The sequence below is a fragment of the Aestuariimicrobium sp. G57 genome (assembly GCF_050110855.1).
In the GTDB taxonomy this organism is placed as follows: Bacteria; Actinomycetota; Actinomycetes; order Propionibacteriales; family Propionibacteriaceae; genus Aestuariimicrobium.
Genome location: NZ_JBNINW010000005.1, coordinates 115,344 through 161,948 on the forward strand (window position 1 = coordinate 115,344; position 46,605 = coordinate 161,948).

Here is a 46,605-nt window from a genome sequence, read left to right on the forward strand (position 1 = left end):
GCCCAGCATTGCGCCGAACCCGAACACCGAGCCGTGGGCGAAGTTGACGACGTTGGCCACGCCGAACACCAACGAGACGCCCACGGCCACGAGGGCATAGGAGTTGCCGTGGATCAACCCGGCAATGAATGTCTCGATCACAGGGTGCCCTTGCTGACGAATTCGCCCTTCTCGACGACGATTTCTTTGAGGATGACGTTGTTGGGGCGCCGCTTGTCGTTGAACGTCAGGTCACCGAGCAGCAGCGTCTTGAACGACTCACCCGAGCTCAGGCCCTTGTAGACACCCTCACGGGTGGCGCCGCCGACCTTGGTGGCCTGGGCCAGCACCTGCAGCGCGTCGTAGGCGTAGACGTTGAAGGCACCGGGGTCGACGTTGAACTTCGCCCGGAAGTCGGTGATGAACTTCTGGATGTCGGGGTTGGGGTCGGACAGGGTGAAGTTCTCGGCGAGCACGACACCCTCGGCCGCCTCGCCTGCAATCTCGAGGAACTGCGGGGTGGTCTGGCCGGCGAGCACCTTGCCGGTGAAGCCGAGCGAGCGCAGCTGCTTGACCAGCAGGCCACCGTCGGGGCCATAGCCCAGATGGGCAATGACATCGGGCTTGGCCTCCAGCCCGCGCAGCAGCACGGGACGGAAGTCCTGGGTCTCGGGGTTGAACGCGCTGGAGTAGACGACGTTCAGCCCGGCCGGGCCTGCGTACTTGGTGAACAGGTCGAACGAGGTCTTGCCCCAGTCGGTCTGCTGGTAATACACGGCGACGGTCTTGCCGTACTTGGCCAGCAGCTTGGTGTAGCCCTCCTGGTAGTTCTCCTGGGTCAGCGAGGTGGTCCACGCCATGGTGCCGCCCGCGGTGAAGGCCGGGTTCGAGTTGGTGAACCCGAACTGGACGAGCTTGGCCTTCTCATAGACGGGGGTGGCGGCCATCGAGGCGCCCGAGCTGAAGTCACCGAGTTCGGCGATGATCTCGTTGTTCGCGACGAACTTCTGGGCAATCGGCACCGACTGCTTGGGGTCGGACTGCGAGTCCTCCCACACCAGCTCGATCTTCTTGCCGTCAATGCCACCGGCATTGTTGATGGCATCCAGCGCGATCGCGAAGCCCTGCTCGTAGTACTTGCCGTACTCGGCCAGCTGGCCCGTGCGCGGCGCCGAGACACCGAACTTGATCACGGAGCTGCCACCACCGGATGCGGGGCCACCGGTCGTGTTCTGCTGCACCACGGAGCAGCCGGCCAGTGCCAGTGCGGCAGTACCTGCGGCGCCGGCGAGAAAGCCGCGGCGGCCAAGGCGGGAGATGTTCGAGGTCATGGTCGTTTCCTTCAGGTGGGCACCGAAAAGGTGCTGCTGGGTGCCGGCGGAAAGGTTCCGGCGTTGTGTGTTGTGGTGTGTGCGATTCCCGCAGGATCGCGTGGGGCTGCCGGGACATGGGCCGGTGCCGGGGGCTGCTGGCAGGACGCCTGTCGGCATCGCACAAGACCCGCTCGGGGTCAGGGCCAGGCAACTGGAGGTGGTCCAGCTGCGCTCAGCAACAACAGATGATGGGGTGCGCGCGCATCGGGAGCGCGGAACTCGGGTGGCAGAACAAGGGCATGCCGAGGTCGCGCGACGTGGCGAGACCCCAGGTCTCGTCGCGAGGTGCGCTCGTGCCCACTGCCGTTCCCCCATCAGGTTGACGTTGGCCCAACTGTACGGCGGCGCGCAGGGGGGATGGAATTCTCATCCGCATGCCGGGCACGGGTTCGGCTGTTGGCGTAAACTCCGCGTCCGCGCTCTCAGACTGCGGTGGCCGCCAACTGCCCGCAGGCACCGTCGATGTCGCTGCCCCTGGTGTCCCGGATGGTGACAGGCACTCCCCTGGCCTGCAGCCGGCGCACGAACTCGGCCTCGACGGCGGGGTCCGATGCCGTCCAGATCGAGCCGGGCGTGGGATTGAGCGGGATCAGGTTGACGTGGAACCAGCCCCAGTCACCGCGCTTCTTGAGCACGCGCGCCAGCAGGTCGGCCCGCTCGGGCTGATCGTTGATGTCCTTGATCATGATGTATTCGATCGACACCCGCCGGCGGGTCTTCTCGGCGTAGTGCCATGCGGCGTCGACGACCTCGTCGACCTTCCAGCGGGTGTTGATGGGCACGAGTTCGTCGCGCAATTCGTCATCGGGTGCGTGCAGCGACAGGGCGAGGGTGACCGGGATGCCCTCACCGGCCAACTGCTCAATGCGAGGCACCAGGCCGACGGTCGAGACGGTGATGCCACGGGCGCTCATGCCCAGCCCGTTCGGGGCAGGCTCGACCAGGGTGCGCACCGCACCCATCACGGCCTTGTAGTTGGCCAGCGGCTCGCCCATGCCCATGAAGACGATGTTGCTGACCCGGCCCGGCCCCCCGGGCAGTTCGCCGCGGCTGAGCTTGCGGGCACCGTCGAGCACCTGCATCACGATCTCACCGGTCGACAGGTTACGCTGCAGCCCACCCTGACCGGTGGCGCAGAACGGGCAGGCCATGCCGCAGCCGGCCTGGGAGGAAACGCACATGGTGGTGCGGGCCGCGGAATGTTCGCCGGCGCCGTAACGCATCAGCACCGACTCGACCAGCGAGCCGTCGTGCAATTTCCACAAGGTCTTGATCGTTGCGCCGCGGTCGGCACGCTGCTGGTTGATCTCGGTGACCAGCGTGGGGAACAGCTCATCGACGAACTGCTGGCGGGCGTTCGCAGGCAGGTCGGTCCATTCGTCCGGGGTGTGCGCGAGGCGCTCGAACCACTGGTGCGACAACTGCTGCGCACGGAACTTCTGGTGGCCCAGCCGCTGCACCGCGGCGATGCGCTCGTCAATGCCCAGGTCGATCCAGTGCGCCGCCGGCTTGCGGCGCTTCGGTGCGGTGAAGACCAGCGGCAGTTCCTTGCCCGGTTCGGCCAGTGGCTGTGCCGGCATCGGCAGTGGGGCGGCGGCATGGTTGCGTCCTCGTCCGGCCCGGTTCTCGGAGTCGGGAAGGCGCAGCTTCGGGGCGACGGCCTGGGCGCCGCCGGCGTGCGCCTCGACCCGCACGGGTGGTGCGGCCAGGGCGTCCTGCTCTTCGGGGATCTCGCCGAGCTGGGTGCTGTTCACGGGGCTACTCCTGGGTCATTCTCAACCGCCCGGCACGGTCAGGTAGAGCACCAACCATGCCACAGGGGCAGCGACGAGCAGCGAATCGAGGCGGTCCATCACGCCGCCATGGCCGGGCAGGAAGCTCGACATGTCCTTGATGCCGACGTCGCGCTTGATCATTGATTCGATCAGGTCGCCGCAGGTGCCGAAGGCGACCATCGCCAACCCGAGGACGACGCCCACCCACCAGGACGCACCGAGCAGCCACATGGCCATCAGCACCCCCACGCCGACAGCGAAGACCACGGACCCGGCCAGCCCTTCCCAGGTCTTCTTCGGTGAGATCACCGGGGCCATCTTGTGCTTGCCGAACAGCACCCCGGCAACATAACCACCGGTGTCGTTGGCGGCCACACAGACGATGAACGCGATGACGCGCTCCTTGCCCTGTTCACCGCCGAGCATCAGGGGCACGGCGGCACCGAGCAGCGACACATAGGCGACGATGAACAGGCTCGCGGCGGCGTCCTTGACGAAGCCCTGCGGGCCACCTCGCAGCCGGAAGATGAGTGAGGCGATCACCGTCAACGACAGCAACGCCAGCAGCGTGGGTGCTGCGCCGAGCCCGCGGTCGGGGTTCAGGCTGACGTAGTAGGACGCGACCTGGATGGCGACCGTGCCGATGATGATCGGCCAGATCGCGGCGGTCATGCCGATGCGCTTGAGCGCCTGGTACAGCTCGTGGGCGGCGAAGGACAGTGCGACCGCCACGAGCAGGGTGAAGCCCCAGTGGAACCAGCCCAGGGTCACCACGACCGCCGCCAGCAGCCCCACGCCCACCGCGATGGCGGCAGGCAGGTCACGACCCGCCCGGCTCACAGGCTTGGGCGGGTCGTGCATCAGGTGCGGGTCCAGGTGTTCCTGACTCATGGCGATGTCGGCCGTCGGCTCAGACCTCGAGCAGCTCGGCTTCCTTGCCCTTCAGCAGGTCATCGACCTGATCGACGAACTTCTTGGTCGAGGCGTCCAGGGCCTTCTCGTGACGGGCAAGCTCGTCCTCCGAGATCTCCTTGTCCTTCTCGAGCTTCTTGTAGGCGTCGATGGCGGTGCGGCGCACGTTGCGGATGGCGACACGGGCCTCTTCAGCCTTCGAGCGGGCCATCTTGATGTACTCCTTGCGGCGCTCCTCGGTGAGGGCGGGCAGGTTGATCCGGATGACATTGCCGTCGCTCGACGGGTTGGCGCCCAGGTCTGACTCGCGCACGGCCTTCTCGATGGCGGTGATCGCCGACCGGTCGAAGGGGGTGATCAGGATCGTGCGCGCCTCGGGCACCTGGAAGGTGGCCAGCTGCTGCAGGGGGGTGGGGGCACCGTAGTAGTCCGCGGTGATCTTGTTGAGCATGGCGGGGTGGGCGCGCCCGGTGCGGATCGCGGCGAACTCCTCCATCGCGTGCTCGACGGTGGCCTGCATCTTGAGTTCGGCCTCGGCGGTGATGTCGGATGTCACGCTGGTTCCTTCCTGTGGTGGGCCTGCTGTGCAGCAGGCATCGATATTGAGCCTAGCGGCACGGTGTTGTCACTGGTGGCGAACTCACTGGTGGACGGTGGTGCCAATCGGCTCGCCGGCGATCACGCGGGCGATGTTGCCCTCGGTGTCGAGGTTGAAGAACACCATGGCCAGCTTGTTGTCGCGCGCCAGGCTGATGGCGGTGGCATCGGCGATCTTCAGGTCACGGTTCAGGTATTCGTCATAGCTGAGTTCGGTGAACTTCTTGGCGTCGGGGTTGGTGCGGGGGTCGGCGTCATAGACGCCGTCCACGCCCTGCTTGCCCATCAGCAGCACGTCGGCACCGATCTCGAGGGCCCGCTGGGCGGCGACGGTGTCGGTCGAGAAGTACGGCATGCCTGACCCGGCGCCGAAAATGACCACGCGCCCCTTCTCGAGGTGGCGCTCGGCGCGGCGCGGGATGTAGGGCTCGGCGACCTGCCCCATCGTGATTGCGGTCTGCACGCGGGTGGCGACGCCGGCCTTCTCGCAGAAGTCCTGCAGGGCCAGGCAGTTCATCACGGTGCCCAGCATGCCCATGTAGTCGGCGCGGTCGCGCTCGAAGCCCAGCTGCTGCAGCTCGGCGCCGCGGAAGAAGTTGCCACCGCCCACCACGATCGCGACCTGGGTGCCGGCATTGACGACCTCGGCAATCTGCTTGGCGATCGACGAGACGACCACGGGGTCGACGCCGAGCTGGCCACCACCGAACACCTCACCGGAAAGCTTCAACAGGACGCGATGGTAGGGCTGGGTCATGGGGACTCCTTCGAAGGCGTGGGCTGCCGGAGAGCCTACCGTTTCCGGACTCGAGACGACAAAGCACGGGCCCCGCACCAGGTGGTGCGGGGCCCGTGCCGTTGCCCAGGGGCTGCGACGCTCAGGCGCCGGCAGAGAAACGCGCGAAGCGGGTGACGGTCACGCCGCCCTCTTCGAGCAGCCTGCCGACCGACTTCTTGTCGTCCGAGACGGCGGGCTGGTCGACCAGCACGACGTCCTTGAAGAACGCGTTGACGCGGCCCTCGATGATCTTGGGCATGGCCTGCTCGGGCTTGCCCTCTTCGCGTGCGGTCGCCTCGGCGATGCGACGCTCGTTCTCGACGGTCTCGGCCGGCACCTGGTCACGGGTGACGAACGAGGGGCTCATCGCGGCGATCTGCAACGCGACCGAGTGCACGAGATCCTCGTTGTCGCCCTGGTACTCGACGAGCACACCGACCTGCGGGGGCAGGTCAGCGGCGCGGCGGTGCAGGTAGACGTGGGCATCGCCCGACGCGTAGGCAGCCTGGGCCAGCTCGAGCTTCTCGCCGATCTTGATGGCGAGCTCGCTGACGGACTCGGCCACGGTCTTGCCCGAGGCAAGCTTGGCGGCGTTGGCCTCGTCGACGCCGTTGGCCTGGGCGGCCTCGACGGCGGCGGCGATCTCGTTGGCCAGCGTGACGAACTCCTCGTTCTTGGCGACGAAGTCGGTCTCGGCGGCGAGCTGGATCAGCGCGTTGCCGCTGGCCGCCACCAGGCCGTTGGTGGCCTCACGGTCAGAGCGCTTGGCGGCCTTGGCTGCGCCGGTGACGCGCAGGATCTCGACGGCCTTCTCGAAATCGCCCTCGGCCTCGGTGAGGGCCTTCTTGGCGTCCATCATCCCGGCGCCGGTGGCGTCACGGAGCTTCTTCACGTCGGCAGCAGTGATTGCCATGATTTCCAATCTATTGGTGAGTCGTTGGGCAGGTGGTGGTGACTCAGACTTCAGTTGGCCTGCTCGGCGGCCTCGTCGGCAACCTCAGCAGCAGCGGGGGCCTCGGCCTCGGCCTCGGCGTCGGTCGCCTCGACCTGCGCGGGGGTCTCGACGACACCCTCACGGTTGGTCTCGGCCTCCTGGGCGCCGGCCAGCAGGTCGCGCTCCCAGTCGGGCAGCGGCTCGGGCTCGGTGCCGTCAGCGGCCTGGCCCGAACGGGCCAGCAGGCCATCGGCAGCGGCGTCGGCCACGATGCGGGTCAGCAGCGCGACCGAACGAATGGCGTCGTCGTTGCCCGGGATCGGGAAGTCGACCTCGTCGGGGTCGCAGTTGGTGTCGAGGATGCCGATGACCGGGATGCGCAGCTTGCGGGCCTCGTCGACAGCCAGGTGCTCCTTCTTGGTGTCGACGATCCAGACGGCCTGGGGCAGCTTCGACATGTCCCGGATGCCGCCGAGGGTCTTGCCCAGCTTCTCGGACTCGCGCTTGAGGCCGAGCAGTTCCTTCTTGGTGAGGCCGCCGGCGACGGGGTTGTCGAGGTCCATGCCCTCGAGTTCCTTCAGTCGCTGCACGCGCTTGATGACGGTCTGGAAGTTGGTCAGCATGCCGCCCAGCCAGCGCTGGTTCACGTAGGGCATGCCCACGCGGGTGGCCTGCTCGGCGACAGCTTCCTGTGCCTGCTTCTTGGTGCCGACAAACAGCACCTGGCCGCCACGGGCGACAGTCTCGCGCACGAAGTTGTACGCCTTGTCGATGTAGGTCAGCGACTGCTGCAGGTCGATGATGTAGATGCCATTGCGCTCGGTGAAGATGAAGCGCTTCATCTTGGGGTTCCAGCGGCGAGTCTGGTGTCCGAAGTGGACGCCGCTCTCAAGCAGCTGACGGGTGGTGACGACGGCCATGGCCGGTCCTTTCTGTGGGAGCACAGCACGGCTGGCCCCAAGGGTTACGTCGCACCGAACTTTTCGGTGCTGCCTGGTGCAGCGGCCATCCCACCCGACGTTGCCGGGACCACAGGGGTGGCCGTGTGTCTGCACGGTGAAGTCAGCCCACGCGTGGGCTGCTGTGCCCAGTGTAGGCAACCCGACGGGATCGGCGCCAATTGCGAGACCCCACCCGGCCGGGGCAAGTTTTTGTCCACAGGGTGTTGTCCGTTCCACCCGGACGCCCACCGCGCCGGCATAACCGGGGCATGACACCACTGCCCCGTCGTCCATTGCTCATCTGCCTGCTCACCGGACTGCTGGTGCTCGTCACGCTGGTGGCGCCGGCAGGCCAGGTGCCGCGGGCCGCAGCGACTGATCGTATCCCCGGGCTGGTGCTGCAACAGCCCGTGCCCGGCGTGCTGCAGCGCGGCTTCTCGGCCCCGCTCGAGCGCTGGGGTGCCGGGCACCGAGGCGTCGACCTGGCCGCGGCGGTGGGCGACCCGGTGCGCGCAGGGGCCGACGGCACCATTTCGTTCGCCGGGCGGGTCGCGGGTCGCGGGGTGGTCACCATCGACCATGGCGATGGCGTCAGCACCACCCACGAGCCGGTCGAGGCGGCCGTCTCGCGGGGCGACAGGGTGGTGACGGGCCAGGTGATCGGCCGGATCGGCACCGGCAGCCACGGCCGGGCCCTGCACTGGGGGCTGCGCTGGTCGGGCACCTACCACGACCCGATGCTGTACCTGCTGGGACAAGGGCAATCCTCGCCCGGGCCGGTCCGGCTGTTGCCGACCGATGCGCAACCCCGACCATTGGCGGTGGTGGCAGGTCCGCTGGGCGGCGGCATCCCGGTGACGGGTCCGGTGACCAGCCCGTTCGGCATGCGCCGCCATCCGGTGCTCGGGGTGTGGAAGCTGCACGACGGCGTCGACTACGGCGCACCTTGTGGGGCACCGATCAGGTCTGTCGGGTCAGGCAGGGTGGTGCTCGTTGAACGGCATGCGGCCTATGGCAACCGGGTGGTCATCGACATCGGGGGTGGGCGCCGCCACGGCTATGCCCACCTGGGCAGCATCGGGGTGCGGCTGGGCGACCAGGTGCCCGCCGGTGGTTACGTGGGTGCAGTGGGGTCCACGGGCTATTCCACGGGCTGCCACCTGCACTTCATGGCCTGGCAGCACGGGGTGGTGGTGCCGCCGGTGTAGCGAGGACTACGCCCTGGGGTGCGCCTGCTGGAACGCCGCCTTCAACCGTGCCGACGTGACGTGGGTGTAGATCTGTGTGGTGGCCAAGGACGCGTGGCCCAGCATCTCTTGCACGGCGCGCAGGTCGGCACCGCCCTCGAGCAGGTGTGTCGCCATGGCGTGCCTCAGTCCATGGGGGCCGACGTCGGGTGCCTCGGGCACGGCGGCCACCGCGCGGTGGACGACCTCGCGGACCACCCGCTGGTTGATGCGCCGCCCCCTCGCCCCGACGAACAGGGCAGCCTCGACCGGCCCGCCCGTGGGGGCGATAACCTGCGACCGCACCACCAGCCACGCGTCCACGGCGGTGATGGCCGGGGTGCCGAGCGGCACGGTGCGCTGCTTGTCGCCCTTGCCGAGCACGGTGATCGAGCCGCGGTCGCGGTTGATGTCACCCAGGTTGAGCCCGCACAGTTCCGAGACACGGATGCCTGCCCCGTAGAGCACCTCGAGCATGGCGACATCGCGCTGGGCCAGCGGACCACCACCGGGGTCGGCGGCATGGTCAATGGCTGCACGCATGATGGTGTCGAGGTCCGTGGTCGACAGGTGCGCCGGCAGCGCCCGGGTGACCTTGGGGGTGGCGAGGCGGGCCGCCACGTCTTCGCTGACCAGTTGTTCGCGCACGAGCCATCGGTACAGCACCCGCACCGAGGCGGTGCGCCGCTGCAGTGTGCTCGACGCCGCCCCCGCGCGGTGGGTGCGCCCCAACCAGGCACGAAGGTCGGCGACCTGAACGGCGTCCCAGCGGTCGATGCCGCGGCCTGCCAGGCAGTCGACCAGGTCGGCGAGGTCGCTGCGGTACGCACGCACGGTGTGGGGCGAGCGGTCATTCACCAGATCGGCGATGAACTCGTCCACGGGTGTCGTGAGTGCTGGGCTGGGCATGGTCCCAGCATGCTGCATCACCCGAGGGCTAGCGTGGACGACATGACGCGAACACTGTGGGTTGGCTGCCAGACCGACGAGACCGGCACCGACGGGTTGATCAGGGCGGTGACCAGCGGCCCGGACGTGGTCGAACAGACCGGGTCGTGGCAGTTCGAAACGCCCGGGTGGCTGACCAGCGCCGACGGCATCGTCTATGCCACCCAGCACACGCAGAACTCCCCCGTCGCCGCGCTGCGGCTCACCGAACGCGGCCCCCAGGTGCTCAGCCACGTCGCGACCGAGGGGGTCGATGGCTGCCATGCCGCGCTCGACCCCACCGGCGAGCTGCTCGCCGTCGCGCACTACACCTCTGGTTCGGTGGCATTGCTGTCGACGACTGACCAGGGCGAGCTGCAACTGCTCGATGTCCTTGAACTGCAGGGCTCGTCCGGTGTGGTGCCGGACCGGCAGGAAGCACCGCATGCCCACCACATCGAGTGGCTCTCGGACGAACAGCTGCTGGTGTGCGACCTGGGCGCCGACCTGGTGCGTCGGCTGCAGGTCGTCGAACGCCACCTGGTCGAGGACCCGGGCATCCGCATGCCCGAGGGCTTCGGGCCGCGGCACCTCGTCAGCCGGCGGCTGGGCAACGACCTGCTGCTGGCCGTGGCGGGCGAGCTGACTGGCCAGGTGGCGGTCGTCCGCCTCGATGATGAGGGCCACGACGCGCTGGTCGGGCTGTTCGACGGGTCGGCCGGCGCGGACGCGCAGCCTTCGGGCATCCGACTTGACCACCGCAATCGCCTGTGGGTGGGCCAGCGCAGGGTCAACACCCTCGCACACATGGACTGGGAGCCCAACGGACTGGTGGGGCCATTCACCGAACTGCCCCTGGGCGGCGAGGGGGTTCGCGACCTGCTGGTCGAGCGGGCCACGGCTGGCGCCGGCACGTCGGGCACGCGGGTCTGGACGGCGCTGAAACAGGGCAATCGCGTGCAGTCGTTCACCGAGACCGCCGAGGGACTGGTGCCGGGCAGGGCCCTTGAGGTGACCTCGCCCATGGCGCTGTTGTGGCAGGACGAGGTGCACCGCGACTGAATGTCAGGGATCGGCATGTCAGCGGTCGGCGCTAGGTTGGTGGCCATGACCACTGCCATCATCAACGCCCATGTGGTGCCCGTCCAGGGCGATCCTTTCGACGGCACCGTGCTGTTCACCGACGGACGCATCACCGCTTTCGGCCCCGACGTCGCCATCCCGGACGATGCCGAGCTGGTCGACGCCCGTGGCGGGTGGGTGACCCCGGGCCTGGTCGAGGCACACGGCCACGTCGGCATCTCCGAGGAATCCCACGGCTGGGCCGGTGAGGACAGCAACGAGGGCACCCAGGTCAACGGTGCCCGGTTCCGGGCCCTCGACGCGATCCACCCGACCGATGAGAGCTTCCGCGATGCGCTCGCCGGTGGAGTCACCACGGTCGTGGTCAAGCCCGGTTCGGGCAACCCCATCGGCGGGCAGACCGTGGCCGTGAAGACCTGGGGTCGCATCGTCGACGAGATGGTCATCAAGCAACCGGCGTCCATGAAGTCTGCGCTGGGCGAGAACCCGAAGCGGTTCTACGGTCAGGACCAGAAGATCTTCCCGAAGACCCGCCAGGGCGTCGCCGCAGCCCTTCGCGACGCGTTCACCGCGGCGCGCAACTACGGTGCGCACCGGGCCGAGGCCGTGCGTGAGGGCAAGGCCTTCGACATCGACCTGACCAACGAGGCACTGCTCCAGGTGCTCGACGGCGAATTGCCGTGGTGCCAGCACTGCCACCGCGTCGACGACATCGCCACGGCCATGCGGTTGGCGGACGAGTTCGGTTACCGGCTCATCATCAACCACGGCACCGAGGCACACCTGATCGCCGATGTCATCGCCGAACGCAATCTGCCGGTGGTGATCGGACCGTTGCTGACCGCCCGCACCAAGCAGGAACTGCAGCACCGTTCCATCGCCAACCCCGGGCGGCTGGTGCGGGCCGGGGTCAAGATCGCCATCACCACCGACGCCCCGGTCGTGCCCATCAACCTGCTGAATGTGCAGGCGTCAATCGCAGTGAACGAGGGCCTCGACCCCGACGCGGCATTGCGGTCGATCACCCAGTGGCCGGCCGAGATCATGGGTCTGGACGAGCGCGTGGGTGTCATCGCCGAGGGCAAGGACGCCGACCTGGTGCTGTGGACCGTCAACCCGCTGGATGCGACCAGCCGGGCGATGAAGGTGTGGATCGAGGGTCGCGAGGTCTACCACTACGATGAGTCGACGTCCGAGGGCATCACCCTCGACCCGTACAGCACGCTCGGCAGCACTGTTGCCGAACCCGGAAGGGAGCGCCGATGAGCGAGTCCGAAGAACCGACGGCCGGCGAAGGCACCGTCCTGCCGATCACCCGCTGGGGTGAGCCCGTCATGCATGAGAAGACCGAGCCGGTGACCGACTTCGGCGACGAGCTGCAGCAGCTGGTGGCCGACATGTTCGTCACGATGGCCGCCGCCGAGGGGGTCGGGTTGGCAGGCACGCAGGTGGGCCGCAACCTGTCGATCTTCGTCTATGACTGCCCGGACGAGGACCACGTCAACCGCCGCGGCGTGGTGTGCAACCCGGTCGTGACCCTGCCCGAGGGCCGCGACCGCAACATGGAGGCGGCCGAAGAGGGCTGCCTGTCATTCCCCGGCGCCTACCAGCCGTTGGCCCGCCCTGACAAGGCCACCTGCACCGGCCAGGACGAGCACGGCAACCCCGTGACCGTCGTCGGTACCGGACTGCTCGCCCGCTGCCTGCAGCATGAGACCGACCACTGCAACGGCACCGTCTTCGGTGACCGGCTGTCGTCACGCGTGCGCCGCAAGCTCGACGAGCAGCACGAAGACCTGGCCAAGCTCTACCCCGATGACTGGCCGGTCAGCCCGAAGCTGCAGCGTCACGAACTCTGATCGCGGCGGCGGGGCGGGTCGGCGCGTTCGTCGACCGGCCACGCCGCGCGGATGGCCTCTCGCTGGGGCGGGTTGGTCACCTCGGCCAGCATGCAGCAGGCCACCATCACCACCGTCATCACGACCCCCACGCCCACCAGCCACTGCCCGGGCGCGGGGGTCTCGACGTACTGGGTGTGCCCGACCCGGCCCACGAGCCACCAGGTGAGGCCAAGCAGCAGCGGCATCGGACCCCACAGTGAGGCCAGGTGGGCCAGCCGGTCCCACGGCCCGGAATCCTCACCGACTGTCTGGGCCAGCACCGGGTGTTGGGGGCGGGCACCATCGATGTCGCCGCGCTTGATGCGGTTCAGCAGCACGCGGCGGGTCAGTCCGTTGGCGAGCGCGCCCAGCAGTCCGTGCGCCACGATGATGGCGGCCACCACGAGCGCCAGCACCATGACGCCGACCCAGAAGCGGTCGAGGGTCAGCTCGATGCCCTCGCCGAACGTGCGTTCATCGCAGGTGCGGCATGGCTTGCGCACGATGACACCCAGGATGACGAGGCCTGCCGTGACGCTCACCCCCACGCCGACCAGCACCTCTGCGGCCCGCGCGACCAGAAGCAGCGTTCGAAGCCAGCCGGGGATGGGCCCAGCCCCCTGGGACTTCGCGGCCTTCCTGGCCTGCGCGCGTGCCTGGCCCAGGTCGTCCGACCACGTCTTTCGAGGTGACTGCTCGCTGAAGCCGGTGCGCAGCGACCTGGCCCACCAGAACGACCCCGCGGACAGGACCACCAACACGGCACCGATGATGACGGCCTGGATGCTGTCGGGAACATCATCGGCAAGGCTGATCAGCCCGAAGATGAACAGGAAGGCGCCGACCACCAGCAGGGTGCCGGCATAGCTGTACAGGGTGATGCGCAGCGTTTTGCGTGATTCCGAGGGCCAGAAACTGAGCTGGTGCTGGGTGGCCACCTGGTCGAGCCGCTGCGGCGCCAGTGTCTCAATGGCACGCCGGCCCGTCAGGCTGACCCAGTGCCATCCGGCCACGGCAAGCGGCGCCAGGGCGACGATCAACACGAAGACGATGCCGATGGCATAGCGCGACAGGGCATCGAACTGGTACCAGCGCCGCTCGACTTCGACCGCGTCCTCTTCGAGGGCCAACAGCGGCACGAACATGGTGAGCCAGCCGGCAATCAGCCCGATCAGCAACCGGGTGACCACGCTGAACATGATGCGCGGCACGGCGGGGGTGGGCATCTCGGCGTAACGCATGGGGGTTGTGGTCATGTCAGGCCCCCGCACCCAGCACGTAACAGGCGATGGCTGCTGCGGCTGAAACGTTGAGTGAGTCCACCCCGGCCTGCATCGGGATCGTGGCCACGATGTCTGCTGCCGCCAACCAGTTCTGGTCGAGCCCGTGACCCTCAGTGCCCAGCATGATCGCCACCTTGCCGCCCGCCACCAGCGGCGGCACAGAAGCGAGCGGCACGGCGTCCTCGGTCAGGGCCAGCGCCACGGTGACCCAGCCCTCACGGCGCAGCAGCGCCAGCTCGTCGTCGTCGGCCATGCGCGCCCACGGCAGCTGGAACACCGTGCCCATCGCCGTCTTGATCGAACGCCGGTACAGCGGGTCGGCAGCACGCGGTGAGAGCACGACACCATCCCAGCCGAGGCCGGCTGCACAGCGGATGATGGCCCCCAGGTTGGTGTGGTCGACGATGTCCTGCACGAGGACGAGCCGCTGCGCAGCACTCTCGAGCAGGGCTTCGAGGCCCGTCGGCGCCACCCGGTGGAACGAGCCGAGTGCACCGCGGTGCACGTGGAACCCGGTGACCCGTTCAGCGGTGTGCTCGTCCATGAGGTAGACGGGCACGTCGAAGGGCTCGACCAGTGCGCTCAATCCGTCCCACCAGCGCGGGGCCAGCAGCAGCGAGCGCGGCCGGAACCCCGCCTGCAGCGCCCGCTCGATGACCTTGGTGCCCTCGGCGATGAACATGCCGTGCTGGCTCTCGAGGCTGTGCCGCAGGGTCGTCTCACGCAGCCGGACGTAGTCAGCCAGACGAGGGTCGGAGGGGTCGGTGATCTCGATGAGGGTGGCCACGGACCAACCCTAGGGGCTCGCGGCTGCAGTGCGGTCGAGCGCGGGTTTGCGCCTGGCGGATTGACGGCCGGGCAGGGCGTCGGGCTGGGAAATAGTTGTCCACAGGTTCCGCTCGGGGGGTTGTGTGGGGGTCCCGGCTTGAGAGAATAGAACAACAGTTCGACACGAAGTGGTGTCGGGTGGTGTTTCTGTCCAGTCGAGATGAAGGGGCGAGATGGTCCGGATGGGATCCAACGCCGTAGTAGAAGACCGATTCAAACCCGCAAGACCAAGATCGAAACCGCGGCCGCCGATTGACCGGCGGCCCTCCGAGCAGCGGTTCGCGAAGACCGAGATCAGCGCTGAGGGGGCGCGGGCGAAGCTCGTGGCGTTGAATGATGCGTTCCTCGCCAAATGCCGGGCCGAGGCCGAGGAGTTCCGGCTGTATGCCGAGTTCGCCGACCAATACAGCTACATCCCCGAAGAATCACCCGTGCTCGCCGGCACGGAGCGGCTGGTGCAGTGGGGCGGGGACGGCACCCCGGGGGTGGCGGAGTTCTGCACTCTGGAGTTGGCGGCGGCGCTGCGGCAGTCGGAAGAAGCCGTCAGGCTCCACATCGCCCACGCCCTCGCTGTCAGACATCGGCTGCCGAACACGTGGGCGGTGCTCATGGACGGCCGGCTGCGGGTATGGCAGGCCACAGAACTCGCCAGCGCCACCTGGGACCTCTCCTACGAACAGGCCGTGGAGCTGGATCGGGACCTGCCCCACTGGCTCAACACCATGGCGTTCGGCCGGGTGCTCGAGTTCATCAAAGCCTGCGTGAAGGAACTGCTGCACGACCCCGACGCACCTCCACCCGATGAGACTCTGGCGAGGCGGCGGGTCGAGATCAACACCCGCGGTATCAACAATTCCGGGGCCGGGGTCGCCGACGTCTCCGCCACCATCGACACCGCGGATGCGATCTTCCTCGACGCCCAACTGAACCGGCTCGCCGAAATCCTCGCCCACGGCGGCAACCGCGAATCCCAGCAAGTCCGCCGCGCCCAGGCACTCGGCCTGCTCGCCACCCCAGCGCGGGCCCTACAACTGCTGCAGGCCGCCCTCACAGATGAGCTGCCCACTGAGGACGAGGGTTTCGATGCCCAGTGCCCGGCCCGGGGCCAGCGTGGCCACAGCTGCGGCACCATCACCGTCGACCCCGACCAGCTGCTCCCCCGGTCGGAGTTGGTCGTGCACCTCACCGACACCACCCTGCGCAGCGGCGACGGGCTGATCAAGGTCGAGAAGGCCGGCTCGCTACTCGCCGGCTGGGTGAAACACCTCACCGGCAACACCCGCATCAGCGTCCGTCCGGTGCTCAACCCCGACGAACTCGCTCCGACCGACGCCTACCACGTGCCGGCCCGGATGCGGGAATGGATCACCCTGCGCAACCCCCACGAAGCCTTCCCCTACTCCAAGAAACCCTCCCGCGGGCTCGACCTGGACCACACCATCCCCTGGACACCACCCCGACCAGGCCAAGAACCCCTGACCAGGCCGGACAACCTCGCCCCACTCTCCCGAAAGGTCCACAGGGCCAAAACCCACGGCGGCTGGCGACTGTCCCAACCCTCACCAGGCACCTACCTCTGGAAATCACCCCTCGGGTTCGGCTACCTCGTCACCCCCAGCCACACCTGGCTCATCGAAGACCCCACCGGACAGATCCTGCCCCGCCCCGACAACGGAGCAGACACCACCGCCGCCTGAAACACACCACACCGCCGCACCCGCCGCACCCCGGCGGGCCACCGGCATGCCCGAACGCAGGTCAGCCCCCCGGTTGCTGCGGCGGTCCCCAGTTCTGGGGTCGGCCATACTGCTGTCCCATCGGCTCCGGGTGCTGCCCTGGCTCCGGGTGGTGCCAGTCCACCGGATTGGCGTCCCCGGCATCCATGATGGGTTCTGGCCCGCCCGCTGGCAGCTGCGGCACCGTCTCGCCCTTGCCCACCTGGTTGCCGCGACGCGACAGTCCCGGGTTCTCGAGGCTGCGAGCCTCGGCGATCGCCTTCTCGACCGTCGCGTCCGAAGCGGCCTTCTCGCGCCGCTTCTGCTCCTCGATCTCGGCGAACACGTCGACCTTCTCGGGTGCGGTGAACTCCCCCACCGGTCCCGCCGCTGCCGCGAACTTGCCCGTGGCCTCGGTGTCGCCACCGCCCATCGCCTGCCCAAGGCCCTTGAGGGCGTCGTTCAGCTCGCTCGGCACGATCCACATCTTGTTTGAGTCGCCCCGCGCCAGCGTGGGCAGCATCTGCAGGTACTGGTAGGCCAGCAGCCCCTGTGTGGGCTGGCCCGCATGAATGGCACCGAAGACCGTCGTGATGGCCTGCGCCTCGCCCTCGGCGCGCAGCATCTGCGCCTGCCGGTCTGCCTGGGCGCGCAGCACCATGGCTTCGCGCTCGCCCTGGGCCCGCAGGATCTGCGACTCACGGTCACCGCCGGCCGACAGGATCTGGGCCTGCCGCTGGCCCTCGGCCAGCAGCACCTGGGCTCGCTTCTCGCGCTCGGCGCGCGCACCCTTCTCCATGGCGTCGCGGATGGTCGGCGGCGGCTCGATGGCCCGCAGCTCGACGCGGTTGACCTTGATGCCCCACTTGCCGGTCGCCTCGTCCAAAACCGCACGCAGCCGCGCGTTGATCTCTTCGCGCGAGGTGAGCGCTGCCTCGAGGTCCATGCCGCCGATGATGTTGCGCAGGGTGGTCATGGTCAGCTGCTCGATGGCGGCGCGATAGCTCTGCGCCTCATAGGCCGCGCGCACCGGGTCGACGATCTGGAAGTAGATGACCGAGTCGATGTTGACCATCAGGTTGTCCTCGGTGATCACCCCCTGCGGCGGGAACGGCTGCACCTGTTCGCGCATGTCGAGCTTGTAGCGGATCCTGTCGACGATCGGCACGATCAGGTGGGGGCCGGGTTCGAGCGCCTTGCGGAACTTGCCGAGCCGCTCGACCAGGCCGATGGTCTGCTGGCTGATGATCTTGATGCTCTGCACCAGGATGATCACCGCGAATGCCACCAGGATCGCGATGACGATGTAGCCCTCCATGATGTTGCCTCCTCAGAAAGTTAGGACGACGGGTCGATGGCTGGGTTGCGCGCCGCCCAAGGGTCGCCACCGACGCCCTCGAGCGGGTAGACCATGAGCGTGGTGCCACGCACCTCCTGCACCTCGACCCGCTCCCCGGGGGCGATGCTGCCCGGCACCACGAGTCTGGCCGTCCAGAGTTCACCGTTGATGCGCACCTCGCCGCCGGCCGGGGTGACTTCGCCCGTGGCCACGGCTTCGGCGCCGACGAGTTGGTTCAGGGACGAGCGGTAGCCGGGGGCATTGCGCACCTTGGCCAACAGCGTCGGCCTCAGCAGGAACAGCAGTGCGATCGCAGCGACGATGCCCACGATGACCTGCACGATGACCACACCGGGCAGCACGATCGCCGTCAGTCCGGCCGCGATGGCGCCACCAGCGAGCATCAACAGGGTCAGGTCAAGGGTGAGCATCTCGGCAGCCCCCAGCACCATCGCCAGGGCGAACCAGGCCGACCAAACGTTCTCTCGTACCCACTCGAAGAACTCCATGACCCATTCTCCCCCATCGCCCCTAATCAGGGGCCGTCAGACCCCTGCATGACGAGGGGTCTTGACGGCGCGGGCCGTCCAACGACCATCGTCGTGACTGACTGTGAGCGGCATGTCGAAGGCCGTCGACAGGTTCTGGGCGTTGAGCACCTCGTCGACCGGGCCCGCAGCCACCACCTGTCCGCGACGCAGCAACAGGGCGTGGGTGATGCCCTCGGGGATCTCTTCGATGTGGTGGGTCACCAGCACCGTCGCCGGCGCATCGGGGTCGAGGCAGATCTCACTGAGTGTTTCGACCAGCGCCTCGCGCCCGGTCAGGTCGAGCCCGGCAGCGGGTTCGTCCAGCAGCAGCAATTCGGGGTCCGTCATCATGGCGCGGGCGATCTGCACCCGCTTGCGTTCACCCTCGGACAGTGTGCCGAAGGTGCGTTCGCGCAGGTGCTCGATGCGCATCATCTGCAACAGGCTGGTGGCCCGGTCGGTGTCCCAGGCGTCGTAGTGCTCGCGCCAGCGTCCAATCACCGCATAACCTGCAGAAACGACGACGTCCTCGACGCGCTCACCGCGGGGAATGCGTTCCTGCAGCGCCGCCGACGACACCCCGATGCGGGGACGCAGCTCGAACACGTCGACCGCGCCCAGCACCTCGTCCAGGATGCCCACGACCCCGCGGGTGGGGTGCAGCTGCGCGGCCAGCACCTGCATCAGGGTGGTCTTGCCAGCACCGTTGGGACCGATCACCACCCAGCGGTCGCCCTCTTCGACACTCCAGTCGATGTTGTCCAACAACTTTGCGCCGCCCTTGACGACGTCAACACCGGCGAGGTCGACCACTGAACTCATGGCTCCAACCTACACACTCGGGTACCGGCGATGCGTTCAGACCGGGCCGGGTCGGCCTAGGATGCGCTGGTGACTCTGGTGATGGCCCGCCTCGCGGTGCTGCTGAACTCGATCGACGCCGGGCTGGCGAATGCCGCCGAGGCCGAGCACGCGATCCGCGGGCACGTGCACCTGGTGCTTGACGAGCACGAATTGCTCGGTGTGGGCCAGTCCCCCACCCTGCGCATCGCCATGGCCCGGCTGGACCGGCTGAGCGCCCACCACCCCGGCTGGCAGTTGGCCCTGGTCGCCCCGGGCCGGTTGGGTGGCCTGCGCGGCCCCGCCGCGTTGTCGAGGACGGCCCTGGCCGAGGTGCCTGAACCCGAGGTGGGGGCGGCGCCGGTGGTGGTGCGCCACGACGGCGCCGTGGCACTGGTAGCCGGCCAGGCTGTGCCCGACGAGGAACAACTTGACGACGAGCTCGTCACCCTGCGGGTGCTCAGTGCGGAACGACCGCTCAGCCCACCCACGCCGACCGAGGCAGCCCGCGCGCTGGCCCAGGCCATGGCCGCGGCGACCACGACCCTCGCCACGACCGGGTTGACCGCCGGCGGGCGCCCCGACCCGGCCGCCACCGTCGCGCTCGGCCAGGCCTACGGCGCCGCCAACCAGTCGCTGCTCGACCAGGCAATGACGGTGCTGGCCATCCTGGCTGCGGCCCAACAGGGCGAAACGGACCTGCCCCACTCCCACGCCATCACCACCCGCGCCGCGCAGCTCGCGCCATTGCGGACGGCGGCCTGGGATGCCTTGCAGGCCGCGGTCTCGTGGCCCATGCACCTGATGCAGGAACGCTGACATGCCGCAGGCGCCGACCTCCCCCTCTGGTCGACGCCCGCGGCTGCTCGTGGTGTGTCAGGCGTTGGCCAGCTCGTCGACGAGCCCGGTGACCAGGGCCACGACGCCCTCGTCATCCCCCAGGGCCGGGTCGAGCAGGGTCAGCACGGCCCTCACCGGCTCGTCGCCCGTCGCGGCCGCCACATAGGGGTCGCCGTGGGCGTCCGTGACCGGCGCACCCACCCCCTGCAGGTGGCGGATCCAGGCGGCCACACCACGTGCGGCACCGCGTCCCTCACGACCCGCAGCGCGCTCGGCCCGCAGGGTCGGCAACAGGCGCACCGGCACCTTCTGCGAACCGTCGGCCGCGATCTGCGCGAGCAGGTGGCGAATCTGGCGGTTGGCGTACCGGTCGACCAGCGCCTTGCGGTAGTTGGCGATGTCCTCGGCGGGCACGGTGAGGTGGCGGGCAGCCTCGTCCCACCATTCCTCGACCCAGCCGCGCACGACCGGGTCGACGATCGCCTGCGAGACGACCTCGTGCCCCCGGGCGGACGCGGCATAGGCCATCAGCGTGTGCGACCCGTTGAGCAGCCACAGCTTGCGCTGTTCGAAGGGCTCGACCTCGTCGACGAAGTTGGCATCCCACTGGGGCCGTCCGGCCGGGAAATCGCCCGCGATGACCCATTCGACGAATGGCTCGGTGACCACGGGTGCGGCATCGGCCACCCCGGTGGCGGCGAGCACGGCGTCGATGTCGTCCTGGGTCGTGCGCGGGGTGATGCGGTCGACCATGGCGGTGGCGAACGCGTGCTCGTTGACGATGTCGGCGAGCGCGGGGTCGACAGCCACGGCCAGGCTGCGGGTCACGCGCTGCACCACTCCGCCGTTGTCGGGCAGGTTGTCGCACGACAGCACCGTGACCGGTCCCAGCCCGGCGTCACGGCGGGCGATGATGCCGGCCAGCAGCTTGCCGGGGGCGGTGGTGACGCCCTCGAGGTTGCCATCGGCCAGGGCTGCGCGGTCGGCGGCGACGTCTGCGTCGGCCAGGTTGATGCTGCCATCGGGGCCACGCAGGTAGCCGGCCTCGGTGACGGTCAGGGTGACCACCGCCAGGTCGGGCGAACGCCAGTAGTCGAGCCACGTGGCGATGTCGGTGCCCGAATGCACCGCCACCACCGAGCTGATCAGCTCGGGCTGGTCGCCGTCATCGGCGCGCACGAGCAGCGTGTACAGCCCGTCCTGCGGGGCGAGTTGGTCGGCCACCTTGGCAGAGCGGCCACCGAACGCGGCGATGCCCCACTGGTCGGCATCGGGTGCGTGCTCGGTATACCACGCCTGGTGGGCCCGGAAGAAGTTGCCGAGTCCCAGGTGGATGATGCGGACGGGGGCGGCGGGACGCCCGTCACCCGCGGCACGGGACAGGTGCCGTGCTTCTTGATCGGTCACAGTTTGAACACCTTTCTGGGTTGGTCAACCACCAATGAAGTGATGATTTGTGCCGCCTCGTCTTCAGCCAATCGGTGCTCGACGACGAGGTCGGCAAGGTGGCAGGCGTCGAGGCGGCGGGACATGTCGTGTCGGGCCGGGATGGAGCAGAACGCGCGGGTGTCGTCGATGAACCCGCTGGTGCGAGTGAACCCGGCGGTCTCGGTGACCGCGCGGCGGAAGCGCTTGATCGCATCAGGTGCATCCAGGAACCACCATGGCACACCGGCGAAAACGCTCGGGTAGAACCCCGCCAAAGGCGCGATCTCACGCGAGAAGACGGTCTCGTCCAGGGTGAAGATGACCAGGTTCAGGTTCGGGTGGGTGCCGAACGATTCCAGGGCCGGGCGCAGGGCTCGGGACACCTCGACGCTGACGGGGATGTCGGCGCCCACATCTGCCCCGTACTTCTCGAACGTCGGGGTGTGGTGGTTGCGCACCACGGCGGGGTGCAGCGTCAGCACCAGTCCGTCCTCGGTCGCCATGCGCACCTGGTGCCAGACGAGGTGGCGACGCAGTGCGGTCGCCTCGTCGGCGGACGCCGCCCCGCGCCTGGCGGCGAGGTAGATGCGGTTGGCCTCGGCCTCGTCGAGACGGGTCGTGTCCAGGTCGAAATGCGAATGGTCCGAGCTGAAGGCGCCGTGGGCCTTGAAGTACTCACGGCGGTTGGCCAGCGCGTTGAGGAATCCGGGCAGGTCGTCGACGGCCTCGCCACTGGCGCGGCTGATGTCGTCGACCAGCTGGTTCCAGTCGGCGCGGGCGGGTTCGAGGTACTTGTCGGGGCGGAAGGTCGGCACCACCCGGCGCGTGAAGGTGGCGTCGTCGCGCAGCGCCGCGTGGTGTTCGAGGTTGTCGCAGGGGTCGTCGGTGGTGGCGAGCACGGCGATGTCGAAGCGTTCCATCAGCTTGCGCGCCGTGTTGGCCCCATCGCCCACCCAGGCCTGGATGGCGTCGTAGATCTGGTCGGCGGTCTCGGGGCTGGGCCGCACGGTGACGCCGAAGATGTCGACCAGCTCGTTCTCGAGCCAGTAGCGCACCGGGGTGCCCGCGTAGTCACCCCAGTGCTCGCAGAGCAGCCGGAAGGCGGCCCGGGAATCGTCGGCCGTCATGTCGTTGCGCCCGACGCCCAGGTCATCCAGCCGCACGCCATTGGCGTGCATCATGCGCGTGACGTAATGGTCGGGAGTGATGAGCAACGACGTCGGGTCGCTGAACGCGACATCGTCGGCGATCCACTGCGGGGGCACATGGGAATGGGGTGAAATGATGGGCAGGTCCTTGACGGACTCGTACAGCCTGCGGGCCACATCGCGGGTGGACGCATCGACCGGGAAGAGCCGGTCGGGGTGGAGGCTGAGGGATATCGGCGCTGACATGTTGCCCACTCTTTCGGACGGCGGGCGCCACTCACAACGGGTTGCCACTGGTTGCAGCCGTGGTTGTGCACCGCGGACGTGGCATGGATGGCGCGTCGTCCACGCCATCGAACCCCCGAACCTGCGGACGAGGCACGGGTGCCACTTCTGCAACCCGAACAGCCCGAACCAGGCGTATTCATGACACTGGTGCCAGTTCTGCACGTCTGGAACCCACCTCCGGACCGACCAGCCGCCCCCGTCGCCCCAGAAACCCGCCCTCGAGGCACCACTGTCACTTCTGCACCACCCGGCAAACGGCGGCAACCGCTTGCGCGTCACCACCGTCCGCGGTGGGATGGGAGCACACGCCGCGAGCAGAGGAGCATCATGAGCGCCCAGATCACCCCCGACCTGATCGGTGGCCCGCACCAGCACGTGAGCGACGAGCAGGTCGATGAGTTCATCGGCCGCAACCTCGCCGCCGCCGGGCTTGAGGGCAAGAAGGTCGCGCTCGTCATTCCCGATGGCACCCGCAGCTGCCCGCTGCCGCTGCTGATGCGCGCGCTGCACCAGCACCTGGTCGGCCGTGCCGCCGAGGTGACCGCCGTGATCGCGCTGGGCACCCACTCCTACATGGAGCCCGACGAGATCGCCAGGATGCTGGGCGGCGACCCCGAAGAGCTCTACCCCGGCATCCGCGTGGTCAACCACGAATGGGCCGACCCGGACATGCTGGTCGAGGTCGGCAGGATCAGCGGTGAACGCATCGCCGAACTGTCCGGGGGACGCCTCGACGTCGGCGCCACCATCATGATCAACCGGCACGTCGTTGAAGCCGATGTCGCGCTGGTCGTGGGCCCTGTGTTCCCGCACGAGGTGGTGGGCATCTCGGGCGGCAACAAGTACTTCATCCCGGGTGTCGCCTCGCAGGAATTCATCGACATGACCCACTGGGTCGGTGCCCTGATCACCAGCTACGACATCATCGGCACCACGGGCATCACGCCCGTGCGGGCGATGATCAACGAGGGCTCCGAACTGATCCCGGCGCAGCGGCTGGCGTTCTGCCTCGTTGTCGAGTCGGGCACCGGCCTGATCGAGGCCATTGCCTGGGGCACCACTGAAGACGCGTGGGCCGCGTCCGCCGCGATCGCGGCACAGACGCACGTCGAATACGTGGACGAACCGTTCAAGCGCGTGCTCTCGATCATGCCCGAGCGCTACGAGGACATCTGGACCGCCGCCAAGGGGTTCTACAAGCTCGAACCGGCCGTGGCCGACGGCGGTGAGGTGATCATCTATGCCCCGCACGTCACCGAGGTGTCCGAAACCCACCATGAGATCCATGAGATCGGCTACCACTGCCGCGACTACTTCGTGAAGCAGTGGGACAGGTTCAAGGACGTGCACTGGGGCGTGCTGGCCCACTCGACGCACCTGCGTGGCAAGGGCACCTATGATGCCGAGACCGGCGTCGAGAAGCTGCGGGTCAAGGTCACCCTGGCCACCCAGATCCCGCGAGAGGTGTGCGAGTCGATCAACCTGGGCTACCTCGACCCGAACGAGATCGACATCGACGCGATGCGCGCTGACCCCGACGTCTTCGTGGTGCCGAATGCCGGCGAGGTGCTCTACCGGGTCAAGTGAGCCCGTGCCGGGCGCTGCCCGGTCGGGGCCGCCGTCGACCCACGCACGATCAGCTTCACCGGAACCCGTAGTGGGGTCGCCGAACGCCACTTCGCGCCGCCGAGCAGTCCGACGAGGTTGGTGATTCCGAGTTCACCAAGTTGGCCCAGCGGTGCCGCCACGGTCGTCAGCCCCGGGCTGAGCAGGTCGCAGCCGAACGCGTTGTCGAACCCGATGATGCTCATCTGTTCCGGCACCGAGACGCCGCGCTGCCGCAGCGCCAGCACCAGCCCGAACGCGAGCAGGTCGTTGTAGCAGATGACGGCCTTCGCCCCGCGTGACAGCAGTTCGTCCGCGATGGCGGGGGCCTCGCGCATGGTCGGTACATTGGGTCCGACCCGGTGGGCGGTGAGCACGAGTTCGAGCGCCGATTCGCGCATCGCCCGCCACCGGACGCCGTCTGCCCAGCTGGCCTCGGGACCGGCGACGTACCAGATCTGGCGGTGGCCGAGTTCGGCCAGGTGTTCGACGGCGCGACGCATGCCCCGTTCGTTGTCGGTGACGATGCTGGGCATGCCCGAGACATGCCGGTTCAGCACCACCACCGGCAACTGCTTGCCCACCTGGCGCAGGTGCGTGTCCGAGACCCGGGAGCTCGCCACCAGCATCGCGTCGAGCAGCGGCAGCGTGCGGTTCAGCAGCGTGCGCTCGAGCTGGTCCGATTCACGGGTGTCGATCAGGACGATGGCGTAGCCATGCTGGGCCGCGGCCTCTTCGGCGCCCCGGATGATGCCGAAATTGAACGGGTTGGTGATGTCGGCGACGGCCAACCCGAGGGCCTTGCGCTTCGCGGGCAGCACGGGGGCCGCGATCTGCTCGGCGCGGTAGCCCAGGTCGGCCGCGACGGCACGAATGTGCTCGGCCGTCTTGGCGCTCACGCGTCCCGGTCGCGAAAATGTTCGACTGACCGTGGCCGGGCTCACGCCGGCGGCTGCAGCAACGTCATAAATGGTCGCGGGGCGCGCAACGTCGTCGTCACTCACCCGGTCAGAGTACGGCATGCATGCTTGTCGGGCGGGCCACTCGGCACCCAATTGCGACGATTCCGCACATGGTCGCACCGGGACCGTTCAAATGGGGCACGTCCGTTGACGTCAACCGAGGGGAACACGCATGCTGCGCACCCAGGATTCCGCCACCCGTGAACGCAAGAACCTGTCTGGCCTGTGGGACTTCCGGCTCGACCGCGACGGTGAGGGCCGCAACCAGCGCTGGTTCGACGGGCCGCTCACCGGGGCCCGCAAGATGCCGGTGCCGGCCAGCTTCAACGACCTGGTCACCGACCGCGAGACCCGCGAGTTCTTTGGCGACATCTGGTACCAGACCACGGTGCGGGTGCCCCGGGGCTGGGCCGACCAGCGCATCACGCTGCAGGTCGAGTCGGCGACCCACCGGGCCACGGTGTGGGTGGACGGCGTCGAGGTGGCCAGCCATGAGGGCGGCTACCTGCCGTTCGAGGCCGACCTGACCGACGTGGTCGCACCCGGCCAGCTGGTGCGCATCACGTTGTGCGTCAACAACTCGCTGAGCTTCCAGTCCGTGCCGCCCGGCGTCGTCGAGGACTCCCCCGCCGGTCCGCGACTGAAGTACTGGCACGACTTCTTCAACTACGCGGGCATCCATCGTCCGATGTGGCTGCAGTCGACCCCGCGGGCGCACCTGGACGACGTCACCGTCGTGACCGGGCTGGACGGGGCGGCGGGTACGGTCGCCTGGACGGCCGCCGCCGTCGATGCCGACGGCCTGGACGTGCGGGTGCAGCTGCGCGATGAGGACGGCGCCGAGGTGGCGTCCGGTACAGGACCGCAGGGCGAATTGGGGATCGAGCAGGTGCGTCCGTGGCGGCCGCTCGATGCCTACCTCTATGACCTCGAGGTGCAGCTGGTCGATGGCGATCGCGTGGTCGACTCGTTCCACCAGCCGGTGGGTGTGCGCACCGTCGAGGTGCGGGGAACGCAGTTCCTGATCAACGGCGAACCGTTCTATTTCAAGGGCTTCGGCATGCACGAGGACCACATCACCATCGGCAAGCAGCACTGCCCCGCCTCGATGGTGCGCGACTTCGAGCTGCTGGGCTGGATCGGCGCCAACTCGCTGCGCACGTCGCACTACCCCTACAGCGAGGAATTCATGGACTATGCCGACCGGATGGGCTTCGTCGTCATCGACGAGACCCCGGCCGTCGGCATGAACATGGCCATCGGGGGCGGCATCGCCGGTACGCAGGGCTACGTGACGTTCTCACCTGAGACGATCAACGACCAGACCTGCGAGGTGCATGCGCAGACGATCCGCGAACTCGTGGCCCGTGACAAGAACCACCCGTGCGTGGTGATCTGGTCGATCGCGAACGAACCAGAATCCACGACCGAGGCCGCCGAGGCCTACTTCAGGCCGCTGTTCGACGTGGCCCGCGCGGCTGATCCCACTCGTCCGGTGGGGTTCGTCAACGTGATGCTGGCCCCCCACGGGCAGTGCCGGGTGAGCCAGTTCGCCGATGTCATCATGCTGAACCGCTACTACGGCTGGTACGTGCACACCGATGACCTGGCCAATGCCGAGATCGCGATGCGCACCGAAACCGCGGGCTGGGCCAGTGAGGGCAAGCCGATCATCTTCACCGAGTACGGCGCCGACACCTATGCGGGGCTGCACCAGCTGCCGGCCGCACCGTGGAGCGAGGACTACCAGGTCGACTACCTCGACCTGCAGCACAAGATCTTCGACGAGTTCGACGAGGTGGTCGGCGAGCAGATGTGGAATTTCGCCGACTTCGCGACCACCAGCGGCATCATGCGCGTGGGCGGCAACAAGAAAGGCGCGTTCACCCGTGACCGCCAGCCGAAGGCCGCCGCCCACCAGCTGCGGCAGCGGTGGACGGGCGGCGCCGGCTGAGCCTCAGGCCCCGGTCGAGTGCAGGCCACCATCGACGTGGACGACCTCGCCGGTGGTGGCCGGGAACCAGTCCGACAGCAGGGCCACGATGGCCTTCGCGGTCGGGGTGGTGTCAGTGGGGTCCCAGCCGAGCGGGGCGCGCTCTGCCCAGACGTCATCGAAGCTCGAGCCGCCGGGGATGGCCTTCTTGGCGATGGTCTGCAGCGGTCCGGCCGAGACGATGTTCGAGCGGATGCCTTCCTTGCCCAGGTAGCGGGCCAGGTAGCGGCTCGTCGCCTCCAGCGCCGCCTTCGAGACGCCCATCCAGTCGTAGCTGGGCCAGGTGACCGAGCCGTCGAAGGTCATGCCGACGACGCTGGCCCCCTCGCGGAACAGCGGCTTGCAGGCCATCGTCAGGCTGGCCATCGAATAGGCCGACACGTGCAGTGAGGTGGCGACGTCGTCCCAGCCGGTCTCGAGGAACTTGCCGCCGAGCGCGGTTTCGGGGTTGGCGAACGCGATCGAGTGCACCAGCCCGTCGAGGTGGTCGACATGCTCACGCACGGCGTCGGGCAGCGCGGCCAGGTGGTCGGCATTGGTGACGTCGAGCTCGAGCACCGGCGGCACCGGGTCGAGCTTCTGCACGACCCGGTTGGTCAGGCTGAGCGCGCGGCCGAAGTTGCTGACCAGCACGGTGGCACCTTCCTGCTGCGCGATGCGCGCCGCCTCATAGGCGATCGAGGTGTTGTGGGTGACTCCGGCCACCAGGATGTTCTTGCCTTCGAGGATTCCCATGCTCGTCCTTAATCTCGTGGTGTTGACTCGTGGGGGTTGCCAGGGGGTTGTCCCCCTGCGGGGTATCGCTCAATGACCCATGCCGAGGCCGCCGTCGACGGGGATGACGGCACCGGTGATGTAGTCCGCCCCGGCCAGGAATGCCACCGCCTGGGCCACCTCTGCCGACTGCCCGAGTCGTCCGGCGGGGATGCGTGCCTGGTAGCCCTTGATGGTGTCTTCGGGCAGCACCGCGGTCATGTCGGTCTCGATGAACCCGGGGGCGACGACATTGCAGGTGATGTTGCGGGTGCCCAGTTCGCGGCTGATCGAACGGGCCATGCCGACCAGCGCGGCCTTCGAGGCCGCGTAGTTGACCTGGCCGGGCGAGCCCAGCAGCGCCACCACCGACGAGATCAGCACGATGCGGCCGAAGCGCTGCTTCATCATGGCGCGGGTGGCACGCTTGACGACGCGCCAGGTGCCGGTGAGGTTGGTGTCGATGACACTGGTGAAGTCGTCCTCGTCCATGCGCATCAGCAGGCCGTCCTTGGTGATGCCGGCGTTGGCGACCAGCACTTCGACGGGCCCGAGCTGCTGCTCGACCTGACCGAATGCCTCGTCCACCTGCGCAGCGTCGGTGATGTCGCACTGCACGCCGAGCACGCCGTCGGGCACCTCGCCGCTGCGGTAGGTGCCGGCAACCCTGTAGCCGTGGTCACGCAGGTACTCGGCGATGGCTCGTCCGATGCCCTTGTTGGCGCCGGTCACCAGCGCCACGCGGCCGGGGGTGGTCTGTTCGGGGGTGGTCTGCTCGCTGCTCACACGCCCGAAACTATCGAACCCGGCGGGGGGCGACAACGAAAGCTCCCACAGTGTCCGGGTTTGGAAAACTGTGGAATCCTGCAAGTGTGACGGATTCTGGCGGGGACGGCTTCCGCCGATCTTCCCGGCGGGTTGTCGTGGTCACGCAGGTGGCAGAGAGCCGCAGCGACGACCTGCATCGTCGACGACGCAACTATGCGATCGCCATGGGCATCCGCACGTTCGCGTTCGTGATGCTGTTCTTCGTGCCTGGCGTCTACAAGCTGATCCCCCTGGCGGCAGCGATGGTGCTGCCCGTCATCGCGGTCATGCTGGCCAACGCCATCGACCACAAGGCACCGCCGTTGGCACCCCCGGACGAGCCGGGGCAACGCATGCTGACGTCGGGGCATGGGCCGGACGGCGAGGTGATCCAGGGCGAGGTCGTCGACGACGAGGGTGCCGGAACGAGCGGATAGGCTCGAGCGGTGAAGAAGTTGTGGGTGCGCTGGATCGTGCTGGTGGTGTTCGTGGCCCTGCTGGGCGCGGTGTTCGTGCGGCTGGGTGAATGGCAGTTGCACCGGCTCGAGGCGCGCCGCGAACGCAATGCGATCGTGGTGGCCAACCAGGCGTTGCCAGTGCAGCCATGGGACCAGGTATTCCACCATCCCATCGCCGAGGGTGACCAGTGGCAGCGGGTGACGGTCACCGGCACCTACCTGCCCGAACACCAGCTCGAGGTGCGCTACCGCAACGTGGGCGGCAGCCAGGGCAGCGAGTGGGTGCTGCCGCTGCGCACCAGCGACGGTCGACTGGTGCTGGTCGACCGCGGCTTCACGTCGCGGGGCAATGGCGAGGTCGCCAGGCCGGCCGCGGCACCGGCCGGACAGGTGACCGTGACCGGGTTCGTGCGCCGCAACGAGCAGGGCAAGGCGAATGCGACCACCCCCATGCAGGGCTCGGTGCGGCTGATCAATGCCCCTGCGATCTCGGCGGCGATCGGGCAGCAGCTGGTCGATGGTTACATCCAGGCCATCTCGAGCACGCCGGCAGACCCGGGATTGACGCCGGTCGGCACCCCCGAGCTCGACGAGGGGCCGCACCTGTCCTATGCGATCCAGTGGTTCCTGTTCACGGTGATCGCCGCCGGTGGGGTGCTCATCCTGGTGCGCGCCGACCTGCGTGAGCGTCGCCGCAAGCGTGCCCGCGCCGCCCAGCTCAATGCCGCACGACAGGCATGACCGGCTTCAACTGGCTGGTCTGCCCGCACTGCGGCGAGCGGCTGGTCGTTGAGGGGCTGGTCGCGGGCTGCGCCTCGGGGCACCGGTTCGACGTGGCCCGCCAGGGATACCTGAACCTGCTGGGTCATGCCCCCGGCGCCAATGCCGACACCGCCGCAATGGTCGAGGCGCGGCAGCGGTTCCTCGCGGCCGGGCACTACTCCCCCATCCGTGACGCCGTCGCCGCGGTCGCGGTGGCGGCCCGGGCTCGGGCTGTGGTCGAGGTCGGTGCCGGTACCGGCTACTACCTCGCGGGCGTGCTGGACGCCCTGGCTGGGGCGGGGGTCGGCCATGCCGAGGGCCTCGGCGTCGACATTTCGCCCGCTGCCGCCCGGCGGCTGGCGAAGGCACACCCTGCGGCCAGGGCAGTGGTGGCCGACGTCTGGCAGGGCCTGCCGCTGGTCGACGCCTGCGCCGACCTGGTGGCGTGCATCTTCGCCCCACGCAACGCCGCGGAGTTCGCCCGCGTGCTGCGCCCGGGCGGGCGGCTGGTGACGGTCACTCCCGGCCCGGGTCACCTGGCCCAGGCCCGGCAGGCCTTCGGCCTGATGGCGGTCCAGGACGACAAGGACGCCCGCCTGGTCGACTCCTTGGCCCCGCAGTTCACCCGCAGGGACCGCACCGAGGTCGCCTTCGGACTGGACCTGGACGCCGCCACCGCCGCGGCCCTGGTCGACATGGGCCCCAATGCCCTGCACGAGCACGGCACCGTCACCGCGCTGCGCGTCGACGTCGAGGTCGTCGTCAGCACCTGGCAGCCGGCTGGCTAGCTGGTGCGGACCGTGCCCGGCGCCTCGAGCCGCGCGCGCACCTTGTCACCCCCCATCCGTTCCACGACCTCGGGGTCGCCCACGACCACCAGCAGGTCCGTGGCCCGGGACAGGCCGACGTAGAGCCGCTCGGCCTCGCGGTCCATCGCGCGTTCACTGTTCAGGCACAGCACGACAGCACGGCGTTCCATGCCCTTGAACCCGAGCACGTGGCCATAGAAGATGTCGTCCTCGTCCCAGTAGCCGGCCCAATAGCCCACCTGCCCCAGGCTCTGCTGGCGCTCCTTCTGCACCGGGTGGCTGTGGCCGACGGTCAGCAGGGCCACATCACGGGGCGCCCAGCCCTCGCCGACCAGCGCGTCGGCCTCGTCATCTGCCACCTCGATGCTCTGCCCGGTGGCGCAGGGCACGAACACCACATCGGGGCCGTACCCACCGCGTGGGGACATGCCGGTCGGTGCCAGCGGGGCAAACGCGTCATAGATCTGGCGGGTGTTGCGCAGGTTGTGGTCAAGCACCAGCGGCACCAGTTGCACCGGCGGGTCACCGAAGCGTGGGAACACCCGCTGGTGCTCGTCGGTGTACACGCCGAGGCGGCCCCCGTCCGGGTCTCGCAACCCACGCAGCAGCGCGTGCCACCACTCCTCGGCGAAGTCCTGGGCCTCGTCGACGATGATGGCGTCGAACCGTTCGTCATCGCCGAGCTGGTCGGCGCGTTCCGCCATGAGTCGCGGCAACTCCTGTTCCCAGAACGCACTGTTGTCGCGGGTGGCGCTCGACGTGTCGATGCCCCACCGGTTGGCCAGCGCCTCGAAGGTGCCGACGAACTTCGGCTGCTTGCCGCGCGACCCGCCACCCAGCAGCTCACGTTGCAGGAACTCGGCCAACCCGTAGGAATAGCACACCACGGCGACCCGCTCGCGTCGCCCCGTGTGGCGGCCGTCGGCGAGCCGGCGTGCGTGTTCCATGGCGAGCCATGTCTTGCCGCTGCCCGCTCCCCCGCGCACCTCAACGCGGGGCACCAGCCGCGTGACCGACAACAACAGCGCCTGCTCGTCAGTCAGCCGGGTGACGAGCTCGTCGTGGTCAGAACTGGCGCCAACGACGTCGCGCGGCAGCCCCCGCCCCTGCAGCACCTCGACCAACAGGTCGACCTGGTCGCGGTTGACTGGTGCCGCGTCGTCGCCCGTATGCAGGTCGAGCTGGTCGATCAACCGGTCGGCGAGCGTCGGCAGCTCGTCCTGGTCACTGACCATCCAGCGCGGTGATTCCGGTGTCGCGAAGTGCGCATCGAGGTGGGTCGCGGTCAGCACCACGTGGTGGGCCCAGCGCACCCTGCCACCGGTCCACCTCGGGTCCTGGCGCACATAGTCCATGAGTGCCCGCTTGGCGGCCATCGACTGCGTGAACGGGTCAATCTGCCGACGTCCCTCGGGCGTTGCCTGCCACCAGCCCTGCTCGTCATGCCAGACCCGGCCGCCCTTCACCTCGACGACCACCACCCCTGACTCGGGGATGATCACCACGAGGTCTGCTTCGAGGTCGTCGCCCCGATGGGTCACCCGCAGGTTCGCGAGTACCGCCGAACCATCAGGCAGTCCGCGCACCAGGCGGTGGCACACGTCACGTTCGTGGTCGTTGACGAACCGCGGCTCTGGGGGGAACAATCTGGCGCTCACCTGGACTCCTTCTGGTGCTTTGGGACCTCCTCGTCCACCTGGCACCTACTCAACCACGAACGCCCGCGTGAAATGCCCGGTGGGGCGGCGCCTCTGGCACCGCCCCACCGGGGTTATCGTCACCGCCCGCAGACGGCCTGCATCAGTTGCCCGTGTTGGGCAGCTTCGGGGGCTTGACCTGGGTGGGGGGCACCGAGGGGGTCGCGCCGGGGTTGGTGGCCGGAGGCGTGGCCGGCGGCGTGGTCACCGGGGTCGTCGCCGCCTGCGGCTGGAAGACCTGCACCACCGACGGCCGGGGGCCGGCGAAGGTGTTGGCCGCGGGGGCCAGCCGGTTGTTGGCGTAGTCCGGGAAGTACGAGATCGGCGCCGCGAAGGTGCCGCCCTCACCCGGGTGCTGCACCGCCACGAAGACCATGTTGTCCTGGTCGTGGATGACCGGGCCGCAGGTCTCGGCACCGGCCGGCACGGCCAGGAACTGCTCGACCTTGCCGCGGTCGGCGCCGTCCAGCGTGACCTTGTGCAGGGCGTCGCAGTAGCCGATGGCGCCGGGCTGGCCGTCGGTCGAGATCCACAGGTTGCCCTGGGAGTCGAACGCGAGGTTGTCGGGGCACGAGATCGGCGAGACCTTGTCGGCCGGGTAGCCCGAGAAATAGGTCGGGATCTCGGCGTTGCTGGGGTCACCGGCCATGAGCAGGATGTTCCAGGTGAAGGTCAGCGAGGCGTTGTCGTCGCCGTCCTCGATGATCTCAATGACGTGGCCGTCCTTGTTCTTGTTGCGGGGGTTGGCCTCGTCGGCGGCGGCCTTGCCGGTGGTGCCGCGCTGGCTGTTGTTGGTCAGGGCCATGTAGACCTTGCCGGTGACAGGGTTGACGTCGACGTCCTCGGGGCGGTCCATCTTGGTGGCGCCCACGGCGTCCGCGGCCAGCCGGGTGAACACCAGCACCTCGGCGACATCGGGCATGCCGGGCACCATCGAGCGACCGTTCTCGACCAGGGGCACCCAGGTGCCGGTGCCGTCGAAGCCACCGTCGGTCGGGACCTTGCCCGAGCCGTCGATCTCGGCAGCGCTGTTGCCCGTGAACTTCGCGACGTACAGGTTGCCCTGCGACATCAGCTTCTTGTTCGCCTCACGGTTGCCGGCGCTGTAGGCAGCGGTCGAGACGAACTTGTACAGGTAGTCGAAACGCTCGTCGTCGCCGGAGTACACGACCGCCTTGTTGTTCTTGGCGAGCACGACATTGCCGGCCTCGTGCTTGAGGCGGCCCAGGGCGGTGTGCTTGACCGGGGTCGAGGTCGGGTCCTGCGGGTCGATCTCGACGATCCAGCCGAAGCGGTTGGCCTCGTTGGCGTAGTCGGGGTTGCTCAGGTCGAAGCGGGGGTCGACGTTCTCCCAGCCGCGCTCCGAAGCCCGGTTCGCAATGCCGTAGCGGCCCTGCTGCGCGGTTCCCGAGCCCTTGAAGTACTGGTTGAAGTTCTCTTCGCCCGACAGCACGGTTCCCCAGGGGGTGGTGCCACCGGCGCAGTTGTTCAGGGTGCCGAGCACGCGAGTGCCGGTCGGGTCGTCCTTGGTCTTCAGCAGGTCGTGGCCGGCCGCCGGGCCGTCGACGGTGAAGGGGGTCTTGCCGGTGATGCGGCGGTTGCGGGCGCCGCCCTTGATGTAACGCCAGGGCAGGCTGGCGCCGTCACGCTCGAGCTCGACCACCGAGAAGCCGTGCGACGCGATGGCGATCTTGACGACCTCGTCCGGGTTGGCAGTCGCGAACGCCTCGGGGAACATGATGTCCTCGTTGGTGTACTCGTGGTTGCACAGCAGCAGCGCCTTGGTGGGCGACTCGGCCAGGATGTTCAGGTAGTCACAGTTGTAGCCGAACTGTTTCTCGGCCGACAGCTCGCTCTGCGAGTTCACGTCGAACGCGGGCGAGTCGTTGAACAGCGGGTCACCCCAGCGGATCAGGGCGTTCCACTGGTAGCCGTCGGGAACGCTCACGGTGTCAATGCTGCGGGCGACCGGCGCGATGGCGGTGAAGGGCAGCGAGCCCGTGCCCGAGCCGTTGCCACCGAAGTCGGCGGCGGCGGGGGTCGGCGAACCCACCACGTTGGCGACGACCACGGCACCGGCGGCGATGCCGCCACCCAGGCCGAGGGCTGCACGACGCGACATCACCGAGGTCACGAGGTCGCGGAAGTACTCATTGTTCGAGGTGTTGCACACCTCACCGGTGCAGGCGTTGCCACACTTGAAGTGGCAGGTGGCGGCCGAACGGTTGCCGCGGGTATGGCCGAACATCGGCAGCAGCTTGAGGTCCTTGGGCATGGGGTCTACTCCATCGAAAGGGCTGGGTGACGGACTGTCCCTGAGACCCTTCCAAAACAAGGCAAGCGCTGGGGGCCGCCCGGGTTAACAGCGGCTGAACACTTGGGCCCAGCAATATTTCGTGCGCGATGCGTGCCCAAAACTGGGGCGGTTCAAGCCTTGGCCGAACGCTTGCCCTTGCCCTTGCTCTTCGCCTTGTCGGACTTCTGCTTGTCCTTCTTGGCCCTGCCCGACTTCTTCTCGGTCGACTTCTTCTCGGTCGACTTCTTCTTGGCCTTGCCCGACTTCTTCGCCCCGGTCTTCTTCGGATCCGGGTCGACCCCGGACGACGCGTCTGCCTCGTCCACGGGGGGTGCTGTGACGACGACCGCGGCCCGGCGCACCCGAGCGTCGACGCTGCGGGTGTCACCACCGCGGCCGCGCAGCGTGACGCCCTGCTCGACCAGCAATTTCTGGACGAAGCCATAGCTGCGGCCCATCTGGGCGGCGATCCCGCGGATCGAGGCGCCGGCGGCATAGTGTCGCGAGGCGGCACCGGCGAGGTCGGACCGGGCCTGGCCCGTCACACGGGCGCCAGCAGGCACGATCTGCACGTCAGCTCCTCGGGATTGGCGAAAAATGTCGCTCCAGACTACGCGAGAGCGATCAGGTCTGCGTACTCCTGGTTCCACAAGTCCTCGACGCCGTCGGGCAGCAACAGCACCCTGTCGGGCTGCAGGGCGTCGACGGCGCCCTCGTCGTGGGTGACCAGAATGACCGCGCCCGCATAGGTGCGGATGGCGTCGAGCACCTGCTCACGGCTCACCGGGTCGAGGTTGTTGGTGGGCTCGTCGAGCAACAGCACATTGGCGGCAGAGACCACCAGCGTCGCCAGCGACAACCGGGTCTTCTCACCGCCCGACAGCACCCGGGTGGGCTTCTCGACATCGTCACCGGTGAACAGGAACTGCCCCAGCACCTTGCGGCAGTCGGTCTCGTTCATGTCAGCCGCGGCCTTCGTCATGTTCTCGAGCACGGTCGCCTCCATGTCGAGCAGGTCGTGCTCCTGGGCGAAATAGCCGAGCTTCAACCCGTGGCCGGGAATGACGCGGCCGGTGTCTGACTGCTCGACACCGGCGAGGATGCGCAGCAGTGTCGTCTTGCCGGCGCCGTTCAGGCCCAGGATCACCACCTGGGAGCCCTTGTCGATGGCCAGGTCGACGCCGGTGAACACCTCGAGCGAGCCATAGGTCTTCGAGAGCCCCTCGGCCATCAGCGGGGTCTTGCCACAGGGCGCAGGGGTCGGGAAGTTGATCTTCGCCACCTTGTCCTGCACGCGTTCGCCCTCGATGCCGGCCAGCAGGCGCTCGGCGCGGCGGGCCATGTTCTGCGCGGCCACGGCCTTGGTGGCCTTCGCACGCATCTTGTCGGCCTGGGCCATCAGCTGGTCGGCCTTGCGCTCGGCGTTCACCCGTTCACGCTTGCGGCGCTTCTCATCGGCCTCGCGCTGGGTCAGGTAGCGCTTCCAGTCCATGGCATAGATGTCGAGTTCGGAGCGGTTCGCATCGAGGTGGAAGACCTTGTTCACGGTCGCCGCCAGCAGGTCGGTGTCGTGGCTGATCATCATGACCCCGCCCGGGTAGCCCTGCAGGAACGTGCGCAGCCACGTGATCGAGTCGGCGTCGAGGTGGTTGGTGGGCTCGTCGAGCAGCAGCGTGTCGGCGCCCGAGAACAGGATGCGGGCGAGCTCGACGCGGCGGCGCTGACCGCCCGAGAGGTGTTTCAACGGCTGGTCGAGCACCCGGTCGGGCAGGGCCAGGTTGGCGCAGATGCGGGCGGCCTCGGCCTCGGCGCCGTAGCCACCGGCGGCCACATGTTCGGCCTCGGCACGCGAATAGGCGGCCATGGCCTTGTCGCGCCGTTCGCCGGTGGCCTCGGCCATCTCGTTCTCGTAGCGGCGCAGCCGAATGAGCACCTGGTCGAGTCCACGCGCCGACAGGATGCGGTCACGGGCGAGCGTTTCGAGGTTCGGGTCGCGGGGGTCCTGGGGCAGGTAGCCCATTCGTCCGGTGCGGGTGACGGCGCCGCCCGAGGGCTGGGCCTCACCGGCGAGGATGCGCGTGGTCGTGGTCTTGCCGGCGCCATTGCGCCCGACCAGACCGATCTTGTCGCCCGGCAACACCTGGAACGAGGTGGGCAACAACAGCGTCCGGGCGCCGACGGCGACTTCGAGATCCTTGACTTGCAGCACGAGGAACCATTCTCCCGTCTCGGGCAGGCTCAACCAAACCGGTTTCGCGCAAAGCGGTGCCGAACCGTCGGTAGTCGAACGGTTCGGCACCGCTGTGGTTGGTGTGGTGTTGTCCGTGCGGACGAAGGTGTGGTCCATTCCCGCGCTGGTGTCGTCCGTCCCGCCGCAGCCGGCCGTCCCGTGCCACCACCCGCGGATGCTGGTCGACATGCACCCACGACAACACCTGCCCGCCGCGGCGCTGTACCTTGCCGACGAACAGTACGGCATCCTCACCACCGCCCAGTTGCGTGAGCTCGGCGTGACCGAGTCAGTGCAGCGCCGCCTGGCCAAGGGCTGGACGAAGCTCGAGCGCGGCATTTACAGCGTCGACGAACCCACGTGGCGCACCGCGCTCACTGCCGGCCTGATCATCGCCGGTCCGGACGCTGCCGCCACGGGCCTGGCAGCAGGCTGGCTGCACGGCATGCTCGGGCGTGAACCATCCCGGATCACCATCAGTCACGACCATGACCACGCCCTGCACGAGCGGACCATCCTCGGCCGACCAATCACGTTCCGCCGTCTGGGCCGGCACGGCCGGGGCTCCCCCAGCCGCGCGAGCGTCGAGGACAGCCTGGTCGATGTCGCCGCAGAAGCCGACGAGCTCACGCTGGTGGGTGCGGTCACCCGGGCCCTCGGCCAACGTTTCACCACCGCCCCACGGCTGGCGGAACGGTTCGCCGGGGAACAGCGCGCGCCACCGGGCCCTGCTCGAAAGACTCTGCTCGTCGTCGGAAGCCGGCCACGAGAGCGCCCTCGAGTGGCTGTTCACCACCCGTGTCGAACGCCCCCACCGCCTGCCCCCGCGGGTGCGTCAGGTCAGCCTGTCGCCCCGCACCCGTTCAGATGGCTGGTACCCCGAGTACGGGCTGGTTGTCGAGCTCGACGGGCAGGCCCACGATGACCGGGCCAAGGACATGTGGCGCGACAACATGCATGCCGTGAGCCGGGACGCCACCACACTGCGGTACGGCTGGCCTGATGTCAGTGTGCGGCAGTGCGCCGTGGCGGGTCAGCTGGGCGCCGCGCTGAACCGTCGGGGCTGGTCGGGTGTGCCACGACGGTGCCCGCGGTGCCCCGAAAACGCCACAGCGGTGTCGAACCGTCGGTAGTCGAACGGTTCGGCACCGCTGTACCTGTGCCCAGCCGAAGCCCTCAGACGTTGTAGCCAATGGCCCGCAACTGCTCGCGGCCATCCTCGGTGATCATCTCGAGCGACCACGGCGGCAGCCAGACCCAGTTGATCGCCACCGAATCCACCAGCCCCTCGAGCACCGTCTGGGTGTCGTACTCGATGCGGTCGGTCAGCGGGCAGGTCGGGCTGGTCAGGGTCATGTCGAGGGTGACGTTGTTGGCCTCGTCAACCTGCACGCCGTAGACCAGGCCGAGATCGACCACGTTGACCATCAGCTCGGGGTCGACCACGTCACGCATGGCCTCGACGATGTCATCGATCGCGGCCACCTTGACGGGCGCGTCGACGTCGGGCAGGTCGTCCTTGACAAGGTCGGACGGGCGCTGCTGCGCCTCGGGAATCTCGGTGCTCATCATGCCTCCTGGGCGGTTGAGGATGCCCGCAGCAGGGCGTCACGCAGGGCCGACCAGCCCAGCATGGCGCACTTCACACGAGCGGGGAACTGGGCGACGCCGATGAAGGCGATGCCGTCCTCGAGACGGTCCTCATCGGGGGTCATGTTGCCCTGCGACTGCATCATGGTCAGGAACTCGTCGTGCAGCGCCAGCGTGTCGCTGACATCGCGTCCGATGACCAGGTCTGTCATCACCGAGGTCGAGGCCTGCGAGATCGAGCAGCCCTCGGCGTCGTACGACACATCGGTCACCACCCCGCCCTCGACGTCGACGCGCATCGTCACCTCGTCGCCGCAGCTGGGGTTGACGTGGTGCACCTCGGAGTCGAACGGGGCTCGCAGGCCGCTGTGGTGCTTCTCGCGGTAGTGGTCCAGGATGATCTCCTGGTACATCTCTTCAACGTTCATTTGCTGGCTCCTGCCGATGCCCGGGCCGCTGCGCGTGCCGCACGCTCTGCACGCCGCTCGGCGAACGACTTGTGTTCGGTGTGCGCGCCCACCTTGCCGGCGAAGAAGTCCCGTGCATAGGTCAGTGCTTCGACGAGCACGTCGACCTCGCGCTCGGTCGTGTACAGGTACAGGCTCGCGCGCGACGAACTCTGCACGCCGAGTCGTTCGTGCAGTGGACGAGCGCAGTGGTGACCGCCACGAATCGCGACACCGCGGGCATCGGTCAGCTGCATCAGGTCATGGGGGTGCACACCGTCGACGACGAACGAGATCGCGCCGCCACGCTCGACCGAAGGATCGGTCGGCCCCAGGATGCGCAGGCCCTCGACCTGCGACATCGCCTCGATGGCATACCTGGTGATGGCCGTCTCATGGTCCGCGATCGCGTCCATGCCGATACCCGACAGGTAGTCGATGGCGGCACCCAGCCCGACGGCCTGCGCGATCGGCGGCGTCCCGGCCTCGAACCGCGCCGGCGGCGGCGCATAGGTCGAACCCTGCATGGTGACGACCTCGATCATCTCTCCCCCGCCCAGGAAGGGCGGCAGCGAGGCGAGCAGGTCGCGCTTGCCCCACAGCACACCGATACCGGTGGGCCCGCAGAGCTTGTGGCCCGTGAAGGCGAGCATGTCGACGCCCAGCGCGGCGACGTCCGTGGGCCGCTGCGGCACACCTTGGGCACCGTCGGTGATCATCACGGCGCCGTACTGGTGGGCCCACGCGGCGATCTCGGCGATCGGGTTGACCGTGCCGACCACGTTCGAGACCCACGTGACGCTGACGACCTTCGTGCGCTCGTTGATCAGGTTCTGCTCGCGGGCGGCGGCCATGTCGAGCCGGCCGTCATCGGTGATGTCGAACCAGCGCAGGGTCGCGCCCGTGCGCTGGCACGCCAGCTGCCACGGCACGATGTTGGAATGGTGCTCCATCACCGAGACCACGACCTCGTCGCCGGGGCCCAGCCGGGTGCCCAGCGTGTGGGCGGCCAGGTTCAACGCCTCGGACGCGTTCTTGGTGAACACGACCTCATCGGTGCCGGCGGCCCCGATGAAGTCACCCACCTTTTCACGGGCCACCTCGAATGCCCGCGTCGACTCGACGCCCAACTGGTGCATCGCGCGGGCCACGTTCGCGTTGTGCTCGGCGTAGTGCGCCGAGATCGCGTCAATGACCTGCCGGGGCTTGTGGGACGTGTTGCCCGAGTCCAGGTAGGTGAGCGGTGTGCCGTTGACCTGCCGCGTCAGGATGGGGAAATCGGCCCTGATGGCCTCAACGTCGTATGTCATCTCACCTGGTTTCAACTGGTCTGGACCCGGGCTCATTCCCGGTGGTCACAGTGCGGACGCGTCAGGCGTTCGCCTTGACGAACTTCTCGTAGCCCTCGACCTCGAGGCGGTCGGCCAGCTCGCGGCCACCCTCTTCGGCGATCTGGCCGTCGACGAACACGTGCACGAAGCTCGGCTCGATGTAGCGCAGGATGCGGGTGTAGTGGGTGATCAGCAGCACGCCACGGTCTTCCTGCTGCATGTAGCGGTTCACGCCCTCAGAGACGATGCGCAGGGCGTCGATGTCGAGGCCCGAGTCGGTCTCGTCGAGGATGGCGAACTTGGGGTTGAGCAGTTCGAGCTGGGCGATCTCGTGGCGCTTCTTCTCGCCACCCGAGAAGCCCTCGTTGACCGAACGGCCCGAGAACTCGCTGTCGAGCTGCAGGCGGCCCAGCGCCTCGTTGACCTGCTTGACCCAGGTACGCACCTTGGGGGCCTCGCCGTCGAGCGCGGTCTTGGCGGTGCGCAGGAAGTTCGACACCGACACACCGGGCACCTCGACGGGGTACTGCATGGCCAGGAACAGGCCGGCGCGGGCGCGCTCGTCGACGGTCATGCCGGTCAGCTCGACGCCGTCCAGCTTCACCGAGCCCTCGGTGATGGTGTAGCGGGGGTGGCCGGCCAGGGCATAGGCCATGGTCGACTTGCCCGAACCGTTCGGGCCCATGATGGCGTGCACCTCACCGGGGTTGATGGTCAGGTTGACGCCCTTGAGGATCTGCTTGGGGCCGCTCTCGGTTTCGACCGATGCGTGCAGGTTGCTGATCTCGAGCTTCGACATGTTTTGAAGGCTTTCTGTAGTCGTGGTGATTGCGTGTGGGACGGCCTCAGGCCATGGGGATCGGGTTGTCGACGTCGACCTCGAGGTCATCGCCGACCACCCGGCAGGGGTAGACGGGCACCGGCTGGGTGGCCGGCAGGTTGAGCACTGCGCCGGTGCGCAGGTCGAACTTCGAGCCATGCAGGTAGCACTCGATGGTGCAGTCCTCGACATCGCCCTCGCTCAACCGCACCTTCGCGTGGCTGCACTCGTCCTGGATGGCGAAGTACTCGCCCTCGTGCTGCACGATGGCCACGTCCATGTCGTCGTCGTCATCGTTGATGACCTCGATCGCCAGGGGCAGGTCGTCGTCCAGCTCGGACAGGCTGCAGGCCACGCGCCAGGTCACGAGACGACCTGCAGCTCGTGCTCGACGATGTCGAGCAGGTGGGCCTCGATGTCCTCGATGCCGATGCGGCGGATGATGTCCCAGAAGAAGCCGTGCACGACCAGGCGACGGGCGTCCGACTCGGGGATGCCACGGCTGCGCAAGTAGAACAGCTGCTCGTCGTCGAAGCGACCCGTCGTCGAGGAGTGACCGGCACCAGCGATCTCACCGGTCTCGATCTCGAGGTTCGGCACCGAGTCGGCCTGGCAGCCGTCGGTGAGCACGAGGTTCTTGTTCGACTCGTAGGTCTCGATGCCCTCGGCCACCTTGCGGATCAGCACGTCGCCGATCCAGACCGAGTGCGCACCCTTGCCCTGCAGCGCGCCGCGGTAGTCGACATTGGACGAGGTGTGCGGGGCGTTGTGGTCAACGAACAGCCGGTGCTCGATGTGCTGGCCGCCGTCGACCAGGTACAGGCCGAACTGCTCGAGTGAGCCGCCCGGGCCCTCAAAGCGGCTGTCCTCCTGGATGCGCACGTCGCCACCGATCGAGACCGTGATGGTCTTGACCGAGGCATCGCGCCCCACGCGGATCGAGCGCTGGCCGCCGTGCACGGCGCCCTCGGCCCAGTCCTGCACGGTGATCAGGTTGAGGGTCGCACCGTCGCCGACGACCACGTCGAGCTTCTCGGCGTAGGTTGCGGTGCCCTCGAACTTCACCACCACGGTGGCCTTGGCGAAGCGGCCCACCGTGAGCACGTAGTGGTCACGGGCCTGGCCCTGGTTGCCCTTGGCGGTGAAGACGACCGGCTTGGTCAGCTCGGCCTCGGCCGGCACATCGATGTGGGTGCGGTACACGGTCTGCTCGGCAGCCAGCGCCGCGATGCGGTCGACCGGTGCCTCGACGGCCAGGTCGCGGGCCTGCTCGGCGGTCAACTCGGTGACCGTGACACCCTCGGCGCCCGGGGCGAGCGACCAGTCCAGGGTGCCCAGCTCGGTGGCCGGCATCAGCAGGTCGTTGAACCGCTTGATCGGGGTGAAGCGCCAGATTTCCTCGCGCCCGGTGGGCATGGGGTGGTCTTCCACGGCCCATGACGGGGTGGGGTGCAGATGGGACTCGACGGTCTCGATGGCCCTCGCCACCGCCGGCTGCTCAGTCGTGACTGACAACGTTCCTCTTTCTCGTTTCGTGTGTCCGGGTTCGTGCTGCGGGGCGGGGACGACAGCTGGTGTCGCCCCCGCGGGTTGGTCAACGCCTTCGCGTCAGCCGACCGCGCCCTCCATCTGCAGCTCGATCAGGCGGTTCAGCTCCAGGGCGTATTCCATCGGCAGCTCACGGGCGATGGGCTCGACGAAGCCGCGCACGATCATCGCCATCGCCTCGTCCTCTTCCATGCCTCGGCTCATCAGGTAGAACAGCTGGTCGTCAGAGACCTTCGAGACGGTCGCCTCGTGGGCCATCGACACATCGTCCTCACGCACGTCCACGTAGGGGTAGGTGTCGGAACGGCTGATGGTGTCGACCAGCAGCGCGTCACACTTGACCGAGCTGGCCGAGTGGTGGGCGCCTTCCTGCACCTCGACCAGGCCGCGGTACGACGAGCGGCCGCCGCCGCGGGCCACCGACTTCGAGATGATCGAGCTCGAGGTGTGCGGTGCGCAGTGCACCATCTTCGACCCGGCGTCCTGGTGCTGGCCCTCGCCGGCAAACGCGATCGACAGGGTCTCACCGCGCGAGTGCTCGCCCATCATGTAGACGGCCGGGTACTTCATGGTGACCTTCGAACCGATGTTGCCGTCGATCCACTCCATGGTCGCGCCCTCTTCACAGGTGGCGCGCTTGGTGACCAGGTTGTACACGTTGTTCGACCAGTTCTGGATGGTCGTGTAGCGCACGCGGGCGTTCTTCTTCACCACGATCTCGACGACGGCCGAGTGCAGCGAGTCGGACTTGTAGATCGGGGCGGTGCAGCCCTCGACGTAGTGCACGTACGAGCCCTCGTCGGCGATGATCAGCGTGCGCTCGAACTGGCCCATGTTCTCGGTGTTGATGCGGAAGTAGGCCTGCAGCGGGATCGAGACGTGGACGCCCTTGGGCACGTAGATGAACGAGCCGCCCGACCACACCGCGGTGTTCAGCGAGGCGAACTTGTTGTCACCGACGGGGATGACGGTGCCGAAGTACTCCTGGAAGATCTCCGGGTGCTCCTTCAGCGCGGTGTCGGTGTCGAGGAAGATGACGCCCTGGCGTTCCAGCTCTTCGTTGATCTTGTGGTAGACGACCTCGGACTCGTACTGGGCGGCCACACCGGCCACCAGACGGGCCTTCTCGGCCTCGGGGATGCCCAGGCGGTCGTAGGTGTTCTTGATGTCCTCGGGCAGGTCCTCCCAGCTCTGGGCCTGCTTCTCGGTCGAGCGCACGAAGTACTTGATGTTGTCGAAGTCGATGTCGGACAGGTCGGCACCCCAGCTGGGCATCGGCTTGCGGTCGAACATCTTCAGGCCCTTGAGGCGCAGGTCGAGCATCCACTGGGGCTCGTCCTTCAGCCCCGAGATGTTCTTGACCACGTCAGGGTTCAGGCCACGCTTCGCGGCGGCGCCGGCGGTGTCGGCGTCGTGCCAACCCCACTGGTAGCTGGACAGGGCCTCGATGTGCTCGTCCTGGGTGGCACCGGTACCGGGCGCCATGGGGCGGCTGTTGTCAACCTGGGTCATATCGGTCAGGACCTTTCCTTCACGTGGGTGGCTGGGGAAATCGGGGGCATCATCACGGGGTGCGGGATGTGGGTGGTGCAGACACCGTCGCCGTGGGCGATGGTGGCAAGGCGCTGCACGTGCGAGCCGAGCAGTCGGCCGAAGAGCTGGGTCTCGGCCTCGCACAGCTGCGGGAACTGCTCGGCGACATGCGCCACCGGGCAGTGATGCTGGCAGATCTGCTCGCCCGACGCGACCGGCTTGATGGACGCCACGTAGCCGGTGGCCGACAGCGCCTTGGTGAGCGCCTCGACCGGGGTGGCCCCCGGGTCGTCGGCCCGGGCGGCGCGGTACCGCGACTCGACGTCGGCGACGCGCTGCTCGGCCAACGCATGGACGGCGCCCTGGCCGTTCTCGGTGGCCAGCGCCCGCAAGGCCTGGATCGCGAGGTCGTCATAGGCCTGGTAGAAGTCGGCGCGGCCGCGGTCGGTCAACAGGAACACCCGTGAGGGGCGGCCGCGTCCACGCTGGCCATAGACCCGCTGCTCGCGGCTGTCGATGGCACCGCTGTCGGTGAGGGTGGCGAGGTGTCGGCGCACGGCGGCAGGGGTCAGCCCGAGCCGGGTGGCCAGCTCGCTGGCTGTGCTGGGTCCGTGTTCAAGGATGGACTGCAGGACGCGTTGCCGGGTGTCGACGTCGCTGGACTCGACCCCGGGCTTCGGTTGTTCGGTCGAGTTTTTCACGATGCAAGTCTTGCGTAATGTTTGGACTGACTCAAGTAAGGCCCACCTGACGGACGCGGGGTTCGCGGCGGGCGCAATGGTGCTGGCGGCCGACTGATCACATCGCACATGTGAGGTTTCACACTCGCGGTGAGACCTGTCACGTTCTGGATAACAGATGGGCCACAACCTCGTGTCCCGGTTCCACATTCTGACCTCGGATGGGGTAGAAACACACCGTCAGACCCACCGGCCGGTCACTGCAGACTCGGCTCATCTGAAAGGCACCCCATGAGCATCAACCGTCGCCTCCTGTTCCAGGGCGGTCTCGCGGCCGGCGCCGTCGGCGTCCTTGCCGCCTGCGGCAGCGACACCGGCACGACCGGATCGTCCAGCGCAGCCACCACGGCGGCTTCCTCGACGGCTCCCTCGTCCAGCGCCCCGGCCGCCGCCGGCTCGATCACGGTCTGGGTCGACTCGAACCGCGCCCCGGTCATCAAGCCAGTGGCCGAACAGTTCAAGGCCGACACCGGTGTCACCGTCAATCTCGTCATCAAGGACTTCGGCAAGATCGCCGACGACTTCCTGACGCAGGCCCCCACCGGCAAGGGCCCGGACGCGATCATCACCCCGCACGACAACATCGGCCGCTTCATCCAGAACGGTGTGATCGCCCCGCTGGAGCTCGGCGATGCCTCGATCTTCCAGGAAGTCGCCGTGCAGGGCTTCACCTACGAGGGCAAGGTCTACGGCGTGCCCTACGCGATCGAGAACATCGCGCTGCTGCGCAACACCGAGATGGTCGCCGAGGCCCCCAAGACCTGGGCTGATCTGGTCACCGCCGGTACCGGCAAGGGCAAGTACAAGGTGCTGGTCGGCCTTGACCCCAAGAACTCCGACCCCTACCACCTGTACCCGCTGCAGGCCTCGTTTGGGGCGCCGGTGTTCGACCTCAAGTCGGACGGCTCCTACGACGCCTCGAAGCTCGCCATGGGCGGCGAGGGTGGCGGCAAGTTCGCCGAGTTCCTGGCCCAGATGGGCAAGGACGGCGTGTTCAACCTGAACATCTCGGCCGACATCGCCAAGGACCAGTTCATCAAGAAGCAGTCCGCCTTCTTCCTGACCGGCCCCTGGAACCTGGACATCATCAAGAAAGCCGGATTCAAGTACGCCATCGACCCGATCCCGGCGGCCGGCGACAAGCCCGCCACCCCGTTCGTGGGCGTGCAGGGGTTCGCCATGTCGGCCAAGACCACCAACGCCGTGGCGACCCAGAAGTTCCTGGTCGAATACATCGGCGCCCAGCAGGTGCAGGAGGCCTTGTTCAAGGAGGGCAACCGTGCCCCCGCCAACAAGGCCGCCTTCGAAACCGCCAAGGCCAACGCCGACGTCGCGGCCTTCGGTGCCGTCGGCGCCAACGGCGTGCCGATGCCCAACGTGCCCGCCATGGGCTCGGTGTGGGCCGACTGGGGTTCGACCCAGGCCAACATCATCGGCCAGAAGGCTGCTGATCCCAAGGCCGCCTGGGCCCAGATGGTGACCAAGGTCGAAGGCCTCATCAAGAAGTAGTGACCCCGCTGGTGGGGGGGGGGGGGGGGGGGGCGTCCCCCCAGCTGTATTGCGCACCCCCCGTGTTTTCCG

At 68.1% G+C, this 46,605-nt stretch carries 42 protein-coding genes and 2 pseudogenes (1 of these 44 cut by a window edge); 13 read left to right on the forward strand and 31 right to left on the reverse strand.

Translation table 11 applies throughout. The annotated features are described in order from the left end of the window. From ACQCX5_RS12225 to rpsB, 8 genes are all read right to left on the reverse strand, one after another. A protein-coding gene (locus ACQCX5_RS12225; RefSeq protein WP_434542308.1) for an ABC transporter permease crosses the window boundary here: on the reverse strand, positions 1-141 show its 5' end (the start). It extends 1,809 nt beyond the left edge of the window; the window shows 141 of its 1,950 coding nt (coding positions 1-141); the start codon lies at positions 139-141; its stop codon lies off the left edge, out of view. After that, a complete protein-coding gene (locus tag ACQCX5_RS12230) occupies positions 138-1,310 on the reverse strand; it encodes an ABC transporter substrate-binding protein (protein ID WP_434542309.1) in 1,173 nt (390 codons plus the stop codon). The genes ACQCX5_RS12225 and ACQCX5_RS12230 overlap by 4 nt, the downstream gene beginning before the upstream one ends. A gap of 464 nt (positions 1,311-1,774) precedes the next feature. Beyond that, the gene (rlmN, locus tag ACQCX5_RS12235) at positions 1,775-2,932 is read right to left on the reverse strand and encodes a 23S rRNA (adenine(2503)-C(2))-methyltransferase RlmN (RefSeq protein WP_434542418.1); all 1,158 of its coding nucleotides are present in this window, start codon (positions 2,930-2,932) and stop codon (positions 1,775-1,777) included. A gap of 195 nt (positions 2,933-3,127) precedes the next feature. Beyond that, positions 3,128-4,018: a phosphatidate cytidylyltransferase gene (locus tag ACQCX5_RS12240; RefSeq protein WP_434542310.1), complete on the reverse strand. Its 891-nt coding sequence runs from the start codon at positions 4,016-4,018 to the stop codon at positions 3,128-3,130. A 19-nt stretch (positions 4,019-4,037) separates the two neighbouring features. After that, positions 4,038-4,559, reverse strand: a complete 522-nt coding sequence (gene frr / locus ACQCX5_RS12245; RefSeq protein WP_434542419.1) for a ribosome recycling factor — start codon at positions 4,557-4,559, stop codon at positions 4,038-4,040. A gap of 120 nt (positions 4,560-4,679) precedes the next feature. Then, positions 4,680-5,393 carry a UMP kinase gene (pyrH, locus tag ACQCX5_RS12250; RefSeq protein WP_434542311.1) on the reverse strand — a complete coding sequence of 238 codons (714 nt, stop codon included), beginning with the start codon at positions 5,391-5,393 and terminating at the stop codon, positions 4,680-4,682. Positions 5,394-5,514: 121 nt separating this feature from the next. Next, positions 5,515-6,327, reverse strand: a complete 813-nt coding sequence (gene tsf, locus ACQCX5_RS12255; protein ID WP_434542312.1) for a translation elongation factor Ts — start codon at positions 6,325-6,327, stop codon at positions 5,515-5,517. A gap of 50 nt (positions 6,328-6,377) precedes the next feature. After that, entirely contained in the window at positions 6,378-7,268 is an 891-nt protein-coding gene (gene rpsB / locus ACQCX5_RS12260; RefSeq protein WP_434542313.1) for a 30S ribosomal protein S2, read from the reverse strand. A gap of 290 nt (positions 7,269-7,558) precedes the next feature. Here rpsB and ACQCX5_RS12265 point away from each other — a divergent pair, with 290 nt between their 5' ends. Continuing rightward, positions 7,559-8,497 (forward strand): M23 family metallopeptidase, encoded by a 939-nt coding sequence (locus ACQCX5_RS12265; protein ID WP_434542314.1) that lies wholly within the window; start codon positions 7,559-7,561, stop codon positions 8,495-8,497. Between the two features lie 6 nt (positions 8,498-8,503). Here ACQCX5_RS12265 and ACQCX5_RS12270 read toward each other — a convergent pair whose 3' ends face one another. Beyond that, complete coding sequence (locus ACQCX5_RS12270; RefSeq protein WP_434542315.1) at positions 8,504-9,424, reverse strand: tyrosine recombinase XerC; 921 nt, start codon at positions 9,422-9,424, stop codon at positions 8,504-8,506. A 42-nt stretch (positions 9,425-9,466) separates the two neighbouring features. Between ACQCX5_RS12270 and ACQCX5_RS12275 the strand changes: the two genes are divergently transcribed. From ACQCX5_RS12275 to def, 3 genes are read left to right on the forward strand one after another with little or no spacing between them, the layout of a single operon-like run. Next, positions 9,467-10,504: a lactonase family protein gene (locus ACQCX5_RS12275; protein WP_434542316.1), complete on the forward strand. Its 1,038-nt coding sequence runs from the start codon at positions 9,467-9,469 to the stop codon at positions 10,502-10,504. 45 nt (positions 10,505-10,549) lie between these two features. Continuing rightward, positions 10,550-11,791 (forward strand): amidohydrolase, encoded by a 1,242-nt coding sequence (locus tag ACQCX5_RS12280; RefSeq protein ID WP_434542317.1) that lies wholly within the window; start codon positions 10,550-10,552, stop codon positions 11,789-11,791. Next, entirely contained in the window at positions 11,788-12,384 is a 597-nt protein-coding gene (gene def / locus ACQCX5_RS12285; protein WP_434542318.1) for a peptide deformylase, read from the forward strand. Before ACQCX5_RS12280 ends, def begins: the two co-directional genes overlap by 4 nt. On the opposite strand, the gene ACQCX5_RS12290 is transcribed toward def, so the two are convergent. After that, positions 12,372-13,661, reverse strand: a complete 1,290-nt coding sequence (locus ACQCX5_RS12290; RefSeq protein WP_434542319.1) for a hypothetical protein — start codon at positions 13,659-13,661, stop codon at positions 12,372-12,374. The two genes, def and ACQCX5_RS12290, sit on opposite strands and share 13 nt — an antisense overlap. Position 13,662: 1 nt before the next feature. Then, on the reverse strand, positions 13,663-14,475 hold the full coding sequence (locus ACQCX5_RS12295) for a TrmH family RNA methyltransferase (RefSeq protein WP_434542320.1): 813 nt from the start codon (positions 14,473-14,475) through the stop codon (positions 13,663-13,665). A gap of 364 nt (positions 14,476-14,839) precedes the next feature. On the opposite strand from ACQCX5_RS12295, the gene ACQCX5_RS12300 reads away from it, so the two are divergent. Beyond that, positions 14,840-16,213, forward strand: a complete 1,374-nt coding sequence (locus tag ACQCX5_RS12300) for a DUF222 domain-containing protein (protein ID WP_434542321.1) — start codon at positions 14,840-14,842, stop codon at positions 16,211-16,213. A 457-nt stretch (positions 16,214-16,670) separates the two neighbouring features. On the opposite strand, the pseudogene ACQCX5_RS12305 reads toward ACQCX5_RS12300, so the two are convergent. The 3 genes and pseudogenes from ACQCX5_RS12305 to ACQCX5_RS12315 form a co-directional block, all read right to left on the reverse strand. Then, positions 16,671-17,549, reverse strand: a pseudogene (locus tag ACQCX5_RS12305) (SPFH domain-containing protein); the annotation flags it as partial. A 20-nt stretch (positions 17,550-17,569) separates the two neighbouring features. After that, complete coding sequence (locus ACQCX5_RS12310; RefSeq protein ID WP_434542322.1) at positions 17,570-18,079, reverse strand: NfeD family protein; 510 nt, start codon at positions 18,077-18,079, stop codon at positions 17,570-17,572. Positions 18,080-18,115: 36 nt separating this feature from the next. After that, complete coding sequence (locus ACQCX5_RS12315; protein ID WP_434542323.1) at positions 18,116-18,922, reverse strand: ABC transporter ATP-binding protein; 807 nt, start codon at positions 18,920-18,922, stop codon at positions 18,116-18,118. A 69-nt stretch (positions 18,923-18,991) separates the two neighbouring features. Between ACQCX5_RS12315 and ACQCX5_RS12320 the strand changes: the two genes are divergently transcribed. Continuing rightward, on the forward strand, positions 18,992-19,759 hold the full coding sequence (locus ACQCX5_RS12320; protein WP_434542324.1) for a hypothetical protein: 768 nt from the start codon (positions 18,992-18,994) through the stop codon (positions 19,757-19,759). A 57-nt stretch (positions 19,760-19,816) separates the two neighbouring features. On the opposite strand, the gene ACQCX5_RS12325 is transcribed toward ACQCX5_RS12320, so the two are convergent. Together ACQCX5_RS12325 and uxaC are read right to left on the reverse strand one after the other, a co-directional pair. Further along, positions 19,817-21,187: a mannitol dehydrogenase family protein gene (locus ACQCX5_RS12325; RefSeq protein ID WP_434542325.1), complete on the reverse strand. Its 1,371-nt coding sequence runs from the start codon at positions 21,185-21,187 to the stop codon at positions 19,817-19,819. Further along, positions 21,184-22,602 (reverse strand): glucuronate isomerase, encoded by a 1,419-nt coding sequence (gene uxaC / locus ACQCX5_RS12330; protein WP_434542326.1) that lies wholly within the window; start codon positions 22,600-22,602, stop codon positions 21,184-21,186. The genes ACQCX5_RS12325 and uxaC overlap by 4 nt, the downstream gene beginning before the upstream one ends. A 369-nt stretch (positions 22,603-22,971) precedes the next feature. Between uxaC and ACQCX5_RS12335 the strand changes: the two genes are divergently transcribed. After that, on the forward strand, positions 22,972-24,231 hold the full coding sequence (locus tag ACQCX5_RS12335; protein ID WP_434542327.1) for a lactate racemase domain-containing protein: 1,260 nt from the start codon (positions 22,972-22,974) through the stop codon (positions 24,229-24,231). Here ACQCX5_RS12335 and ACQCX5_RS12340 read toward each other — a convergent pair. Next, complete coding sequence (locus ACQCX5_RS12340; RefSeq protein WP_434542328.1) at positions 24,216-25,253, reverse strand: LacI family DNA-binding transcriptional regulator; 1,038 nt, start codon at positions 25,251-25,253, stop codon at positions 24,216-24,218. The two genes, ACQCX5_RS12335 and ACQCX5_RS12340, sit on opposite strands and share 16 nt — an antisense overlap. Positions 25,254-25,383: 130 nt before the next feature. On the opposite strand from ACQCX5_RS12340, the gene uidA reads away from it, so the two are divergent. Further along, a complete protein-coding gene (gene uidA, locus ACQCX5_RS12345) occupies positions 25,384-27,165 on the forward strand; it encodes a beta-glucuronidase (RefSeq protein ID WP_434542329.1) in 1,782 nt (593 codons plus the stop codon). Between the two features lie 3 nt (positions 27,166-27,168). Here the strand turns inward: uidA and fabI are convergent, their stop codons facing one another. Then, a complete protein-coding gene (fabI, locus tag ACQCX5_RS12350; RefSeq protein ID WP_434542330.1) occupies positions 27,169-27,939 on the reverse strand; it encodes an enoyl-ACP reductase FabI in 771 nt (256 codons plus the stop codon). Positions 27,940-28,008: 69 nt separating this feature from the next. Next, the gene (locus ACQCX5_RS12355) at positions 28,009-28,743 is read right to left on the reverse strand and encodes a beta-ketoacyl-ACP reductase (RefSeq protein WP_434542331.1); all 735 of its coding nucleotides are present in this window, start codon (positions 28,741-28,743) and stop codon (positions 28,009-28,011) included. 137 nt (positions 28,744-28,880) lie between these two features. Here ACQCX5_RS12355 and ACQCX5_RS12360 point away from each other — a divergent pair, with 137 nt between their 5' ends. The 3 genes from ACQCX5_RS12360 to ACQCX5_RS12370 are packed head-to-tail and all read left to right on the forward strand — an operon-like array spanning position 28,881 to position 30,772. Beyond that, a complete protein-coding gene (locus tag ACQCX5_RS12360; RefSeq protein WP_434542332.1) occupies positions 28,881-29,201 on the forward strand; it encodes a DUF3099 domain-containing protein in 321 nt (106 codons plus the stop codon). A gap of 9 nt (positions 29,202-29,210) precedes the next feature. Next, entirely contained in the window at positions 29,211-29,963 is a 753-nt protein-coding gene (locus ACQCX5_RS12365) for an SURF1 family cytochrome oxidase biogenesis protein (RefSeq protein ID WP_434542333.1), read from the forward strand. Next, positions 29,960-30,772, forward strand: coding sequence for a putative RNA methyltransferase (locus tag ACQCX5_RS12370; RefSeq protein ID WP_434542334.1), 813 nt, complete (start codon positions 29,960-29,962; stop codon positions 30,770-30,772). The genes ACQCX5_RS12365 and ACQCX5_RS12370 overlap by 4 nt, the downstream gene beginning before the upstream one ends. On the opposite strand, the gene ACQCX5_RS12375 is transcribed toward ACQCX5_RS12370, so the two are convergent. The 4 genes from ACQCX5_RS12375 to ACQCX5_RS12390 all read right to left on the reverse strand — a co-directional run bounded on the left by ACQCX5_RS12375 (position 30,769) and on the right by ACQCX5_RS12390 (position 36,995). Further along, positions 30,769-32,451, reverse strand: coding sequence for an NERD domain-containing protein (locus ACQCX5_RS12375; RefSeq protein WP_434542335.1), 1,683 nt, complete (start codon positions 32,449-32,451; stop codon positions 30,769-30,771). The two genes, ACQCX5_RS12370 and ACQCX5_RS12375, sit on opposite strands and share 4 nt — an antisense overlap. A gap of 142 nt (positions 32,452-32,593) precedes the next feature. Then, on the reverse strand, positions 32,594-34,765 hold the full coding sequence (locus ACQCX5_RS12380; RefSeq protein WP_434542336.1) for a PhoX family protein: 2,172 nt from the start codon (positions 34,763-34,765) through the stop codon (positions 32,594-32,596). Positions 34,766-34,917: 152 nt separating this feature from the next. Further along, positions 34,918-35,358 carry a helix-turn-helix domain-containing protein gene (locus ACQCX5_RS12385; RefSeq protein ID WP_434542337.1) on the reverse strand — a complete coding sequence of 147 codons (441 nt, stop codon included), beginning with the start codon at positions 35,356-35,358 and terminating at the stop codon, positions 34,918-34,920. Between the two features lie 38 nt (positions 35,359-35,396). Next, positions 35,397-36,995 (reverse strand): ABC-F family ATP-binding cassette domain-containing protein, encoded by a 1,599-nt coding sequence (locus ACQCX5_RS12390; protein WP_434542338.1) that lies wholly within the window; start codon positions 36,993-36,995, stop codon positions 35,397-35,399. Positions 36,996-37,203: 208 nt separating this feature from the next. Here ACQCX5_RS12390 and ACQCX5_RS12395 point away from each other — a divergent pair, with 208 nt between their 5' ends. Then, positions 37,204-37,941, forward strand: coding sequence for a hypothetical protein (locus tag ACQCX5_RS12395; protein WP_434542339.1), 738 nt, complete (start codon positions 37,204-37,206; stop codon positions 37,939-37,941). A gap of 251 nt (positions 37,942-38,192) precedes the next feature. Here ACQCX5_RS12395 and ACQCX5_RS12400 read toward each other — a convergent pair whose 3' ends face one another. From ACQCX5_RS12400 to ACQCX5_RS12435, 8 genes and pseudogenes are all read right to left on the reverse strand, one after another. Continuing rightward, entirely contained in the window at positions 38,193-38,585 is a 393-nt protein-coding gene (locus ACQCX5_RS12400) for a metal-sulfur cluster assembly factor (RefSeq protein ID WP_434542340.1), read from the reverse strand. Continuing rightward, a complete protein-coding gene (sufU, locus tag ACQCX5_RS12405) occupies positions 38,585-39,034 on the reverse strand; it encodes a Fe-S cluster assembly sulfur transfer protein SufU (RefSeq protein ID WP_434542341.1) in 450 nt (149 codons plus the stop codon). The genes ACQCX5_RS12400 and sufU overlap by 1 nt, the downstream gene beginning before the upstream one ends. Before the next feature lie 95 nt (positions 39,035-39,129). After that, positions 39,130-40,362: pseudogene (locus tag ACQCX5_RS12410) on the reverse strand (cysteine desulfurase); the annotation flags it as partial. Between the two features lie 61 nt (positions 40,363-40,423). Further along, positions 40,424-41,182, reverse strand: a complete 759-nt coding sequence (gene sufC, locus ACQCX5_RS12415) for a Fe-S cluster assembly ATPase SufC (protein ID WP_434542342.1) — start codon at positions 41,180-41,182, stop codon at positions 40,424-40,426. A 46-nt stretch (positions 41,183-41,228) separates the two neighbouring features. Continuing rightward, entirely contained in the window at positions 41,229-41,570 is a 342-nt protein-coding gene (locus tag ACQCX5_RS12420) for a non-heme iron oxygenase ferredoxin subunit (RefSeq protein ID WP_434542343.1), read from the reverse strand. Next, positions 41,567-42,718: a Fe-S cluster assembly protein SufD gene (gene sufD, locus ACQCX5_RS12425; protein ID WP_434542344.1), complete on the reverse strand. Its 1,152-nt coding sequence runs from the start codon at positions 42,716-42,718 to the stop codon at positions 41,567-41,569. The genes ACQCX5_RS12420 and sufD overlap by 4 nt, the downstream gene beginning before the upstream one ends. Positions 42,719-42,811: 93 nt before the next feature. After that, a complete protein-coding gene (sufB, locus tag ACQCX5_RS12430) occupies positions 42,812-44,263 on the reverse strand; it encodes a Fe-S cluster assembly protein SufB (protein WP_434542345.1) in 1,452 nt (483 codons plus the stop codon). 5 nt (positions 44,264-44,268) lie between these two features. Beyond that, complete coding sequence (locus tag ACQCX5_RS12435) at positions 44,269-44,985, reverse strand: helix-turn-helix transcriptional regulator (RefSeq protein WP_434542346.1); 717 nt, start codon at positions 44,983-44,985, stop codon at positions 44,269-44,271. A gap of 270 nt (positions 44,986-45,255) precedes the next feature. Between ACQCX5_RS12435 and ACQCX5_RS12440 the strand changes: the two genes are divergently transcribed. After that, positions 45,256-46,533: a sugar ABC transporter substrate-binding protein gene (locus ACQCX5_RS12440; protein WP_434542347.1), complete on the forward strand. Its 1,278-nt coding sequence runs from the start codon at positions 45,256-45,258 to the stop codon at positions 46,531-46,533. The last annotated feature ends 72 nt before the right edge of the window (positions 46,534-46,605 follow it).

Bases quoted from the DNA above. Each gene is read 5' to 3' on its own strand.
- ACQCX5_RS12230 (WP_434542309.1), bottom strand. From the start codon at position 1,310: ATGACCTCGAACATCTCCCGCCTTGGCCGCCGCGGCTTTCTCGCCGGC.
- rlmN (WP_434542418.1), bottom strand. From the start codon at position 2,932: ATGCCGGCACAGCCACTGGCCGAACCGGGCAAGGAACTGCCGCTGGTC.
- ACQCX5_RS12240 (WP_434542310.1), bottom strand. From the start codon at position 4,018: ATGAGTCAGGAACACCTGGACCCGCACCTGATGCACGACCCGCCCAAG.
- frr (WP_434542419.1), bottom strand. From the start codon at position 4,559: ATGCAGGCCACCGTCGAGCACGCGATGGAGGAGTTCGCCGCGATCCGC.
- pyrH (WP_434542311.1), bottom strand. From the start codon at position 5,393: ATGACCCAGCCCTACCATCGCGTCCTGTTGAAGCTTTCCGGTGAGGTG.
- tsf (WP_434542312.1), bottom strand. From the start codon at position 6,327: ATGGCAATCACTGCTGCCGACGTGAAGAAGCTCCGTGACGCCACCGGC.
- rpsB (WP_434542313.1), bottom strand. From the start codon at position 7,268: ATGGCCGTCGTCACCACCCGTCAGCTGCTTGAGAGCGGCGTCCACTTC.
- ACQCX5_RS12265 (WP_434542314.1), top strand. From the start codon at position 7,559: ATGACACCACTGCCCCGTCGTCCATTGCTCATCTGCCTGCTCACCGGA.
- ACQCX5_RS12270 (WP_434542315.1), bottom strand. From the start codon at position 9,424: ATGCCCAGCCCAGCACTCACGACACCCGTGGACGAGTTCATCGCCGAT.
- ACQCX5_RS12275 (WP_434542316.1), top strand. From the start codon at position 9,467: ATGACGCGAACACTGTGGGTTGGCTGCCAGACCGACGAGACCGGCACC.
- ACQCX5_RS12280 (WP_434542317.1), top strand. From the start codon at position 10,550: ATGACCACTGCCATCATCAACGCCCATGTGGTGCCCGTCCAGGGCGAT.
- def (WP_434542318.1), top strand. From the start codon at position 11,788: ATGAGCGAGTCCGAAGAACCGACGGCCGGCGAAGGCACCGTCCTGCCG.
- ACQCX5_RS12290 (WP_434542319.1), bottom strand. From the start codon at position 13,661: ATGACCACAACCCCCATGCGTTACGCCGAGATGCCCACCCCCGCCGTG.
- ACQCX5_RS12310 (WP_434542322.1), bottom strand. From the start codon at position 18,079: ATGGAGTTCTTCGAGTGGGTACGAGAGAACGTTTGGTCGGCCTGGTTC.
- ACQCX5_RS12315 (WP_434542323.1), bottom strand. From the start codon at position 18,922: ATGAGTTCAGTGGTCGACCTCGCCGGTGTTGACGTCGTCAAGGGCGGC.
- uxaC (WP_434542326.1), bottom strand. From the start codon at position 22,602: ATGTCAGCGCCGATATCCCTCAGCCTCCACCCCGACCGGCTCTTCCCG.
- ACQCX5_RS12335 (WP_434542327.1), top strand. From the start codon at position 22,972: ATGAGCGCCCAGATCACCCCCGACCTGATCGGTGGCCCGCACCAGCAC.
- uidA (WP_434542329.1), top strand. From the start codon at position 25,384: ATGCTGCGCACCCAGGATTCCGCCACCCGTGAACGCAAGAACCTGTCT.
- fabI (WP_434542330.1), bottom strand. From the start codon at position 27,939: ATGGGAATCCTCGAAGGCAAGAACATCCTGGTGGCCGGAGTCACCCAC.
- ACQCX5_RS12370 (WP_434542334.1), top strand. From the start codon at position 29,960: ATGACCGGCTTCAACTGGCTGGTCTGCCCGCACTGCGGCGAGCGGCTG.
- ACQCX5_RS12380 (WP_434542336.1), bottom strand. From the start codon at position 34,765: ATGCCCAAGGACCTCAAGCTGCTGCCGATGTTCGGCCATACCCGCGGC.
- ACQCX5_RS12395 (WP_434542339.1), top strand. From the start codon at position 37,204: ATGCACCCACGACAACACCTGCCCGCCGCGGCGCTGTACCTTGCCGAC.
- ACQCX5_RS12400 (WP_434542340.1), bottom strand. From the start codon at position 38,585: ATGAGCACCGAGATTCCCGAGGCGCAGCAGCGCCCGTCCGACCTTGTC.
- sufU (WP_434542341.1), bottom strand. From the start codon at position 39,034: ATGAACGTTGAAGAGATGTACCAGGAGATCATCCTGGACCACTACCGC.
- sufC (WP_434542342.1), bottom strand. From the start codon at position 41,182: ATGTCGAAGCTCGAGATCAGCAACCTGCACGCATCGGTCGAAACCGAG.
- sufB (WP_434542345.1), bottom strand. From the start codon at position 44,263: ATGACCCAGGTTGACAACAGCCGCCCCATGGCGCCCGGTACCGGTGCC.
- ACQCX5_RS12440 (WP_434542347.1), top strand. From the start codon at position 45,256: ATGAGCATCAACCGTCGCCTCCTGTTCCAGGGCGGTCTCGCGGCCGGC.